This window comes from Tenacibaculum profundicola (assembly GCF_057220795.1).
In genome coordinates this window covers 242,844-300,514 of sequence record NZ_CM170137.1, presented here as the reverse complement: position 1 = coordinate 300,514, position 57,671 = coordinate 242,844, and the positions used below count along the sequence as shown (strand labels likewise).

The window sequence follows — 57,671 nt, the reverse complement described above, 5'->3', positions numbered from 1 at the left end:
ATGTTTGTGCATATATACCACATGTCCGGCAGTAATAACGGTACGTGGTCCTATAAAAAAACCTGTTCCTATCCAATTGGTACCATCTTTGGCCTTAATTTTTAAAGAACAAATAGCTCGCCAAGGATATTTTGTAGTACCGTGTATTTTTTTGCGATCATCTTTACCAATAACAACTTCTTGCACCATTTTCTGACCGCTTTCCGTACGCATTAATTCAGCTAGGTCTGTATCACCATAACTTCCATAATAGGCATTTAACGCCTTTTTTTCACTATTTTCATATCCACTTTCTTCTGTGTCAACCACCGAATAATCATATCCTGATATTTTTTCTAAAGTATCTTCTTCAGCGCTCACAGCAACCGTTTCATTCGTTGCTGAATAACCTCCTTCAAAAGGATCTTCACTGTCCCTATTTTCCTCTTGTTTTGTTTCACTTTCGTTGCTTACTTCTTGATAATCATCTAAGGTAGCTTCCTCGTTATTTTCATCTGTAAATTCAGTAAACTCATTTTCAGAATTTGTTTGAACTCCATCAAATGACTCTTCAAATGCTACTTCATTGCTTATGACTTCTTTTGTGTTTTCATCAATTTTCATTGTTTTGTTAATTTAAATGTTATTAATTTTTACTACAAATTGCAAATTGTAGCCACAAAAATACAGTCTAACAAGTTGTAAATTAACAGTTTATACACTAATTATCATATAGGAAAACCTCCAGTTTATTTGAGGTGAACCACTATTTATGGTGTTACTAGATTGAGAATTGATTTCTTTTTTTGCTTATAAATAAAAAGTAATAAACCTCCTGTACAAAGAATTCCGAAAACAGAAAATAGGTATCCAAAATTGAATTGGTTTGTTCGTTGATTCCCTAGTAATTTATACCCTTGAGAAGTATTGTTAAAACTCATTAAATAACCATTTTTAGCGTTTAGTATTTTTCTAACTGATTTTTCACTATTTTCATTCTGAAACGTAACTACCGTATGTTGATTTGCATTCTCTTCAAGCATCGTAATATTTGCTCTCAATTGTTTAAATGCTGTCGGAAAATCGGGAATTAAAAATTTAACATCGGTTTGATGGTTTCCTAATTTAATTCCACCGGATGCCAATGTCACTTTGGTACCATCAATGCTCATGTTAACACTTCTTTTTAAATACTTTATAAATACTCTTTTATACTCTTGGGTACTTATCGTATTCCAATTCATATCTGGATATGCCTTAGTAAGGGCGTTGTGTACCCCTGCTTGTGCAAATGATACTTGCATTACCCATATTCCTCCAATAGGTTTTACTAATACGGAGGCGGTTTCTGGATTATGAGCGTTAGTAGTATACATACCAAACACCAATGCTGTTAATACCAATAGCTTTTTCATTTTATTATTGATAGGTTAAAGAATCTTCTGCTGATACTCCTTTTAAACAAGTAGGAAGATTAGGAGCCGACGAATTAGAAGCATGATAATGATAGACCCCATCAGGATACTCAGGGGTTGCTCCAGTATGCCCTTGGCATTCGTCTAAATCAGAAGGCAATGTTCCGTTTTCATCTTTAGACGCATAAATAGGGTATCCATCTTTAGAAAAACCAACAAAAGCGACCTCACTTTGTGTAAAATTTGTACAACTCACCTCGGTAATATCATAGGCTTCAAATACTTTATTTATTTCAGCAGGAGCAAAATGTAAATGATAATAGCCAAATGGATCCATATGCCCACCACAAGGGTCGATAGCAGGAATAGCAGCATTCGCAGACGTACCGCTACTCATGCCAGGAGGGCCGTTTACTACTGATGGTGGATTTCCTGTTAAAGGGATTCCATGATACGATATACCTACATGCTCTACCACATCAATTTGATTTACCGATGTACCTATTTTGGGAACTGCAGGAATCAGATACGTTAATTCTAAATCATTATTAGGTGTAGCCTCTAAACAGCTAGAACCCGATGGCATCGCTCCGCTACCTGGATCAGCAATTCTAATGTTTCCATCTGAATCTACAATATCATACCCGTCAGCTTCCATGGCATTCCAAAAAGCGGCATTTAAAACGTTTAGTCCAGCATTCGTAGCCCCATCATAAATTCCAATTCCAGCAATATCATCAATTGTTTCCGGACAATAGGGGCCATTTTCTACGGGATTGCTTTTAAATACTAATTTATAGCATTGGGCTGTTGTTCCATCTGTTAACGTAGCATTTACCAACTCAACGGAACTTAACATATTATCTCCATTTAATAACTCGGCATTAAAAACATGATTTGCACTGTCTACTTCTTCTACCGTGGTTTCTTCATCGTTAGAGCACGATATATAACTCAATGAGAAAATAAGTAAAGTGAATGTACCTAAGAGAGTTATGTTAAAAATTGATTTTTTCATAATTAAATATTAATTAAAGTTAAACAACTGTCTATTATCTTCTTGAGCGTTGACTCCTTTCTTTGGGCTTTGGAGCTTTTGCAAATTCTGTTTTTGAAATAAACCCATCTTCATTAGTGTCAATTTTTGAAAAATGATTTTGTAAAGGCCCTTTTACTTCCTCTTTTGAAAGTTTATTGTCGTTGTTAGTATCCATTCGTTTCAATAGCTCATCAAACGTTGGTGGTTTTTGCCGTTGTCGTTGGTTAGATTGTGCTTTTAAACTTACTATTCCGAAGAAAAAGAAGATCACTACAACCATTCTTGTTTTACATCTATTGGGTCTCATATCTTAAAATTTGTGTCTCACTATATGACATCAAAGATGGGATTTAGATTAATGTATATTTTGGGTTTTCAGTAAATGAAGGAAATTTTTAAGTGAATGCAGTATCACATTCAGTTAAAAGTGATTATAACCATTGTTTCGAGTCATTAATTATTGATATAATTTATTTATTTTAGTTTAATTTGTACTATGAGCAAACAAAATCGAATTTTACTACAACTACTTCTTTGGCTAATTCTTGCAATGATTATGGGGACTTCGCAATTTGGGAAGTGGGTATTTATACTGGAAGCATTTGGTATTTTTGTAGCCCAGAGCATTTTTACGATAGTAACGGTTATCTATCTTGTTCCTAAATTACTGTTTAAGAAAAAGCTTGTGCAGTTTATCATATTAGGGAGTATACTAACTATAGGGATTGCCTTTTTAATTATTATCATTTTTCCGTTACCAGAAATTCCGAATTTAATGTTAGAAAACATGAGGCCAGGTCCACGCAAACCTTCACGTTATTTAAACCACACCCTAATGTTAGGGTTTTCTTTTATTTTAGCAACAGTGGTAGAAAGCGTTAATTTTGCCATGGAAAAAGAAAAAGAAACAATCCAGAATAAGAATGAACAATTACAAACAGAGTTGAAATTATTGAAATCTCAGATAAACCCACATTTTTTATTTAACGCCCTTAATAATATTTATAGTTTATCAGTAACAAATTCACCTAAAACACAACAAAGTATTAGTCATTTATCCAATATGTTACGCTATGTTTTATATGATTGTGAACAACATTTAGTAAGCATACATAAAGAAGTATCTTATATTGAAAACTACATAAAATTATTTAGCTTAAAAAGTAGTAAACCACTTGCTATTACAACCAATATTTCATTAGAAAACAATTCTGTTCAATTATCTCCGATGCTGTTTATTCCTTTTATAGAAAATGCTTTTAAGCACAGTTCTATTGAAAAAGAAAAAGATAGTTTTATTGATATTTATTTAACAGCAACGACTGCAACGGTTCATTTTTCAATACAAAATAGTTTTCCGAACTCACCTAAAGAAAAAGATATGGTTGGAGGCATTGGCTTGGAAAATGTCAAAAAAAGATTGGCTATTTTGTATCCTAAAAAACATCAATTATACATTAATACAACCGATGGTGTTTTCGATGTAAATTTAACACTAAAACTACCTAACAATGTTTAAAAGTATCATTATAGATGATGAGGAATTGGCAAGAACATTGCTGAAAACATACATAGATAAAACGAAATTTTTAGAATTGATTGACTCTTTTGATAGTCCGGTCGATGCAATGGAAATACTTCATAAACAACAAATTGATATAGTTTTTTTAGATATACAAATGCCTGATTTGAAGGGTACTGAATTTGCAAAGCTAATACCGCCAAGCACCAAAATTATTTTTACAACAGCCTATTCTGAGTATGCATTAGATGGATTTAAATTAAATGCGTTAGATTATCTTTTAAAGCCAATTACTTTTGAGCGTTTTTTACAAGCTGTTAATAGAATAGAAATAAAAAGTAATACAGATACGTTTATTACCGTAAAATCTGGTTATGACTACTATAAGCTACAACTTACCGATATTTTATATATTCAAAGTGATAGTGAATATGTTGTTTTTTATACAAGTGATAAAAAAATAATGAGTCATCAAACTTTAAAATCGTTGGAAGCCCGTTTACCAGAATCATTATTTATGCGTGTACATCGTTCTTATATTATCAATAAAAATGCAGTTACTTCTTTAGTTGGTAATGATGTAACCATTCATGGTGTTAACATACCTGTAAGTACGCGGTATTTTGAGGCGGTTAAAAAGCAACTGTTTTCATAATGCATCTTTGTTATGCTCACTTTTTCATTACACTAATAAATACTAAAGAGTGGCTGAACAAGAACATGCCCCACAATTACATCTGATCAATAGTACCCAAAAGGTTTTTGTTCTAAAACAACATATAAACCTTATTGACAATAATACTTAAAAAAGCATATTGTAGCTTTTTGTTTGATGGTATTAAATACCTCTTCAATTCATTTTCAGTATAATTTTAAAAATGAGTATTTGGTTCTGAGTTTTCTTTTACTTATCTACTACTCACGAAAAATTACTCTCTATTTTAATTAAAAAATGGCTTAAAAAACTATATTCGCGGCATGTGGATGTATTTAGGCCTATTGGCGGCACTTTTTTTGGGATTACATAATTTATGTAAAAAACATGCAGTACAAGGAAATGAAGTGTTTCCGGTACTTTTTGGTACTATTTTGAGTGGATTTTTAGGTATTACTACGTTTTATCTATTCTCTATTTTCTATCCAGATTATGCATTAAGTAAAGGGTATAATTTTCAGAACATCGATCTACAAACCCATGGTTTTATTTTTATAAAATCTGCTATCATGGCTAGTTCTTGGGTTTTAGCGTATCAAGCTTTAAAACATTTGCCCATTACCATTGTGACACCAATACGCTCGGCGGGTCCTTTTTTCACCTTTATCGGTGCCATTGTAATTTATAAAGAAAGTCCTAATATGTATCAATGGATTGGTTTTTTCTTAATTATCTTTTCAGTGATGTTGTATGCTAGAATTGGAAAAAAGGAAGGTATTTATTTTAAACGAAATAAATGGGTCTTTGCTATTATTGGAGCTACTTTTTTAGGAGCTAGTAGTGGTTTATATGATAAATTTTTAATTCAAAATTTACATTTAAACCCACAAACTTTGCAATTTTGGTTTTGTTTATATACCCTACTAATTTTGCTAGTTATCTTAGCGTTTACATGGTTTCCGTATGCTGAAAAACGTCAAGCATTTACATTTCGTTGGACTATTATTGCTGTGGGGGTTTTATTACAAGCCGCCGATTATTTTTATTTTAAGGCTTTGCAAGACCCTGATGCACTAATCATGTTGTTATCTGCTATAAAACGTAGTCAAATACTTATTGCTGTTGTTGTCGGTGGACTGATTTTTAAAGAAAAAAATAAACGAAAGAAGTTACTACCATTACTAGGAATACTATTGGGTGTTTTTTTGATTTTGTATTCATAAATTAGAGTCAAAATATCTTGTATGCTCTCCATTCAACTCACCTTAACCTATACTGAATTTACTTAGTCTATTGTTTATAAATTAGTTGTTTATTTTTTCTAAATCAATTCTGACAATTAAGTTTTTCCAATAGCATTTATAACATTTAGTTTACACTATCAGATGATGCTCAATATGCTACAATTTGATATAGTAATGGTAAAAACCATAGTGTCAATACTATAAAAATTCGAAAATGTTAAAGTTATTTAGAATTACTCTAAATAGTTTTGACATTATCAAAAATAAAAATAATTTTGCACGAAATTATTTTAAATTAATCTAAATAAAATGAAAAACAAATACACTATATTATTTCTTTTATTGACAACTTTTACTATGTATTCACAAGAATACAGTGTAAAAGGAACTGTAATCAATACACTTAACGAACCGTTAATTGGAGTAAACATCTTTAATAAGCATACTAATTCTGGCACCCAAACGGATATTGAAGGTAATTTTACACTTACATTTGGTAAAACAGGAGAATATGATCTGATATTCTCTTATCTAGGTTATAAAACCAAAAAACAGAAAATAACAATTTCTGAAGGTAATAATGACCTAACTATTACCATGGATATAAGCAATTTTGTGCTAGACGAAATAGCAGTAGTAACGAATAGAGATAAAGAATTTATAGATGAGATTCCTTCGTCTGTATCCGTGTTAACGGCAAAGGATATAGAGGAAATTTCGCAATATTCTAATACTCTTGCCGATATTGTGGCTAATGTACCAGGAGTATCATTGTCTACCAATACCACCACTACTAGAGGACAAAATATAAGAGGAAGAAATATGCTCGTATTAATTGATGGAATTCCTCAGACTACTCCACTATTCGTAACTAACAGAGATTTAAATACTATTGATCCTTCTGTAATTGAAAGGGTAGAAATAATTAAAGGATCAACGTCTATCTACGGAAACGGTGCTGAAGGAGGTATTATCAATTACATCACCAAAAAAGCAAACGCTTCACAAAAACTAGAGAGTTCTACCACCATTGGATCTTCTGGATCATTGGTGAATACAGCTCACACCATTGGAACTAATATTTCTCAACTGTTCAAAGGTCAATTGGGTAAATTTAGTTACGTGGTAAGTGGTTCTTTTAATGAAACTGGAATTATGAGAAGTGCTAAAAATGAAATTTCATCTCCATATTATGGTTTAGGTGAAACTGAAAGATATAATGTTTTTAGTAAACTCGGCTATCACCTTTCTGATGATAGCTACATCGAGTTGATGTACAATTACTTTAGTAGTAATCAAAACTCTAACCTTGGAAGAGTTTCTGGTGTGTACGGTGAAACACCAACTACGGGTGCTTTTGGCATACCAAACGAAGCAGAAGCCGATCAAGGAACTAAATACAATCATAATGTAAAAATAAAGTATACACATGATGCTATTTTTAGAAATACAGCATTAGACTTTAGTTTATACGCTCAAGAGTTTGCTACAGTATATGGTTATAGTACTTGGTATGCTGATATAACTAATGGTTATGAAGGTGGTCAATCACAAATAACCTCTTCTAAAAAAGGGGCACGATTAAACTTAAACACAGCGTATACAATTTCTGATGATTTAAAGGGTAATTTAATATACGGATTGGATGTTTTAGGAGATAATACAGAACAAACACTTGTAGATGGCCGAGTGTATACTCCTGAGATGAAAATGAATAATATTGCGCCATATTTACAAATAAAAGCCAAATACAAAGATTTTATTTTTAAGGGAGGGGTGCGTTATGAAAACATAAATGTGACTATTGACGATTACACTACTTTATTCAGAAATCCGTCTGGTGCACCAAGTGGTGGTATTGCTGTAAAAGGTGATGAACTTAAATATGATGCATTTACTTTTAACTTAGGTGCACGCTATAACAAATTAAGGTATTTTAAACCGTTTGTAAGCTTCTCTCAAAGTTTTTCTGTAGGTCAGTTGGGTAGAATATTACGAAATGCAACAGATCCAAATGCTGTTCGTGGTAAAATTAACACTGAAGCAGTTATAGCAAACAACTATGAGTTTGGTTTTAGAAGTAACCTAACGGATAGAATACGATTTCAAGGGGTATACTTTGTAAGTACATCCGATTTAGGTACTACTTATGCTGAAAATGCAGATACTGGATTTTTGGAATTATCGAGATTACCTGAAAAAGTATATGGAATAGAATTGCAGTTAGACACGAAACTTACAGACAAATTAGATATCGGTATATCATTAGCTCAAGTAGAAGGGAAAACTGATGACAATGATAATGGAAAATTTAATGATGACGAAGATAATTTTATAAATGGTACTAGAATTAATCCTACTATTTTTAGAAGTTATATCGCCTATCAATTCACTCCAAAATGGAATGCTAGATTATCGAGTACTTTTAGTGGAAATAGAAAAAAGTTTGATCCGATAGATGATGGAACTTATGCTTATGGTGATGGTCCTGTTAATAGTTTTTCAACGACTAATTTATTTAGCTCGTATCAATTAACATACAATACCAAAGTATCATTGGGTATAGAGAACTTATTCAACGAAGATTATTATACTGTCCGTTCTCAATGGGCTGGCAGAAACACACAGTACGAAAAAGGGAATGGTATCAATTTTAAAGTAGCATTGAATATAAATATCTAATTGCCTATATTTAGCCAATTCTTCTTTGTTTTCAACATAGCTTCAATGTCAAAATTGAAGCTATGCTTTTTAAAAATATCAGGAGCAAATGAAACGGAATACCTTTAGAAATATCATCTTGAAAATTCATTTATGGATAGGGCTCTTTACGGGACTTATTGTTTTTATTGTGTGTTTAACAGGGGCAATTTACGCTTTTCAACAGGAAATTAAATTGGCTGTATATCCGTATTATTGTGTAGAAAATACTGCTCTGGAGAAACTTTCCCTAAAAAGTTTGCTAGAACGTTATAAAAATCAATCTGACCATAAAGTGTTACAGATTTATGATTTTACGGAAAAGCATAGATCTACCATTTTAAAAACGTCAAAAAATAAGGTGTTATACGATAGTTTTATAGATCCTTACACTGGCCAATTATTAAGAGAAAAGCAACAATCAAAAGACTTTTTTACCATTGTTCTTCGTATTCACAGACACTTACTCTTAAAAAAAGAGATTGGTAGACAAATTATTGGATACTCGGTAATCATTTTTATTATTTCATTGCTTACAGGTATTATTTTATGGTTCCCTAAAAATAAGAAAGTATTTAGCTCTAAAAAAGGGAGAAAATCAAAATTTACCATTAAAAAGACTTCAAATTTAAAAAGGATGCTATACGATGTACATAGTGTTTTAGGCTTTTATGGTTCTTTTCTTCTTCTTATAATTGCCATTACGGGTTTAGGATGGACTTTTTCTTGGGTTGATGCGTCTCTTTATAGATTGGTAACTTTTGAAAAAAAACAACCAAAGAAACCTCTTGTTATAGATAGTGCTGTCTTATCGTACAAGGTCTTAGATATTGCGAAAGAAAAAATGGATTACCACCAGGCAAACAGGCATTTGTTTCTTTATATACTCCCTAAAAAAACAACACTACCTTTAAGGATTTCAGCATATCCAAATGATGATTCGTATGGTAGCTCAGATCATTTTTATATACATCCTACAACGGGAAAAACCTTGCATACAGCATTGGATGTCAACAAAAAAACAGGCACTAAATTTCGTTCTTTATATTACGATATTCATACAGGAAGTCTATTGGGCTTCTGGGGTAAAGTATTGGTCTTTTTCGCTGGTTTAATTGGGGCTTCCCTACCAATTACTGGTTTTTTACTATGGATGAATAAGAAAAAAAAGAATCACAAAAGAAGTACCCCTTTACCCAATAAGAAACTATAAGTCCATTTATAAAGATATCTGTAGCATAGGTACGTATATGGATTTCCTAATAAACGAAGAGAGTCAGTCATAAACTAACAGCTCGTTTTCAATTCGTTAGTTTCGGTTTGGCAATGTAAAAATAATAAAATCTTATAGACCTTGTAAATGGCTATAACATTATTTTTTACGTGTAAATAATTGATTAATAACATTTTAACTTACCGTGATAAAATGGCACTTTTCCCTTTCTATTTCAATATAAAAACAAACCATAGCTCCTGCTATTATTGATTTTTCTATCTTATATAAAGAAAAAAGTACTGGTTTTTGTGTGTCAAAACACAGGCAAACAGATAAAGCGGTAGTATACTGTTTTTATTTTGTTGTTTCTCCTCCTATTTTCGTAAAGAAACTATCAATAGGTTCCCACAATTCAATCTTATTTCCCTCTAAGTCTATTATATGAACGAATTTACCATAGTCATATGCTGTAATTTCATCAACAATTGTTACGCCATTATTTTTCAAGTTTCTTACTAAGCCTTCAATATTCTGGACTCTGTAATTAATCATAAACTCTTTTTCAGAAGGATCAAAATAATCGGTTGTGTCTTGAAACGGACTCCAGTTTAAATAGTTAATTTCATCTGGCCGATTCGCATTTCTGAATTCAAATGGAGAGCCAAATTCATTTATAGCCAATCCTAAGTTTTTGCCGTACCATTGTCGTATTGCTTTTGGGTCTTTAGATTTAAAGAATATTCCTCCAACTCCTGTTACTTTTGGTGTTGTATCTTTCATTATATGTACTATTGATTCTTGTGGTGATTTAGTATTGCTGGATTTATTCGTGGTACAATGAGTAATAAAAATCGATATTATTACTATTGTAAGAATTTTAGTTTTCATGATTTTATGAGTTACTATTTATACTAGAGGTCTTAAATAAATGTATCCTTTAGCTTTAGAAAAGTTGACATATCTTAATTTGAAAACGCAATTATTGATATAAAGTAAGGCTCATACTCTTTTATAACTTTTGAAAACATATATAAAATTCACGAAACAACGTCTCACACCAAATATAATAAAAACAAGGATTATTACTTTGATATTTAGTTATTTTACTCCAAATAGGGTGATAACCCTCCAAAACAAAAAATAATACCTCTAATTAATATTCTTTACTGAAAATAACTTTTTGATACTATTGGCTATTTTTAAAACAGTCCGAATCTGTTATCTGCACCTGTTTTAGAGCGTAGTTTATTTTCACGCCCAGAATTATAAGAAGTGTTTGCATAGTAATTAAACTTAATGTTACCAATGGCTTTTAATTTCCCTTCATTTCCAAAAGAATTGTAATGTCCTATATAACGAAAGGATATAGCGTTAATAGCTTTCAATTTCCCAGCATATCCATAGTTTGGCGTATTTCTATAGTAACTAAAATTTGTGCCTTCAATTGATTTTAGCTTGCCTGAATACCCTGATGTTACGTAAGAACCATGGTAATCGATCTTAAGAAATCCAATCGATTTTAACTTCCCTCCTTTTTCTTTATTTGCGTAATAATCACTGAAGTAAGTTAATTTGATTTTGCCAATGGATTTTAGTTTTCCTTTATACGCTTTACTACTCCCATATCCGCTATAGTAATCCAATAAAGAAAGATCGTTTGTGTAAATCTTGATATCATCAGATTTTAAAACTTCTGTAGGTCGTAATTTGTAGTTCCCAAGCATATATTCTGAAGCATCTGATTCGTTATTAAAAATAAAAATATCAGAAATTGCTCCGTTACGATCTATTTTAAAAACGATTTCACGCTTTCTCAAGATTATTTTTTTCAACAGACCTTTTTGAATCGTGCAATCTATATTCAAATCTTTTGAACGATTATAATTATTGTTAGTAAAATAGCTTCCATCTAAACTCGTACCAATAGTATTGTTGGTGGTTGTTTTCTGTTCTACAAAGCAATAACTACCCGTCCAGGAACCATAAGAATTTGATGCAATGTCATTTTTTTTAACACCAACGTACCTATCCTGACCAGGAAGTACTTTTACCTTAAGTGTTTTTGTTTCTCCAACATACAATAACCCTGCATGAACAGCGGCAGTAGCTAATCTGGAATCATTTGTATAAATCCCGTCACCACCACCATATACGTTACCATATTTACTTCCAGTAATAATAACATCATATACAGTTCCAATATGTTTACTGTACTTAGTCATAGTATATGCATTGCGAATTACTTTATTGTTTTGGCCATTAACACCTAAGCAAAAAAGAAATATAAAAGCGGTAATCCGAGTAATTTTCCTCATAAGTTTGAAATTTCACAAAACATTTCAAGAATTATACCAAAACTTAGTGTTTGTTCATTTTATTGAAAATACGTAAAATAGTATTGACTAAATGTATGTAATACAAGTATATTTATACTAGCCATATTTACTCAAGTATTTTGAGTTCAAGTGTGTTTTTATTATTCGAAAGATCTTAAATATTCGTATTTTATCAAATCCTTTTTTTGTTTTATTTCAAATTTCCGAGCATCTTTTAAAACAATATTTCTATCAGTTATTTCAAAAACATCTTTGTAATAATGGTCGGTAAGAATTATCCCTTTTGATTCTTTAAGTTTGAGTAATAGTTTTTTAATAACATCCTTGTAAATCGGTTCAACCATGGAAAATGGTTCATCTAGCATTATAAAAGAGTGCTTTAAGTTTCCTATAATCAGTAGTTCAAGATATCGTAGTTGTCCTAACGATAATTTATCGATCTTCATTTTTTCAAAACTCGATACTTGTGGTGAATAGAAAATTTTGTCTTGATCATCTCCATTCGGGAAAAATAGCGGAATAATTTCTCGTACTTTCAGTTCTTTTGGTAAAAAACTTTCTTGTGGTAAGTAGGCTATCTTTTTTGAAGGAATAATAGCTTTTTGAGCAATAATTTCTGAGTTAATTTTTATACGAATTGAATCAGCTTTAACGGTTCCGAAAATTAGTTTTAATAATGTTGATTTTCCTGATCCATTTCGACCAAAAACTCCAACTATTTCACCAACCTTACATTCGAGATTAATGTTTTTTAGAATAGTTTTTTTTTGATAAGACTTATGAACATTAGCTATTTCTAATAAACCCATTTATTTTACTAGTATAAAAATTAAAAATAGTAAACTAGAAATCATCAGATTGAGCAACCATACCTTTTTTAAGAGACTTGATTTTGTTAACCCTAAATTGTAATAGGTATAGTATTCATTTTTCTTGAAATACTGATAACCGAGGTAACCGATTAAAATTCCAGCTGACGAAAAAACAATGGTCCCCCATAAAATCCCTACTGTTACGCCAAACAGCAAAGAAAAAGGAAGATTGAACATATTAATATCCAAGAAATATTTCCAAATAGCTTTAGTGTACATTTTATACAATATGTTTGTTCTATTTTAATATGGGTAATGTGTTAAGAGATCACAATATTCATTAATAGTCCCAAACAAAAATCCCTTAAAACTAAGGTTATCAACACCTTGTTTTTCACTCTATATTAAACACCCAAATTTAAGACAAATTATTAAGCTTTATTAACTTATATGATTCTTTTACCCATCAAGTACTTGAAGTTTCGACCTTATATATGAAATAATTAATTTTTAATTAATTTCTCCGCAAACATTATTTTTCCATAACTACTCAATATATTAACAACATAAATTCCATCCGCTAAATTAGAAACATCAATCTTTACTAGCTCAGAATTAGACACCATTTCCTTGGTATAGATCACTGAACCCAACATATTTACAATACTAATATTGTTGTAATTCACCTTACTTTTTATATATAGATATTCAGAAGAAGGGTTAGGGAAAACAGCTATTCCTATGTCATTCCTATTAACGTCATTAAGGCTGGCAGTATGCTGCTCTAAAGCTTTATATGCATTTACTCTACCATACCCGTAATACATATCAAACCCGGAAACATCCTCCGAAGAATTACCGACCTGATCTTCTGCGGTACTTCTAATAATATCTCGGATATCATCAGGAGTTCTATTTGGATCTTGTGCCAATAACAAAGCACTTAGCCCTGTTACCAAGGGTGCTGCTTGTGAGGTTCCTCCCCAATAGGTATCGTAATTGTTATTTGATTGAAAATTTAATCCATAAATATAGTCTCCAGGTGCTACAACATCAATATGACTTCCATAATTACTTCCACTTGATGAACTCCAAAAAAATGGGGTGGCACGTTCATCTTTAGGATTAGTTGCCCCTACAGCAATAGTGTTTTGGTAACCAGCTGGATAAAAAGTTACATTATTAGCTTCATTCATCATACAAGCCACAACTACTACACCATTATTATGAGCATAATCAATAGCATCTTGCATCGATAACGAAAATCCAGATCCACCTACAGACATATTGATAACATCAGCGCCATTATCTACCGCATAATAAATGGCATTTGTCCACCAAGAATACAGACCTGAATTATTATCGTCTAGAATTTTACAGATCATAAGTTTAGAATTCCAGTCAACACCTGCATAGCCAATATTGTTATTTCCATTAGCACCTATAATTCCTGTGACATTGGTGCCGTGCCCTTGATCATCAGAAGGATCATTATCATTATTTGCAAAATCCCATCCATTGATATCATCTGTAAATCCATTGCTGTCAGTGTCATTACTATTTATTGATTCATCACTATTTTCCCAAATTCGCCCAGATACTTCTGGATGATTCATTCTCATTCCCGAGTCTAAAACAGCAATAATGATAGAAGAACTACCTTGTTCTATATCCCAAGCTAATTCCATATCAATATCTGAATCATTGATAGCAGTTGATAATGAAAATGAACCATCGTTATAGAGCCCCCATTGTCTTCCGAAAAAATTGTCATCAGGGATAGTTGATAATACGCCTCTTTTTCCTCCACCAGTGCCAATATAATTCGGTTCTACATATTTAAACAGCCCAGTCTCTTGATATAATTTGATTACCTTTTTTATATTTTGTTCGGTCTTAAACTTTAGAATATAAGTGTCTTTTTTTTGCTTGTTACCAGTTCTTTCAATTTTTTCAACTTTTAGCTTATCGTTTAACACATCTAACGTTGTATTCTCAAATTTTTGTGTTACTATGCAGTTTTTGGAATTAAAATTTACGTTCGGTTTAAATTTTAGGATTAACTCATATGGTGAGTACTTATTAAACTCCTGTGAAAAGGCTATAATTGGGAGTAAAACACATAATAATACACTGGCTATTCGTTTCATGTTACTTGTTTTTATTGTTTACAACACAGGATTAAATACCACAATGCTATATCTCCAGTGTGTTTTCTATTCTTTTTTTTACAAACGTAAATCAATGTAAAACAACAAAATAAAAGTATATTTCGTGTTTACCTATCATTACGAGATAAAATATTTACAAGTATAGTATTAGTAGTATGCTAAAAATACTAATAATTATTTTTAAAGAAAGGTTTTATTGAAACAAATTAATAAACAATAACATTTTATAGCAAAAAACGTCTGTAAAGAGGTTCTTGAATCTTTACACCTATTTTAATTGACACCTCCTAGGTGAATCTAACTTCATAAATATATTATACCATTTACATTTGTTTGTCGTAAAAGGTTTTGTTAGACATTGTTTTGATAAATCGGAGCTAAATGTTGATGTAAAATTACCATGCGCAAGTAGGTGTAGAAATGGATAAGGTCAATTCATATGTTTCTTTATGGCTCTTTTGGAGTTTAACAGATGACGAATATCCATTGCAAAGGGCATAAACCGAATTTTCAACTTCTTTATCGGCAGCTATAAGTTCCTTTAAAGTCATTTTATTGTCTGGATTATTAGTGAGTATTTGATCATCACTGAGAAAACCATTGAATACAGAACGAAATTCAAATGTCGTAAGCACATTATCTTCAATATTAAGTTCTAAAAACACTCTATCTGAATACGTTTCTTGCTCACCTTCAAAATCATATGATTTTAACGATGAAGAATGGCCTGTATAAAGAACATTTTTTGTTAACCCTGAGTTATCCTCTTCCGATAATTCAAGAAGCATAAGAGGCACCTCTTTTCCGTTTATATATATTATCTTCGCTGCAGACTTTGTATTAATTTCACCAGTATATAGTTCATTCATCTCAAAACCAAAGTCTATTTTTCTAGTTGAGGTTTGTGGAATATTATCAGGTACATAATCATCAATTTCAAGCATATCAAGCTTCTGTAAGGTATTGATTGCTTCATTGACATCATTGAATGTCAATGAATACATAAAAGTACGCTCATAAATACCAAAATCATTTTCCTTTATTTCATAACGAGAGTTTAATGCATAGCCTTGTTCTTCAACATTCTTCAAATAATCCGAAAATCGAAGTTCTTCCTTAGCTAAAGGTTTGTTGTTGTCACTTACTTGTCCAAGTGAATCGTTGAGGATAGTCTCATTGTTATCTGGTAAAAGGTTCTGTTTTTTCTCTAAATTTCCTTTACACCCTATAGCAAAGATAACAGCTAAATTTAATACTATAATTTTTCTCATTAGAATAACATTTAATTACACATCACGACTGTATATACTTGTGATAATTTTTTATTTGGTTTTTACTAGAACTTAAACTTTATAGCGGGTTGAAAGAGCATTCTTTTAATACTAATTCTCTTTTCTTAGAGTTTCTTCTTTGTATTTAAAAACATGGAGTTTTTCCATAGGGATTGGCATCATGATCAATGGTGAATTTGAAAACTTTTGAATCTCTCCCTCTTGTATACACCACATAGTCCCAATTACCTGAATGTGTTAGTTCGTATTTCCCATTTATTTTGCCTTTATAAATTTCATTGTATTCATCAACTAATACTGGATAAGAACCTTTAGGATTTGAGTTTACTCCCTTTACAAACTTTAGGTCTATAGGAACATCCATTCCTTTGTATTTTACTTGTATTGCTTTTCCTTTTGAATCAAAACCGATCCATATAACTAATTTTGAATCACCATCACCATTGTAGCAGATATAATGATCCATAATCTCACCCCTCATACTCTTAACAGGCCCTTTGTTATTCTGAATAGTTACAGCTGCTTCTTTCTGAGTTTTATTCGTTGGGGTGTTTCATGAGCTCATAATAACTAGAAAAGCTAAACTTAAAACTTGTACTCCTTTTTTAAATAAGAAAAATTGATTATTCATAGTTAGCATATTAGTAATTAAACACCCTAATGTATATATTCGAAACTTATACAACTGGGTCTTTTTTCTTTGGTGTATTTACAATTTAAAATTCCTAAAATAACCCTTTCAACTTATAAAAAATTCATCAAGGTCTTTCTTTTTGGGTATAAGTGTAAAAGATTAGTGCATGGGCGTAATACTCTATTGAATCCAAATTAACTATCTAACTCTTTTAAAATACTTTCTGCTGAACGAGTAATGCTCTTGTAACTAGTATACCCCCATCTCGAAAAGAACAGCAGAAAAACAAATAATATAGGTATGTAAATCCAAAGCTTCGTATTGTATTCGAGTGCAAATAAGTCTTTATTCTTAAATATTTTTGAACTCACTGGTAAAATAACTAGTGCTGCAATAAAACTTAGATATATACTTAATCGTTGTATAAATAACAATTCATTTTTAGACGTAGAAAATTTTCTAAAGGTTTCTTTATAGTTATCCGTAGCCACACTAATTTCTTTTATCTTCTTTATTGATCTTAACACCAATATAGGCAGAATCAATAGAATTACTAAGGCAATTATTCCAGAAGTTAATAAATACCAAGTATCTAATTTTCCAAAATTAAAAACTAAGAATACTGCACTTCCAAAACACACTAATGCCCCGATACTTTCGTATATTAAGACTTTATTAAACCTATTTGAATATCGTTCTTGCGTCATATCTATAATTAATTTATCTGTTAAAATTTTTTGTTGCTCAACCTTTTCACTCATATCCTCCCAAAGGGTTTTCATTTCTTCTAGTTCCATAATCTATTTATTTTTTAATTTGATGTTTTAACTTCTCTTTAATTCTGTTTATCCGTGTACCTATGTTAGATTTAGTAAATCCAGTTATGGTTGCAATTTCATCGTATTTGTTCCCTTCCAAATACAGAAGTATAATACCTTTTTCAACAATACTTAGCTTTTTTATATACGTATATAAAAGTGCCGTTCGTTCTTCCATCAACGTATCTATTTGTTCCATTTTATTGAAAAGTATTGGATCAATAGCTACCTGATTACTTTTTCTTTTCGCTTTTTTCAAATATGTAATAGAGGTATTCAAAGCAATACGGTACATCCAAGTGCTTATTTTAGCGTTCCCTTTAAAAGATGGATAGGACTTCCAGAGTTGATATACAATTTCTTGGTATAAATCTTTCTGGTCTTCAGTGTTATTTGAATAGATCCTTGTGATTTTATAAATAATCCCTTCGTTCTCCTTTATGTTTTGGATAAACTCTTTTTTTGTATGCATTGAAAACTTAATTACACTTTATTAGTGCAAAATGTATGGAAAAAATCACATAGAAATGTAGATAATTTGCACTCTACATTATAAAAACCTACAAAACAACAGATTACATATAATAGATATCAGTAACAACTGTGTTATTTTGGTTTTTATGAAAGTACCTTTTACTTTATATAGAAAAACATATATAGCATGATTCTAGCCTTCTAGTAATTGAGGCGGTCTATGAATCTAATTTTTTCTATCTTGGCAAACTCATATTCAATCAGTTAATTTACTTTGATTAAAGCAATTTTATAAATTGAATTTTCATTAAAGAACCCTAACAGTTACACTACCATTTATATTTGTACTCCAGTAATTTTCTCATCGGTAAATCTTAATTGATATAGTTTTCCTTTGTTCTCTAATTTTATTTCAAATTCTGAAGGATAGGCTGTATCTCCCGTTGGGAACCAGTTTTTCCATTTTTTATTGATACAAATAAAAAGGCCCCTTTCATCTCCTATTGCACAAAATTTTTCAAAACTACCATCATAGATCTGCAAATCAGTAATTTCAATTAACTGATTATATGTTAAAAGTATATCATTTACAGGGATCCCTATTTCTGAAATTTCTAACAAAGAATTACCAGAAAACTCTTGAGTATTTTCATTCCTTAGGCTTTTTCGCGCTATAAATTCTACGATATTTTTATCACCATCATAAAAATACATTGCTTTAGCATTCCAAGAATCAAAATTTTGAATTTCATAATTTCCGTTTTTTAAAATTTCAACTCTTTTCTTCAACCAGCGCAGCGCCTGATGTTCCATATTTGAAGGAATATTTATAGCAAAATGATAAGGTCTAAACCTGTCATCTTTTGAAAAAATCAAATCCGATTCACCTATTCTAAATATTACTTCAGAACTTGTTTTTTTAATCAAACTTAATCCCAATAGATTGGAATAAAAATCAATTTGATTATCAAAATTTGAACAATATATTTTTAACTCTTTGATTTTCATTATTTACATTAATCTGGTTATAAGGTACAACGTAATTAAATATACTATATTTATATCAATTAATAGAAGAGAACACAATCTTAAAACGGAATATGATTGTGTTTTTTATTTAAAGTTGACCTTATAGCTATCTAAAGACCCCTCAAGGCTCTTTTATGTGCAATTGACTATCGTTTCATAGTCAAAAGAAGCTTTTACAAGTACATTTTTATAATGTATTTATAATTGTATCTAATTTACGTCGATTTTAATTTTGCAAGTGCTATTGTTGATGCTAAGAAAAAGATCACAAGTATTAAGTTCAAATAGCCACCCATAATAATAATCCATGTTTTGCCAGAAAGCATTTTACCTATTACATCTTTTAGTAGAAATGGAATTAAAGGGAAGAAAAACACAATCCATCTCGGGTATAAAGTCTTTTTCCTCCAAACTTCACGAATAAACATAAATGACAACAATGCAAAAACTGGATATACACATATCCTTAATACATTGTTCGTTTCTATAGCAAGGGCAGTACTTTGAGCAAGATCAAGCTGGTTGTCAATAGCAACTTTGGCTGTAGTCGCTATAGCTACATAAGCAGCATGTACTACTCCATAAGCCACAAAAATAAAAGCAAAACACACTATAATAATATTTCTTATAATAGGTTTACTAGGTTTAAACGCGTAATACAACTGTCCTAATCCTAATACGTAAAACCAAGTAGCTAATAAAGCCGAAACTCCACTCAGTATGATCCTATAATTAGACGCATACGCCATATTTTGCACTAAATCGGTGTTGCCTGGGTGATAATAGAATAACATATCTCCTACAAACAAAATTAGACCACCCATCATTCCAAAAATACCCGAAATTCTTAACCACTTTGTATTCATAACACTATAATACTTTGATTTATAACTAATTTAATAAAAAATCAGTCTGACATGTACATCTAAAAATAATATAATGGGCGTACCCTATAACCTTTTGATTTAAAATACTGTTTTGATATAACTTAGTATTCTAAAAATATCTTTTTTTCAAATCGATTGACTCCATTGTTATAGAGTCTGTTTAGTCATTGGTAGTAGAAATTGCGACAGGGCAATTAAAATCACCAACTAACCTCTTCTCTGATTTTTTTCAAACTCTGGTAAGACAAGCCTACAGATTATCAGATACTTTCCCTCCCTTTTCTAACTTTTAATTTCTTTATTCTTAAGTTTTATCAACTCTTCTTTAATTTCTTTTACATCATTTAGAATTTCTCTCATCACTGGATTAGAAGCAGATGAATTTCTTAACTCCTCTTCTCTAAGTCCTAATACCGTATCAATTCTTCCAATAATTAATGATAATAATATAAAAATCAAAAAAATGACTGGGGCAGAAATTAAGAGGTTATTAAAAATCAACCTACCAAAGATAGTATCTCTAAATACCTCTAGAAAAACAAACCCGATCATAACAAACTGAATATATCCTATATACATTCTTGCTCGATCAATATATATTTTCCACCTAATTAGTCTTTTTTTATTCTTTAATATTTTTTCTTTCATATGAAATATTCCTTTAGATTTATTAATCTTCTTTTAATATTAAAAAAATGCGATGAGATGTGCAGGTAGCCTATTATTTATGTACAAGTATATTTCTCGACAATACTATAGCGTACCCCCAAAATCTTAATATAGATGAAAATATTTTTTCGATATTCTATTTACAATTTATACTGTAATTAGTCTCGAGCCCCTTGCACCAACCTTTATATTTTGATTTATTACACGTTAAAGGAACCATGTTTTCATCTACCTGAATACAAGTAAGACTAGGATTGTTGTATAAGAGAGCTGTTTCTAATTTGTTATTACTTCCATTTTTAATATTTAAACTTGTAAGTTTATTATTTTCACAATGTAAATAGGTTAATAATGTATTCTTAGAAAGATCAAGCTCGGAAAGCTTATTGTCATAACAATTTAAGACTTCTAATGCGGTATTTTTTGATACATCCAAGCTCGTAATTTGATTGGAATAGCAATATAATCTTTTTAATTTTTTAAACATTTCTATTCCGGTCAGGTCCTTTATATTTTTATTTGGGCACGAAATACCACCATTAAAAGATTCAGCTTCGGTTATTTGTATTTCATTATCTCCATTCGTATTAATTTTGGAGTTTTTTACTAAATAGGCTTTGAAATTAACATCAGGTATCACTACATTTTGTGCGCCTACGTAAAAATTGCTACAGAATAGCAACAATAAAAAGTAATTTTTCACAGGTTTTTGATTTAATTGTTTGTAGGGTACAATATAACGAAATTTATTACAATGTAAGAACCATATACGGCCATCTTAACTTTTCATTTCCGTAATTTTATAAAGCATTATGTTCTTTATAATTTTATTTTTTGTGCAAATTACTTTTATTTAACCTGAAAATTAATTCTTCAATTATACCACTTATCTAAACTTTAATGAATATCGACTTTAATAAGTTATTGTTTATCTATTTTTTATTAAAAAGAAATATTCAGCTAATATATTTGGGTGTCAATAGCATATATTTTTCCCATAAAATTTGCTATATAACCTCTCTCTAGATATAAGCTTCCTTCTTTGGAAGCTTATATCTATCATAAAAACACATTTTTCAGGCAGCTATTCATCACTAGTTTTAATCAAAACTTAAACTCATACTAGTAGTATCTACCTTGACTCAGGGTAAACCCTTAGTTAACAGTTAGTAATTATAGGTATTTTTAGTTCAGGTAATTCCGAATATATTTGTTCATCACGTTGTAAAAAATTAATAATTTTAAATTATAAAAATGACGTTTAGCGGTGTTTTAAACATAAAAGAGTTTGATAACAGAATTACAACACTTGAATTCGATATTAAAAACTATTTGGTTAAAAAGAATTATCAATTCGATTTTATCAATTTAAAGGAATTGGTACAGTGGAATCATACGGTCAAAAATCAAAAGGTTGTTCGTGAAGTTTATCCAAATGAACATTGTCCTGATGTTATAAAAAAAATCATTGAAGATTTTATTTATAAAGAATTTAGCACTAACTAAAGTAGACCTTTACATACATTCAACAATACTAATCGTGCCTTTCAAAAATTTAATATTAGTATTTATTGTTCAAAACAGATTTATCAGGTATAATAATAAATACGTAAGCGTATTTGTTGTTTAAACGTAATATTTGCAGATTATTAACATAATAAGTTGGTTTTATTCTTATTTTCGCAACATGCAAAAAATATATTTCATACTTACTACACTATTATTTTCATCCCTTGTGATGAATGCACAAAGCCCTGTTAATACTATACTAAAAGGACAAATTGTAGATGTTACATCTAAAAAACCCCTGAGTGCAGCTCACATTTTAAACCTCAATGAAGTAGTTGGAACTATTACCAATGAAAAAGGATTGTTTAAGTTGGTAGCGAAAACCAATGATACCGTTTTGGTTTCTTTTTTAGGATATTCATCGATAAAATTAAAGGTAACTAATGATCTTTTAAAAGGGAATGAAGTGGTAATATCCTTAACTGAAAAACCAGAAGAAATTAAAGAAATAGTTATCAAGTCAACTCAGTTAATTGGTGTTTTAGAAGTTGATGTAAAACAAGTTCCAAAAGATAAATTTACCAGGATTCATATTAATGGATTACCTCAAACCTACGAGGTTGGTCGTCCAAGAAAAATTAAATCACCCATTGGAAACCTTTTAAACCCTGTAGATTTAGTTTATAATCTATTTGGAAAAAAGCCTAGACAATTACGTAAACTTCAAAAGCTAAAAAAAGAAGACGACTTAAGAAAAATGTTAGCAGGAAAATTTGATCGAGAAGTAATGATGGAGTATTTAGAAATGGATAAAGCAGATTTGGATAAACTGTTATCTGATTGTGATTATTCTGAATATTTTATAAAAAAAGCAAGTGACTTACAATTGATCGAAGCCGTTTTAAACTGTTATGAAAACCACAAAGCGTTAAAAAAAGGTAAAATTGAAAGAAATAGAATAAACGTTAATAATTAAGTAGGGTTTACATAGTTTTAGTTGTTTTATATCATAGTATGTGTCAAAAATTTACAGTTATGATAAAAAACAGAATAATTAAACTAATGGTTTTAATTATCGTTACTACATTATTTGTGAGATGTAGTGAAAAAGAGGATGTTTCTGAAAATCCTAATCCAAATGAAGATATCACACTTCAGAACCCTATAAATAATTTTACGTGGAAAGCCATGAACTCATGGTATAATTGGCAAGAAAATGTACCCGATTTAGCAGACACCAAAGATGATAATCAAGATGGTTATCATACATATCTAAATATGTTTTCCTCACCTGAAAACTTATTCGAATCTCTTTTGCACGAAAAAGGAAGTATAGATCGTTTTTCTTGGTTTATTGAAGATTATATAGAGCAGGAAAAACAATTTCAAGGTACTAGTACCTCTTTTGGACTTCGTCTGCAAGTTGTTAATGTCGACGGTACTAATGTTATTTTAGTAGTGATTCATGTTTCAGAAAATTCACCTGCTTCCGATGAAGGTTTGAAACGTGGTGATATTGTCATCGGTATAAATAACAAAAAGTTCACAACTAGTAACTTTGAAACAGTTATTAATGATTACTATAATGATAACGCAGAATTCATTTTTGGAGAAAATGATGGATTAACTGAAAAAAAAAGAGTTAGTTTAACCAAACGAGAGGTAAATGATAATCCTGTTCATCTAACCAAAGTTTTTAATGATATAGATGGTAAAAAAGTAGGATATTTGGTATACAGTGGTTTTAGGTCTTCTTATAACAAGGATTTAAATGATGCTTTTTTACAATTCAAATCAGAAGGTATTCAGGAATTAATACTTGATTTTAGATATAATGGTGGTGGATCGGTGCTTACTTGTGGGTATCTAGCAAGTATGATTTATGGTAATGGTAAACCAGAAGACATATTCGCTAAAGCTCATTTTAACAAAAAACACTCTGATGGAGATTTTACTCTAAGATTTTTTGATGGAATTCGTCAATATGATTCTCAAGGAAACTACCTTCATGGCCAAGATTTACCTATAAACAGACTAAGTGGTATTTCTAAAATTTATGTAATTACTTCCTCAAGAACTGCCTCTGCTAGCGAAATGATTATTAACGGATTAAAACCATACATGGACGTAGTGACAGTGGGAACATCTACCTATGGGAAAAATGTAGGTTCAATAACACTATACGACTCTCCTGCTACCGATTATAGGGATAAAAACACGGCTAATTCTACACATAAAATGGCCATGCAACCGATCACATTTCAAATTTTCAACAAACTAGACCAAAGTGACTATACTCAAGGATTCACTCCTGATATTGAAGTAAATGAATTCCAAAACTGGGATAATTTATTGAGTTTTGGAAATGAAAATGAAATTGTATTGAAAACTGTTTTAGACGATATTAAAGGGCTTTCATCGAGAATAACATATTCTTCTACTAAAAACATAACTCTTTTAAAATTAAAAAAAGAAAATAAGTTTGAAAATGAAATGTACTTTGAAAGTAATTTTATGAAAAATAAAATCAATTAAAGTTTAGTTGAACTATTATTTAAATTAAGAGCAGTAAAATTTTACTGCTTTTTTTATGCATTTAATTGAAGTAAAAAAACTAAATTTACACCCTTTAAACACACACTCTAACACAACTATAATAATGATTCATTTCTTTGGAAACGCGAACAGTAAAGTATTTGCTGTTCAAACAACAGAAGAATTAACCACAGAAACCATTTCAAAACTTACTTGGTTATTTGGTAACCAATCTAAAATAAATGTGGCGTCACTTGACGCCTTTTTTGTTGGACCAAGAGCCGCAATGGTTACTCCTTGGAGTACTAACGCTGTAGAGATTACCCAAAACATGGGCATTACTGGTGTTATTAGAATTGAAGAATTCGAAACGGTTACAAAAGATTTTTCAGATTTTGATCCTATGATTTCTCAAAAGTTTAATGGTTTACATCAAGAAACTTTTACCATTAACGTTGAACCTGAAGCTATATTAGAAATTGAAGATATAGCAGCGTATAATGAACAGGAAGGTTTGGCTTTAAATGAGGAAGAAATCAAGTATCTAGAGGACGTTTCTGAAAAAATTGGAAGAAAACTAACAGACTCGGAGGTTTTTGGTTTTTCTCAAGTAAATTCTGAACATTGTCGTCATAAGATTTTTAATGGTACTTTTATTGTTGATGGTATAGAACAACCCATGTCATTATTTAAAATGATCAAGGAAACTTCTAAACAAAACCCTAATGATATCGTATCTGCTTATAAAGATAATGTTGCTTTTGTAGCAGGACCTAAGGTTGAGCAATTTGCACCCAAAAGTGCTGATAAACCCGATTTTTATGAAACAAAAGATTTCGAATCGGTTATTTCTTTAAAAGCGGAAACTCATAATTTTCCTACTACTGTAGAACCTTTTAATGGTGCGGCAACTGGATCAGGAGGAGAGATTAGAGATAGACTTGCAGGGGGTAAAGGATCAATTCCGTTGGCTGGTACTGCGGTTTATATGACTTCTTATTCTCGTTTAGAAGAAAACCGTCCTTGGGAAGAAGCAATGAATGAACGCAATTGGTTATATCAAACCCCCATGGATATATTAATCAAAGCTTCTAATGGAGCTTCTGATTTTGGTAATAAATTTGGGCAACCATTAATTTGTGGTTCTGTATTGACCTTTGAACACGAAGAAGATGCACGTAAACTTGGTTTTGATAAAGTAATCATGCAAGCAGGCGGAATTGGTTACGGTAAAAAAGATCAAGCAATAAAAGATACTCCGAAAGAAGGTGATAAAATTGTCATTTTAGGAGGCGAAAATTATCGAATTGGTATGGGAGGTGCAGCTGTATCTTCAGCTGATACAGGTGAGTTTTCAACAGGTATAGAATTAAATGCCGTTCAACGATCAAACCCTGAGATGCAGAAACGTACTGCTAATGCTGTTCGTGGAATGGTAGAAAGTAAAGAGAATTTTATCGTTTCTATTCATGATCATGGAGCTGGAGGTCACTTAAACTGTTTATCGGAGCTTGTTGAAGAAACTGGAGGGAATATAGATTTAGATCAATTACCTGTCGGTGATCCTACCCTATCTGATAAAGAAATTATAGGTAACGAATCACAAGAACGAATGGGATTAGTTATTGCTGAAAAGCATATTGACACCCTTCAAAAAATAGCAGAACGTGAGCGTTCTCCTATGTACACGGTTGGGAATGTCACTGGTGATCATAGATTTACTTTCGAATCTAAAACGCATGGTAATAAACCTATGGATTTAGCTTTGGAAGACATGTTTGGTAGTTCTCCTAAAACGATCATGACCGATAATACGGTATCTAGAAACTACAACGATATCATATATTCTTCAGACAACTTTGCAACGTATCTCGAACAAGTATTGCAATTAGAAGCAGTGGCTTGTAAAGATTGGTTAACCAATAAAGTAGATCGTTGTGTAGGCGGTAAAGTAGCCAAACAACAATGTGTAGGCCCCTTACAAATACCTTTAAATAATGTAGGTGTGATGGCTTTAGATTATAAAGGTAAAGAAGGTATTGCTACTTCTATAGGGCACTCCCCTATTTCAGGTTTAATCGATCCAGAAGCTGGAAGTAAAAATGCAATTGCCGAAGCCTTAACAAATATTATTTGGGCACCTTTAAAGAATAATTTACAGTCTGTTTCATTATCAGCAAATTGGATGTGGCCATGTAAAAATGAAGGAGAAGATGCTCGTTTATATAAAGCTGTAAAAGCTGTATCTGAATTTTCTATAGATCTCGGTATCAATGTTCCAACAGGAAAAGATTCTTTGTCTATGAAGCAAAAATACCCAAATGAAGAGGTTATTTCTCCAGGTACGGTTGTTATCTCTGCCGCAGGAAATTGTAACGATATCACAAAGGTAGTAGAACCTTTATTCCAAATAGATAAAGGAGCTATTTATTATATTAATTTATCACAAGATCATTTTAAATTAGGAGGAAGTTCTTTTGCTCAGGTAGTCAATAAAATTGGAAATGAAGCACCAACTATTAAAGACGCCAAACAGTTTAAGCATACCTTTAATGTTATACAGCAATTAATTAAAGAAAATAAAATAGTAGCAGGTCATGATGTTGCTTCTGGTGGTTTAATCACTACCTTATTGGAATTATGCTTTGCTGATGTGAATATTGGAGCTAATATAGACGTATCTGGTTTAGGTGAATCTGATAGTATCAAATTGCTGTTTGCTGAAAACACAGGAATTGTATTCCAGTCAGTCGATAATTCCATAGAAGATATTCTAAAAAAGAACGATATTGAATTTTTCAATCTTGGTAAGGTTGTTGAATCTGATAGACTTAATATTAAAAACAACAAGCATATTTTTGCGTTATCAATTACAGAATTAAGAGACACATGGTACAAAACATCTTATTTACTTGATAACAAACAAACTGCCAATGGCTTAGCTAAAAATCGTTTTGAGAACTATAAAAAACAGCCTTTAAAATATACTTTTCCATCGCACTTCACTGGAAAAATTAAGGATGCAGTAGGAGATATCGATAGTAAAAGGAAACCTAAAGCCGCTATTATTCGTGAAAAAGGCTCAAACTCAGAACGTGAAATGGCGAATGCTATGTATCTCGCAGGTTTTGATGTAAAAGATGTTCATATGACTGATTTGATATCAGGGCGTGAAACATTGGAGGATATTCAGTTTATTGGTGCTGTAGGTGGTTTTTCCAATTCAGATGTTTTAGGTTCGGCAAAAGGTTGGGCTGGAGCGTTTTTATATAATGAAAAAGCTAACACAGCATTAAAAAAATTCTTTAACCGGGAAGATACTTTATCAGTAGGTATTTGTAATGGAGCTCAGTTATGGATGGAATTAGACCTAATCAATCCAGCGCATAAAATACATGGGAAATTGATACACAATGATTCTAAGAAGCATGAAAGTTCTTTTACCTCAGTAAAAATTCAAGAAAATAATTCTGTTATGTTATCTTCATTAGCGGGTACAGAATTAGGGGTTTGGGTGTCTAACGGTGAAGGTAAATTTCAGCTTCCAGAAGTTGAGGAAAACTACGAAATTGTTGCAAAATATGCCTATGAAGGTTATCCTAATAGTCCTAATGGTTCTGATTATAACACAGCAATGATGTGTGATAAATCAGGTCGTCACTTGGTAACTATGCCCCATATTGAACGTTCTACATTCCAGTGGAACTGGGCCTATTACCCAAAAGATAGGAAAGATGAGGTTTCTCCATGGTTGGAAGCTTTTGTTAATGCACGAAAATGGATTGAAAAGTTAAATAAATCATAATTTTGATGGTTTGTAACTTTTGTTACAACAAAAAACAAGAATTATCTATAACTTTGCTGACTGATACTATTAGTCTTTATAGAAGGGTTAGATTAATAATATTTTTAAATAAGAAGGCACATGAAAATGTGCCTTTTTTTTATTACTTCATTTACTTAAGAAATCACTGTTGAATTCATCACTTCTATTTAATCTATTCAAATTTTAAATATTTAATCAAATCTACTTGAGTAGCTTTGTAAGCTTTCACTCCAACGACTATAAAAACTAATATGGTTAAAATTATTGGGGTAATTATATATGGTAGCCATGGCATGCTGATTCTGTACGCAAAATTTTCTAACCAATTTTGTGTGAAATAAAAGGTTAGTGGTATTAAGAAAATAGACGCTAACGACGTAATATATAAGTAACTCTTTATCAATTGGTAAATAATTTGCTTTTTAGAAGCCCCCAATGTTTTACGTATAGCAACTTCTTTCAATCGTTGTTCAATCGTTAAGGAAGCCAAAGCAAATAGACCTAAAAAAGACAATAGTATAACTATGTTGGTAAGTACAAAAAAAAGTGTTTTTTGATTTTGGTACTTATTGTATGTTCTTTTAAACCTTTCATTTAAAAAATCTGGTTCAAAAGGGTAACCTTGTTCAATATTCTCTTTCCAAAAATCTTCTATATATGATAAGGTTTGCTCCACGTTGTTGGGCGATATTTTAATTTGAATATATCTAAAGGAATTTTTAATGTTTCTATCAGTATTCCAATGCAATAGAATCATTGGAGGTATCTTTACATGAAGACCTTCAACATGATAATCTTTAACGACTCCTACAATAGTAAGTGATACTCCTCCCACTTTAATTTCCTTGTCTAATGGATTGTTATAAATTAGTAATTTTCTAGCCAGAGATTCATTTATTAAAATATTTGAGATAGAATCAGAAGTCAGCTCTTCTTTCAATGATCTTCCTTTGATAATTTTTATATTCATCATATCTAAATAATTATAATCAATACCATTTAAAGATGCTTGTAAATCAATATCATTATAACTAATATTCCTAAAAAACGATGATCCTCCGCCTATCATAGATAAATTACTCGTTACATCATGTATATTTGGATGCTGAACTAATTCTTGTTTTGCTAAGGCTATTTTTTCTGTAAAATTCGAATATTCAAAAAATGGAATCATTAGAACTTGATCTACTTCAAATCCTAAATCTTTATCCAACATAAATGATATTTGGTTATTAATGATCAGTGATGATGTTAAAAAGAATCCTGAAATCAAAAATTGAACCCCAAGCATTATATTCCTTATTAGAATTGACTTTTTATTTCTAAATGAGCTACCCTTTAAAACCAAATTCACCCTAAAACTTGACAAGTAAATACTTGGTATTATGGAAATTACTATGATAATTACAATTGTTACTATCAACATTTGAATCCAAACGTTAGTTTCGAACATTGATATGTCTTTGCCTATTAATCGATTAAAATCATATAATATTAGCTCTACAAATACGAGTGCTAAAATCAATGATATTACCATCTGAACAATCACTTCATAAGTAAATTGTTTGATCAAAAGTGTTTTTGAAAAGCCTAGTGTTTTCTTAATGCCAACTTCCTTTCCTCTTTGCGAGACTGATGACAATGTTAGATTTACAAAATTTACACATGAAATAACAACTAATAAAAGAGAAAATAATATAAACGCCAAAACTTGTTTATAGTCCCCTTTTCCTTCCGGACCTGCATGATCGGCCTTGGTGTGCAGCCTGATACTTTCGATAGATTCAACACCAACACGAAACCCATACTTCTCTTTATATTCTTCCAAACCCATGCCTCTATTTTGGCTATTGGGTTCACTTACCTTTTTGTCCCAAATACTATTGATTTTTTTCGTCAGTGTACTTTGTGCTACCTCTGGTATCGATTTTATGAATAACGTTTTAGAAAATACAGTCCAATGCGGACTGTTAGGTTCTTCTAAAAATTGTAATACAATTTCAGGCATGAAATAATGTTTTCCTTCAATTTTATATACACAAGCTATTACTCTTGGCTCATCTCGAAAAGCTATCTCTTTACCAATCACATCAACGGTTCCAAAAAGCTCCATCGCTTTATCAACAGATATGGCTGCCTGGTTAGTAGTTTTCTCAAATGTTGAACTATTGCCTCTTATAATTTCAAAAGGGAAAAAATCAAAAAAGCTTGAGGTTCCTAATAAAACTCTATTGGCATATGTTTTTTGATTGTTTATGGTAAGAATACCTTTGCTATAACTGCCAAACGTTAAGTAATAGTTTTCTACTTCTGGAATTTCTTCCAGATATGTTTTTCCTTCAATATCAGGAGAATTACTATAAATTTCATTATTAGGTCTAATATGTATTACCCTAAAAATAGTATTCTTATTAAGATTGGTATGATTATAGCTATTTTCATCTTGAAAATGCAATAATACAAGAAAAGTAATTGCCAAACTTAGACTCATTCCTAATATATTTACCAAGAAATTTACCCAATTTTTTTTACTACTTCTATAAAATATTTTAAACCATATTTGTAACATGATACTGCTGTTATTTAGTAAAATATAATGCTATTTAAAACTGTTCCTTCACAAAAAAACGTGCCTTACGGATCGATAAGTACATCAACTTTATGATTGTTATTTTTTTCGGATATAATAACACCATCTTTTAAAGTGATAATTCTTGAAGAAAACTGCGCATCGTATGATGAATGTGTTACCATAACTATGGTTGATCCCGAAGCATGCAATTTGGCTAATAGTTCTAAGACCTCGTTTCCATTTTTACTGTCTAAATTACCCGTAGGTTCATCTGCCAAAATCAATTTCGGTTTTGTTACAATGGCTCTAGCAACAGCTGTTCTTTGTTGTTGCCCTCCTGACAGTTGTTGAGGATAATGGTTAGCTCTATGTGAGATTCCTGTTTTTTCTAATAGCTCTGAAACCCACTTTTTCCTTTGAGAAGCTTTTATATTATTGTAAATTAGTGGTAATTCAACATTTTCAAACACTGTTAATTCATCAATTAAATTGAAATTTTGAAAAATAAACCCGATATTCTCTTTTCTAAGTTTTGAACGTTCTTTTTCTCGGAAATTTATCACCTCTTGTCCATCAAGTAAGTAACTTCCCGCATTAGCCGTATCAAGTAATCCAATAATATTTAATAATGTAGATTTCCCAGATCCGGACGTCCCCATAATAGAAACGAATTCTCCTGAGTCTATTTTTAAGTCTAATGCGTGCAATGCGGTAGTTTCTACCTCTTCGGTACTATATTTCTTTGTTAATTTTTCTAATAGTATCATGGTATTACAGATTTTTTAAAACATGAATTATTTTATTTTTTGTATCCCAGATCGTTATATATTGAGATAAAAAAGAATGATCAAGAGTGAGAGTATTTTTTTCGGTTATTCCCAATGGTTTATGAGCATGATTAAAATTTTTCCTATGTAGCCCATATAAATTCACTGTTAAATCGTTGTTTAATTTTATATTGTACCAATTGTAATATGGAAATGGTTCTTCATAAAAATCTTCTATATCCCCTTCATTTTTAAATGTAGTGAAATTAGATTCTTCCATTTTCATACTACCTTTACCTCCACCTGTATCAATTGAAATAATGAAATCAACTCCTTTATGTTTAATCATCATCATAGGATGGTTATTTAATTTTCTAGTGAAATATGGTAGAGACGTTATATAATTTTTATGCTCTTTTAGATCTTTCCAGTTATCTACCTTTTCTTTTTGTTTGAAAAATGTAAGCTTACTTCTTAAGTAATCAATTTTCATATCATAACCTTTAAAAAAATCAAATCCAATTTGTCCAATAACTGTTGTAATAATGGGCTCAAGGAAATCCATATTCAAACCACTAACATTCTCTATATCATTAAAAGCTATATCCCCTACCCTAACTTCAGTTACCAATGGATATTTAAGTGCTGCAAATGTTTGACCGCTACCTACAAAACCAGAACCTATGGTATCGGCTTTAACGTTCATCACTTTATTAGAGTGTAGTGAAATAGCACTAGAAGCCCCAGTATCAAACATCCATCATCCTTTAAGTCCATTAATTTCTCCATCAATAAATATCCAATCTCCTATAATTATAAAAGGAACCTTTACAATATCCTCCGTTAAATGCACACTTCTTTCTATTGTTAACCCAACTTCTTCTATGCTAAATATTTAAAATCCTTACTAATTTTTAATACCATTTTATATTCTGTATTCTCTGTACTACTGAAAAAAATATGATTCATCTTGTTTTCATCTACTGAGATATTATAGATACATACAGTGTCAAAATTTAGTTGATTCAAAATAGGTGTCAACAACGATTTAGGATTATTAAAAGCCATGAAGCTATTAGTTGTTCTTCTTAAAAAATTTTCTGTTTTACCAGTTAACAGCTCTTCGAAAATTGTAAAACTTTCACGAAGTTTAGTTGCATGATCTTGACCTACTCCTTCTATTAAATCGCTATTAGCAAATAATTTATAGTTATTGCATCTATGTATTTGAGTATAGCCAGCAAACATAATGAACACTATAAGTAAAGTTAATAATTTGGTTTTATCCATGACACCATGATATTTAATTGTTTACAAATTGTTTTTGATAGTCAATTGAGTATGTTTAATTTTTCAAAATCGTTAAAATCCTGATAACTTGACGTTATTACTTTTTCTCCAGGACGTAAACCCGATAAAATTTCATAGTAATAGGGATTCTCTCTACCAATTCTTATTTCTCTTTTTACTGCAATATTTTCAGAAGTTAATACAAAAATCCATTTCCCATTGGTGATCTGGAAAAATTGACCTTTAGGTATTAAAAGCGCCTTACTATTTCCAGATAAAAACAACCTACCCTTAAGTGACATTCCTCGTTTAATACCTTTGGGTATATTATCATTTTTAAAAATTAACTCTACTTTAAAACGTGCTTCAACTACTTCTGGGTAAATTTTATACAATTCAACCTCGTGATTTTCTTTATTCACAACAACAGTTCCCCTTATCCCCTCTTGTAACTTTGAAATATAATACTCATCAACAAGCACCACTAATTTATAGCCATCAAGAACATCAATTTTCCCTAAAGGTTCTCCTTGGCTATAGCTTTGACCTAAAACCGGATTAAACGACGATAATAAACCACTTACAGGTGCTTTTATTGTAAAGTTTCCTTTATTTCTAAGCAGTAAATCCAAGCTTTTATGCATGTTATTAAGAGATGTATTTATACGCATTAGTTGAATATCTCTATTTTTATTCTCTTCCGTGACACTTTTTTTTATGACGTTAGCTCGATCCTTTTGGTATTTATAATTTTGCTCCGATGTTCCGAATTCATATTTAGCAATGACCCCTTTTTTATATAAACTAGTATCTATACTATATTTCCGTTTGGCATTTATAAAATCATTATCAATACTTAATAATTGCTGATCTAGCAACAATTTTTGATTGATGATATTAACCTTAATATTTCTCATATTATTAATTTGCTCAACAATGGCAGTTTCTTGCGTTAGATAATTTAATTCAGCATTAGGATTATAAATTCTTAAAAGAGGAGTTCCTTTTTTTACATATTGCCCACTTTCTGCAAAGATTTCAGCAACCGATCCATTTTGCACTACATTCACTAATACCGATGTTTTGGGTTCAACTGTACTATTAAAAATTATGATATCTTGAAAATCACCTTCACTAACCTCTTGAATGCCTAAATACTCTCTTTCAACTTTCAACTGATTACTTCTAGTCACATTCATTAAGGTAATACTTATTAAGAATACAATTGGTATCAAAATAAATAGTGCTCTCTTTAATTTTTTATTCTTTGGTTTAATTTGTCTGTCCATAAATGATTATCTTAGTTAACAGTTCTTTTAATTAACTACTACTCATTGAACTAACTACCACAAACATGCCATTAAAAAAATAATTATAAACAACTACAAAACAGGTTGTTACGAATTATTAGTTAAAAAACATTGTTCGATTCCGAACAATTTCTTGTTCGTATCCATACAATATTATAATTATGTGAAATGAGAAAAAAAGAAGCAACGATATTAATAGTAGATGATGATGACGATATTTTATTTTCGGCCAGAATTAGTTTAAGAAAATATTTTACTGAAATACTAACCACTAGTACTCCGAAAGAAATAAGTAAACATTTAACATCATCAATCGTAGATGTAGTTGTACTTGACATGAATTATAATACTGGTTTTGAAGATGGTAAAGAAGGATTATACTGGCTAAAACATATTAAAAACTTAAGCTGTGAAACCACTGTTATTCTTATGACTGCTTTTGGGAGTGTCGATTTAGCTGTAGAAGCTATCAAACAAGGAGCTACGGATTTTATTTTAAAACCATGGAACACCGAAAAACTTTATGGAGTGGTAAATGCAGGTATTGAATTAGCCAGATCAAAAAGAAAGATGTCGCAATTACAAATAGTTCAGCATCAAAAAAATCGTGATTTTCATAAGCAAACAAAACATATCATAGGAAATTCCTCGGCAATGAAATCTGCCATTGAACTGGCACACAAGGTCGCTCCAACGGATGCCAATCTTCTTATCTTAGGAGAAAATGGTACAGGGAAATATGTATTTGCAAAAGAAATCCACTTACAATCGCAGCGTCGAAAACATCCTTTTATTCATGTTGATTTAGGAGCCTTAAATGACAATTTATTTGAAAGCGAACTATTTGGATATGCAAAAGGTGCTTTTACGGGTGCTTATAAAGATACTATTGGACGCTTTGAACTAGCCAAAGGAGGCACTATTTTTTTGGATGAAATTGGAAATATACCGCTTCATTTACAATCCAAATTATTATCAGTAATCCAAGATAAAAAAATAACACGATTAGGTGAAAGTAAAGAACGAAAAATTGATGTCCGTATAATTTGTGCTACAAATGCTCCTATTCATGATATGGTTGAAAAACAATTATTTAGACAAGATTTATTGTTTAGAATCAATACTATTGAGTTGAACCTCCCTCCTCTTCGTAAACGAAAAGAAGATATCACGTTACTAGCTACTCATTTTTTGCTTAAATTAAACAAACAATACCGTAAACAGGTCGAAGGCTTTACAGAAGATTCATTGAAGGCTTTAAGAAATTATCATTGGCCTGGAAATATTAGGGAGATAGAACACGTCATTGAACGTGCAGTCATTATTACAGATAATCCTAAAATTCAACTTAACGATTTACATTTTACCATTAAAAAATTAGATTTCAATACTAATACAAACCTAAATTTAGAAGCTGTTGAAAAATTACTAATTCAAAAAGCTTTGCAAAAGCATCATGGTAATATTACAAAAGCGTCTAAAGATTTAGGCTTAACAAGAGCCGCCTTGTATAGACGCTTAGAAAAATATAAATTATAGATGTGGAAAACTATATATATTACACTAATCAGCAGAATTTTATTGCTAATTATTACCGTATTTTTTATTATTATTTGCTATGATTTGAAATATCCAATCACTTGTTCAGTTCTTTTCCTTCTCCTTATATTTCAGTTTTTACTACTTCTAAATTATTTCAAGAAAACACTTTTGGATATAGAAAAATCCCTAGATACTTTACTGTTTGAAGACTATTCAAGTATAATTACTTCAAAAAGAGTACAAAACGTTCTTCAACATAAAATAGGATTGTTATTAGAAAAACACAGGCATAAGGAGCTATCAAAAGTTTCTGAACAACTAATTTTTACAAATATCATTGAAAACTTAAGTATTGGCATTCTTATTTTACGCAAAGATATAAACGGTAAGATCAGTGTTTTTCAATTAAACAAAGCCTTTGTTGAATTCTTAAAAATTCCTAAAATTTATGATTGGAACCTATTAAACAGTAAATTAGGTTTAATTTCAGTATTTATTGATGATTGGATTGAGTTTAAACATACCGTTTCATTAAATATTGATCAAGTACAAGAAACTTTTTTCATTAAATCATCAATTACGAAAACTAATCAACACCAATACTTAGTGATATCATTAGAAACAATTCAGCAATTAATAGATAAAAAAGAAAAGGAATCTTGGTATAGGTTAATGAAAGTTATGTCCCATGAAATAATAAATACAATCACTCCTATAAGTAGTTTAGCAGAGAATTTAGATTCGTTACTTACTGAAGAAAATAACAATCGAACTATACATGAACTCTCTAAAGGCTTACAGATAATTAAAAAGAGATCAAACCACTTAACAACCTTTGTTAATTCTTACAGAAAGTTAACAGAATTACCTAATCCGATAAAGGAAAGAGTAAATTTATCAGAATTACTTCAAAATACATTGGTATTATTTGATTCAGAATTTAAAAAACGAAGAATCACGATCGATTTTATAATGAATACCAATTATTATATACATGCAGACAGTAATCAAATCGAACAAGTTATTATCAACTTATTATCCAATTGTCTTTTTGCACTAGCCAATATTGACAAACCAACAATCAAGATTAGTGTTTTTGAACAAAATAACCAAATTCATCTGTTGATTATGGATAATGGAATCGGAATATCTAATGACATTAAGGAAAATATTTTTGTTCCGTATTTCACTACAAGAAAAAATGGTTCTGGTATAGGTTTAACATTAAGCAAAAGTATCATGGAAGCTCATAATGCTACCATTCAATTTAGCTCAACTACAATGAAAACAATTTTCACTCTAATATTACCGAAAGAATCAAGTAATTCACAATTGTAAACCGTTGTTTTTAGTATTTATTTCTGCTTAAAACAGATATTGTGGTTTTTTATAGTCTCATATAGCATATATAAAGAGATATAATCAAATCTCTCTTTAAATAATGTAATTTATAGCGTTTTTGACATTATTTTATAAGAGAATTGCGAATATTACTGTAGATGTTTAAAGTTAATTATGATTATAGCAACTATTTCAAGTTTAAAGTATACAATAAACAGTTTATTTACAATTGTAAACCGTATTTAAATACATAATCATTACATAGATTCTAATAAGACGAAATGTTTAGTTAATAGCTTCGAATTTTTCGTCTTATAAGTAGTTTATGTACTGAATAAGCCTATTTTTAATAGCTATTATTGAATTATCACCTATATATGACGATTTGTACGTATAATTTGGTGAAACTTAACCATACCCCTTATTTTAATTTAATGTATAGTACAGTAGATTATTTGAGTTTTATATTAATCCTATCATAAAACTACCAGTATACAATTGTTATCACATGATTTACAAAAGTAACTCATTGCTTTCCACTCATCTTAGTTTAGTTTTGTTAATCCTAAATATATGTAGATTTGAACCCTCTATAATAGATAAATCTTATCATTGAACACTAAAAAGCTGTTTGTCAAGGGTTAATATCACTTTAACTGCACTATTACTTCATGTTTTTTTACTTATAATCTTAATTATTCTTAGTTTGTTGGAGTTAATTAAATTGTTTACATTTGTATATATTTAATTAAATTAACAATTGTGAACTCTATAGAATTTGTTTCTCGTTTAAAAATTATACTTAACCATTATAATTTATCTTCTTCAATTTTTGCGGATACTATCGATGTTCAACGCTCCAGTATGTCACATTTAATTTCTGGAAGAAACAAACCTAGCCTTGACTTTGTTCTTAAGATTATAGATAAATTTCCTGAAGTAGATCTATATTGGTTATTAAATGGTGAAGGTTCTTTTCCGAAACAAAAAGAGATTGCCAAGGCTCCCATTAAACAAGAAACTATTTCGAAACCAAAAGCCACTACTCCATCTCCATCACTATTTAATCAAAATGAACAAAAGGACGAAACTTTTTCAAATAAGGAATTCTCAGAAACGGTGAAAAAATTGGTGAAAATTGTACTATTATACGACGATGGTACTTTTCAAGAATTCAATAAATAGGATTTTAGTAATTTTCAAAAATCTATGTTTGTACAAGATTTTTAATAAATCCACCTTAATACTATAATTTGCAATAATCAGTGCCCTATAATCGTTAATTTAACGATTCCTGAAAATTCGATATTCCGTAGAAATGTACAGATGACTTTCAAATACGCAATTCTCAGGAAGTAAAAAAATGTTACAAACCGATCAAATAAAAAAGAGAACTCTACTGAGCTCTCTTCTTCATCAAATTGTTTGTTTACTATTTATACCGATGATTCTTAGGTAAAGTTATTCAATCATTTCTTTACAGTCATGCTTGTGTTATATATCGATTGGAATTTAAAGTTACCTCTTAATTTCGTTTTACTCATTAAAGGGTTTCAAATAACCAAAGCATTATACTATGAAACTAAGAAAAGGTTTTATTAATATGCTATCACCTATAGATCGGAATTTACCATAACCATTTTTGCCAGTAAATTACCAGTAAAAATCGTCGTACTTTTTATTTACCAAAAGTATAGGTAATTCCAAAATTTAGACCAAAAGAAGAATACGGTACTTTTTCAGATAATTGTTTGGCACCTGATACATCAGCTCCTAAAGGTAATTCATCTACATATTCAATAGTAGCATTGAATACAGAAGCCAAAGGGTTTGCTCCTGCTAGCATAATTGATCTTACTTGATCAATACTTAAAGCTCCTCCATTCTCCCTAATCACTGCAGAAAATTCTGTCATTTCAGAAGAATCTCTAGTAACACTAATTCCCATATATTCAAGTTCTGCAAACAATGAAATATTCTTCGCAATATTATATTTGTAACCAATGGCAGCAATTGCTCCTAAAGGTAAACGACCTTTATAATCATGCACAAAATCTACATCTAGAGTTGTTTCAATAGGAACATCTGGAAGAGTATTTGCTGGGATTTTTATATCTCTTAAAGTTCCAATAGCCTCAGTTCTTCCGCCAATTTTTACAAGAGCGCCAAAACGACCATAAAAATTGTTTGTAAACTGATAAACGATAGAAGCTGAAGCTCCATAAGCTCTACCTCTTGCTTTTATATCTACAAACGGGTGATTCGGAATTTCTAAGTATGTGGAAGACTGATCAGCTCCGTGCAAATAGCCCAAACCTACTTCAACGGCAAAAGATTTATTAAAAAAATACCCACCTCTTAATTGTGAATGTAGCCCTTCTCCATAACTACCATAGGTATTTTCAACCCCGTCGACAGTAGTTTTTGTTCCAAATTTCACACCTGCACTTGGTATTGAATAACCGGTACTCGCTGACACATAAAACTGAGCTTTTGCACTTAAAGCTACTAAAAACATAGCTATCAATAACATACTTCTTTTCATCATAAATATTTAAATTTTCAAATTAAAAAAGTGCGCAAAACTAGAAAAATTTGATCAAATTAATACATATTTAGCTATTAAAATATCTGTATTTTTGTAACTATTATACTAGTACAATTAGTTACTTTTCCTAATGAAATGAATAGAAAAATTCTACAATCTGACGCTCAATTATTTATCAATAGTAATGTAAAGACCGATGTAAATAAATTAATTTTAAAAGGATCTCCTTTTCATGATATATCTATTCAAGAATTGGCTAACCAAATTATTGCAAAAACAAAGGCAGAAAAAAAATTACCTACTTGGTATTGTAGTACCGGGGTGTACTACCCTCCTAAATTAAGTATTGAACAAACGTCATCTGAAATCACAGCTCACTACAAATCTAACTTGGTATCAGGAAAATCAATTATTGATATAACTGGCGGATTTGGTGTTGATAGTTTATATTTTTCTAAAGTTTTCGAAGAGGTTATCCATTGTGAAATCAATAGTGAATTATCTGAAATAGTTGCTTATAACAACAAATTACTTGGAGTGAAAAATATTAAAACGATAGCTAAAGATGGCATAAGCTTCCTCGAAAACACTGCTCAAAAATTCGATTGTATTTATATTGATCCGTCAAGAAGAAATGATGCTAAAGGAAAGGTTTTTCTGTTGAAAGATTGCTTGCCTAATATTCCCGAAAATTTAAATTTTCTATTTTCAAAATCAGATCATATTCTTATCAAGAACTCTCCTATTCTAGATATATCTTCAGCCATTAACGAACTAAATTTTGTAAAAGAAATTCATGTCATCGCGGTGAAAAATGAAGTAAAAGAATTGCTGTTTTTATTGCAAAAAAATTATACTGATACCATTGATATTACAACACACAATATTCTAACAAACACCGTAGAGCTCTTTGGTTTCAAAAGAGATATCGTTTCAAATCCCACTTATGATAAACCTAAACGCTATTTATATGAACCCAATGCAGCTATTTTAAAATCAGGCGGTTTTAGCGAGGTTTCTCAACAATTGAAAATTGACAAACTCCACATAAACTCTCATTTATATACTTCAGAATCTTTTGTCAACAATTTCCCTGGGAGAGTGTTTACTATAGAAAACTTGTTCAAGTATTCTAAAAAAACAATCAAAAAACAGATTCAAGAGAAACAAGTCAATATTACCATTAGAAATTTCCCTAAAAGCGTAGCGCAGCTTCGCAAGGAAACAAAACTAAAAGACGGCGGTAACACCTATCTCTTTTTTACGACCAATTTGAACAACGAATTAATCGTTATTAAATGTAAAAGACTGTAGTTCAAACAAAATAATATATATAATTTTACGTTAGCCCTATTGATAAGTGTCTATATCTAGGCATGTTTTTAAGGGGAAAATGTTAAAACATGTCTAAAAGCCTTGAGCAATCAAGGCTTTTTATATATTAACAATATTATTTGTCTCTAATTCTATAGGAATCTCACCTTTTTGAAAAAGTCTTGCCGTTAAACGCCCTCTTAAAATAATTGTAGTTCCATTAACCTCTAGCCAACTACCTTCTCTCAAGCCTAAAACAGACGTTTTATTAAATACATGAAATTCCTTGATCCGCGTTTCTCTAGTTTCTCCCATATGCTTAGAATTCGGATCCGGATCCAAATAATGCGCATTTATGTTAAATGGTATCAAACCTAGCGTGTCAAAACTTGGAGGGTATACTATAGGCATATCATTGGTATTCATCATAGTAATACCACAGATGTTACTACCTGCACTTGTTCCCAAATATGGAACACCATTCTCTACAACCTTTTTTAAAACATCTATCAAATCATTTTTATACAATTGATTCACCAGCTCAAAAGTATTACCTCCCCCAGTGAAAATCCCTTTTGCATTTAAAATAGCTTCTCTTGGATTCGCATACTCCTCTATTCCTTGTACACTTAAGTTTATTTTTTTAAATGCGTTTTTGACTAGAAGCGTGTAGTCTTCATAACTTATTCCACCAGGCCTTGCGTAAGGAATAAATAAAATAGGAGATGCTTTTTTAAAGTGTTCTGATAATACTGGTAACATATATTCTAGATACCCACTACCGTACACTGTTGATGTACTTGCTATTATAAGTTTTTTCATATAAAGAGTTTGTTCAAAATTACTTATTTTATACTTTCGACAATGTATATATTCAAAAAATAGTAAAGGTAGGGTACCGTTTTATCTTTTAAAATCTAATAGTTACTATCTTAACTACTCCAATCCTACATCATTGTATATAACACAAAAGTGCAAACGTAAGACATTAGATATACAATTTCAACTCAAATTTCGTGTTGCCGTCATAATAGATAATTACGTTGTTTTTTGTTTCTCAATTTGTTTTTTCTATTTACTAAAACAGCAAACATAGCTATACAATTAGGGCTATTAAAAGCACATTATTATTCTGGTAATTAATGTTTAACAAAACATTACAAGGTTCTTAGAACATTTTTAAGAACAGTAGTTTGTTATTTTGTTTACAATAAGATTTAATCATATGATAAAAAAACTACTCTTGTTATTTGTACTAAGCTCTACCTTTTGTAATTCACAGGAAAAACAAGTTACGTTAACAGGCTTCTTAATGGATACTTTGGGGATTATTAAAAATGGTCATATCGTAAACATAACGACAAATAAGGGAGTATTTAGTAACGATAAAGGTAACTTTTCTATCGATGTTTCCTTAGGAGATAAACTACGGATTTCATCGATACAGCATCATCCTAAAACTATCATGATTAATTCTAAAATAGTAGCAAAGAAAACAATAAACATTACGCTTTATACAAAAACATATATTTTGGATGAAGTAGCGTTAAAAAAACATAATTTAACGGGTAATTTAATGATTGATATTGAACAGATCCCAAAAGATACCATTAATGAAATGGTTAACACTATGATATCTTCTATTAGAAACATGAATGCTAAAAATATCTTGATGATGCCTACTGAAGCTGATGAAACACATTTATCTAAAGTAAAACCCAACAAAATACCTAATACCTTTAATGGTTTTGGATTTAGCGTACCTTTAGGTGGTAATAAAGATAAAAAAAGAAGAGCCCAGAGAAATAGATTAAAGCTTAAAAAGGAGTTTCCTGAAAAGTTGCTACATGCACTTGGTAAACATTTCTTTTTTAATCAATTGAAAATCCCTGAAGACAATTACTATCACTTTATCGAATATTGTAGTTTCGTTGGAATAGAGGAATTCTACTCTCAAAATAAATTCTTTAAACTTATAGAAATTTTAAAAAAAGAAAGCATTCAATACCTTAAATTAGTTAAACGATACTAAAACAATAATTATTTTTATTGTCTTTTATAACTGCTTATAAAACATTATACTTGTAAGTTTTCTAACTGTTCACATACGTCATTCATCTTACAACAAAGTTTTCTTTTAAACTTATTTTACAGTTATATTCTTATCTTTTTTATTACAAGATTCAGTCGTTTCTTTAAAACATTTCTTAGAAACTCTTTTCTTTCTAAATCGCAAACTATTAATTGTTTCAGCAGTAATGTCTAACTCAATCAATTCCGTTCTCTTGATATATTTTTTTGTTTTTCTAACAATAGTTTTCTTTTTGTCAAGTGCTACCGTTTTTATTAAATCAAGTGATAATGAATTTTCATCTTTTACTTCATCAGAAGTAACTAAATACTCTACTTGATTTTCAACAACGACTTGTTGAGAAAATACTGATGGTACATTTAATAAAATACAATTAAGAAAAAAACTACTAAATATTATTTTTAATGTTTTCATTTTTAAGGGGGTTTAAATGATCACTAACATGCTGATTACTACAAATTTCATGCCATTATATAGCTAAACTGAAAAGGAACATCAATAGTATTCTGAGGTAAGATACGAAATTCTTTCCTTTTTTAAAAAGGTTTAAATATATTACTATGAATTTTCATTCAACATTTAGTTTAACTTATGAAAAAGAAAGGCTAATCATTTTTAATTATTAGGAATTTAAAAGATGAGAAATAATAAAAGTTAACATATCATTATAGCTAAACTACTCAGTACATACACTTTTTTAAAATCGTAGTAATGCCTCTATTTATTTCTTTAACAAAGTAAACAAGAATTGTTAAAAATTATTTAACAACATAGATATTTAAAAAAAGGAAAGAATTTCGTATATTAATCCAGCAAAACTGAGATATGAAAAATTTAATTATTTATACCGCATTATGTATTTCTACAAGTATATTTTCGCAAAAGGAACGCGAGGTTTTTTATGGCATTATTTCTGACAAAGTTGGAGTACTTCCTAATGTTCATATACTTAATCTAAGCACAAAGCAAGCTACATATGCCAATGATGAGGGAACTTTCAAAATACCCGCTTTATCTGGTGACAGTTTACGTTTTTCATATGTTGGCTATGAAACTAAAATCATAAAACTATCAAAAGAAGTACTTAGCATGCTAAATGAAAATAGTTTTACTGTGAATGAAATCAATTATACCTTAGATGAAGTTATCGTAAAACAACATGACTTTCAAGGAGATTTAACTTACGATATTAAACAGACACCCAAAGATAGAAGAGGTCAGGTGCTTGAAAAAACAATGGACTTTACTAATGTAAATATGTCAGCTAAACTTGATGATGATCATATTGATACACGAGTAAGACCGCCAGTTGTAAATTCCGATCCTAACTTGAATTTTGTAGGAGCTAGAGTAAATGCGGTCATTCCATTCGGGTATTCTAAACGTTTATGGGCGCTTAGACAAGAACTAGCTATTAAAAAAGGGATACCTGCAAAATTATTAGCTGAATTAGGAGAGAAATTCTTTTTTGAAGAATTACAAATCCCGCCCGAACGTTACTATCATTTTTTAGAATATTGTAATCCTTTGGGTCTTGAGAGTTTATATACCGCTAAAAAAACGTTAGAAGTTATTAAAATGCTCCGACGAGAAAGTGTTTCTTATTTAGAATTAACATCAAAACAACATAATTAGTCATTTTATTTAGACTCTCTTTCATAGCACAAAAAACACCTAAACCACAGCAATACAATCATATAATATTTTAATAATTGTACGATACATCTACTAAGATAACCAGATGCAATAAGAAGTGTTCTTGATTACATGTTACTCACATAGAGCGCATTTAACTCTTGTAATAAATTATTGTCTAATAGATTAAATCTAACATTATAGTTTAAAACTATAAACTTAGTAACACATCAACCAACTTTAGTATAAATACACTAATTTGGCGCACCAACGCACAGTTCTATTCAAATGAAAAAATCTTTACCAATTTTAATATTATTATTATTTACTTCATTGATCTCTGTTCATAAATATTATATTGCTTTAACAGAAATTGAGTATAGCGAAAAAAGCAATAGTGTTCAAATGATTATGAATGTATTTATAGATGATATTGAACTTGCAATTCATAAAGATTATAATACAAATCTTCAACTAACTACTAAAGATGAACCCGATAACGCTGACCAATATCTCTACAAATATTTAAAAGAACATTTCAAAATTTTTATTAATAATAAACAAGAATTGTATACGTTTATTGGGAAAGAATATAATGGGAACATTGTTTATTTTTATTTAGAAATAGACAATATTTCTGAGGTTAGTACCATTGAAGTTCACAATACTATTTTAATAAAACAATTCCCTGATCAACAAAATATAATAAAGGCTACCTACAAAAAAATACGTAAAAGTCTTTTTCTAACCACCAAAAATGATAAAGGTTTGTTAAAATTTTAATAAGCACTCTTTTTTAGTAATATTAATTCAGTAATTTTCCGATTTGGTAAAAAAATATTTATAAGCAGAATAATGAGAAAATATACAACATTACTCTTTACAGCTCTTTTGGTATCTGCCTCTGTTTTATCACAGCAAACAGACGGTAACAAAAAGCCTCAACAAGGTCATACTGATCAAAATAAGTTTAGACAACTAAAAGATGTACTAGCAACACCTAACGATCAACGTACTGCATCTGGTGCTCCTGGTCATGAATATAGCCAACAAAAAGTTGATTATATAATGGATATCCGTTTGGATGAAGCTACAAACACACTATATGGAGATGAGACGATCACCTATCATAATAATTCTAAAGATCACTTGGAGTACCTATGGGTCCAATTAGACCAAAACATGCGTGCCCCTGACTCAAAAACTCCGCTAACAGAATCCAAAGGAATTCGTGCTTTTATTCCTGCTGATAAATTTGTTGAACAAAATATGTTTAAAGCAAAAGATTTTGGTTACAAAATTGAAGCAGTCAAATATGATGATGGTCGAGATTTACCTCATACCATTAACCATACGATGATGCGAATTAACTTACCGCAACCTTTAGCTCCAGGAGCAATTTTTAAATTCAAAATAAAATGGAACTACCTAATTAACAACTCTGTAGAAGATGGAGGTCGTTCAGGTTTTGAGTTATTTCCTGATGGAAATAAAAACTATACCATTGCTCAATTTTTCCCTCGTTTGGCTGTATACAATAATGTAGAAGGATGGCAAAATATGGAATTTTGGGGACGTAGTGAATGGGCTCTCGAATTTGGTGATTATGATGTAAAACTGACAGTTCCAGCCGACCATATTGTTGATGCTACTGGTGAATTACAAAATGAAAAACAAGTATTAAGCAAAGAGCATCGTAAGCGTTGGGAAAAAGCTAGAAAATCTTATAATAACCCTGTTTTTATTGTTACTCAAGAAGAAGCTGAGGCCAATGAAAAGGAAGGAACTACAAAAACTAAAACTTGGCACTTTAAAGCAAATAACGTTCGTGATTACGCATTTGCTTCCTCTAGAAAATTTATATGGGACGCAATGGCGGTTGATATTAATGGAAAAACAGTAATGGCTGTTTCTTTATATCCTAAAGAAGGAAATCCTTTATGGGAAGAGCATTCAACTAGAGTTGTAGCGAATACTTTAGAAGAATATTCTAAATTGACCTTTGACTACCCTTACTCGAAAGCGATTTCAGTTCATATTAAAGAACAAGGTATGGAGTACCCGATGATCTGTTTTAATTATGGTAGACCAAATCCTGATGGTACTTATTCTGACAGAGTAAAAAATGGAATGATCGGCGTGATTACTCATGAAATTGGGCATAACTTCTTCCCTATGATTGTCAACTCTGATGAACGTCAATGGACATGGATGGATGAAGGTTTAAACTCTTTTGTTGAAATATTAGCAGAACTAGATTACGATCCTAATTTTAATACTGGAAATTTACCCAAAGACATTGTTGGTTATATGAGTTTAGATCAAGATCGTCTTTCTCCTATTATGTCTCAAGGGGATTATGTTCATAACTTTGGTCCTAATGCATATACAAAACCGGCAGCTGGTTTATATATGTTACGCCATACAATTATGGGGCCTGAATTATTTGATTATGCCTTTAGAACATATTCTAAACGATGGATGTTTAAGCACCCTACGCCGGCTGATTTCTTTAGAACAATGGAGGATGCTTCAGGTATGGATCTAGACTGGTTCTGGAGAGGGTGGTTCTATACCACTGATTATACTGATATTGGTATTAAAGAAGTGAAATCATTATATTTAACTGACAAGCCTAGTCAGCAAACTAAAAAATTACAGGAGCGATATCCTATTCAATTTTCACGTTTAGGTAAATTATTTCACTTAACGACAAAAAAAGAAGATGCTAATACGAAAGAGCTGGAGGCACATATTAACAATCTAACTTCTGAAGAAAAGGCTACCTTAAAAAAATTACCTAAACATATTTATCAAGTTGAGTTTGAAAAACCTGGTGGTTTAGTAATGCCGATTATTGTAGAGCTAACCTTTACTGATGGCACAAAAAAACGTGAAACTTTTCCTGCTCAAATCTGGAAAAAAAACGAGAACAATGTATTCCGTGTATTTACGTTGAACAAAGAACTTAAAAGTATTGTAGTTGATCCAGACTTAGAAACTGCTGATATTGATACTTCTAATAATAGTTGGCCTAAAAAAACAACTAGTAAATTTGACAAGTTCAAAAATACCGTAAAACAATAACAACTATTTCAATTGTTGAAAAAACGTGGCATTTGCCGCGTTTTTTGTTTGTATACATAACCGAAAAAATAGTAATTTCGATTTTAAAACAGAAGGATGAAAGTTTGTATTGCAGAAAAACCCAGTGTTGCTCGCGAAATAGCCACTATTTTAGGAGCCAATACAAAACATGACGGATATTTTGAAGGAAATGGCTATGCCGTTACGTATACTTTTGGCCATTTATGTACTCTTTTGGAACCAAAAGATTACAAACCCCATTGGAAAAGCTGGAATTTAAACAATTTACCCATGCTTCCTATAAGGTTTGGAACCAAAGTAACAAATGATATAGGCATCCAAAAACAATTCAACATTGTTAAATCACTATTTGAAAAAGCTGATGTAGTTATAAACTGTGGTGATGCAGGACAGGAAGGAGAATTAATTCAGCGATGGGTCATTAATCAGGCAAAATATACGGGAAAAATACAGCGTTTATGGATTTCTTCTTTAACAGAAGAAGCAATAAAAGAAGGTTTTGAAAACCTAAAAACAAATGAAGAATATAATAATTTATACTATGCTGGATATTCCAGAGCAATTGGTGATTGGCTTTTAGGGTTAAACGCTACTCGTTTGTATACTGTAAAATTTGGGAGAGACAAACAGGTTTTATCAATTGGTAGAGTGCAAACACCCACCCTAGCGATGTTAGTAAACCGGTATACAGAAATAAAAAAATTTAAACCTCAAACCTACTGGGAACTGCAAACCTTATATAGACAAACCTTATTTGCCTGTGAACAGGGACGTTTTTTAAAGAAAGAAGAAGGAGAAACTTTTGCCAATAAAGTAAAGGAGGCTGAATTTGAAGTGATGTCTGTTACCAAAAAAAAAGGAAAAGAATACGCTCCTAAACTTTTTGATTTAACTGGATTACAAGTATACTGCAATAATAAATTTGGCTTCTCTGCAGATGATACTCTAAAAATTGTACAAAAGCTGTATGAAATGAAAGTAGTCACCTACCCTAGGGTAGATACCACTTTCTTACCAAATGATATTTATCCAAAAGTGCCCAATATTTTAAAAAAGTTAACTGCTTATGCTAGTTTAACGGAGCCTGTATTGGGTAAAAAAATACGTAAATCCACTAAAGTATTTAATGATAAAAAAGTAACCGATCACCATGCCATTATACCTACAGGCATACAAGTTAACTTGCAATACAATCAACAACAGGTTTATGATATTATCACTCGTCGATTTATAGCTGTTTTTTACCCTGATAGTACTATTTCTAACACCGTGGTTATTGGAAATGTAGATGACGTATCATTTAAAACTACCGGAAAAGAAATCTTAACCAAAGGATGGCGTGAAGTTTTTGAATTCGGAAATGAAAGCAAAAAAACGTCAGAAACTGGTGTCTTACCAACATTTGAAAAAGGGGAAAAAGGTCCTCATGAACCTTCTTTCTTGGAAAAAGAAACTAAACCTCCTCGGAATTATACAGAGGCTAGTTTACTTCGTGCAATGGAAACAGCAGGCAAACAAGTAGATAATGATGAAATGCGCGAATTAATGAAAGAAAATGGTATTGGACGTCCTTCTACTAGAGCAAATATTATTGAAACCTTGTTCAGAAGAAAATATATAGAGCGTCAAAAAAAATTAGTTGTTCCTACACAAACAGGCATTGACTTAATTGAGCTTATTGACAACGAGCTATTAAAATCAGCTGAACTAACTGGTTTATGGGAAAAAAGATTAAAAGAAATAGAACGAGGTGAATACCACGCTTCTACCTTCATAAAGGAAATGAAACAGATGGTTGATCAACTCGTTTATGAGGTTCGTTCAAGTACGAAGACTAAGAGAATTTCTTATGAAGCATCTCAGCAAACGGACATGAAACCTAAAAAGAAAGCTACCATAAAGAAAAGCCTTTTAGGGAAAGAGTGTCCTAAATGTAAAAAGGGGCAATTATTAAAAGGAAAATCAGCCTATGGTTGTTCGGCCTATAAAAATGGCTGTAAATTTATGCTTCCATTTCAATTCATGGGTAAAAAAATATCAGAAAATCAACTTATTAGATTATTAGAAAAAGGATGTACCACCAATTTAAAAGGGTGGAAAATTGGCAAAGAAAAAGTAGAAGGTTTAGTTCGTTTTGATGAAAATTTCTCTTTAAAGATAGAACCTAAAGAAGAAAAAAAACATACTGATCACAATAATATGGATACGCCCATATGCCCTAAATGTAACAAAGGAACTGTTTTAAAGGGAAAATCAGCTTACGGTTGTTCTAACTATAAAACTGGATGTGATTTTGTTTTTACTTTTGATAGAATAAAGGAAATCGCAAACGGTAAAACATTAACTAAAGAACTGGTTTACAAAATACTATCTTCTTCATAACACCTTTTATTTTGCCTTTAGATTATCTGTCAAAAAAGAGTATCATTTTTTTGAGTTTAAACATTCACACATAACACCTGTAAATCAAATAGCTACACTAGAAACTAGGATACTTGTAACAATAAATTATGTAGTCTTTTTTTGTACTCATGCTTGTGTTTTATCTATACACTGGTATTTACCATAAAATCACGATAATCTATACATCATCATTCTTATACCAGTTATTGTTTGAATTTACCGCAAACGAAAATGAGTGTTTTTTTCTTTTACAGTAAATTCAAATGGTAAAAGGTATTAAGCCCTTTAAAAAACCTGAGACATATAAAATAATCTATATCAATACTTTACAAATTGAAAAAAAATTATAAATTGTGACAAAATAGTGAATTACAATACTGGAATACAACCTTCAACTTTTGTAAACCTTTAAAACCTACACCATGAAAAAAAATTACATTTTTACTCTGGTATTCCTTTGTTTTCATCTTAGTTGTATGAAAACAGTAGAAAAAAAAACCGTATTACCTAAATCCTATGAACAAAGAGATCAAAAGGAAAAAAGAGATGATAATCCAGATAAATACGCTATTTGGACGCCTGAACAAGCTGCGAGACATCAAAAGATACTCCTAAAACTATCTGCACAAGCAAAAAACTTCAACACGCAAAACAAAACAACAGCAACCTATGCTAATGGAAATTTAAATGGTTCCTGGAATATTAAAGGCCCTAAAAATATGCCTGGAGCTTTCAAGTTTGCAGAAATGTTAGATGGTACAGATACTATATACGGTGTAACACATAATCATTATGCAAGTGAGTACAATTCCAAGTCGTATATATTTAAAGGAACTGTATACAATCCTAAAACGGGTCAAGGAGGTGATGATTTTGAATTACTTACCGCACATTGGCCTAATCGTTATAAAAATTTATTCGCCTTTAAAATTAATAATAAGGTACGATTGGTCGCACATATTGAAAACGGTCCATTATATTTTTCTGATGATGATGGTCAAACTTGGTCGCGATCTAATGGTTTACCAAATACAAATAAAAGTTCTATTGTAAACAGACAAGACAATCATACTTTATACGTCACAAATAACAAAAAAGTGTATGTTTCTAATGACTATGGTGTTAATTTTTCAGAATTTAAAAATTTTGGAAATAGTCAAAGTAGCTACTTGTATACACCAAGATATGATGTTCAAGGAAATGCAAGTGCTGTATACCTAGGAAGATCTGGCAAATTTTACAAATTAAATAACCAAAAAACAAACTTTAGACTGCTAGGGAATTATACCAGATCACATGGAGAAAATAATTTAAGCATTGGTGGAGATAGTAGAGTTTTATATATTACCGTAAATAGTCGATATTGGGTATCTACAGATAATGGTAGGAGTTGGATAGAAAAATTTCCAAAAGGAAATTGGTACGGAGACCGTACAAGAAAGCTATCTGCTGGAATGTTTATCGGAATTCATCCAGAAAATCCAGATATATGCATAGGTGGATATGCCATTCCTGTAAATTCGATGGATAAGCTAGATAATACAGTTTCTACAACAAGTGGCTGGGGTAACTATCAAAATGGAACAAACCTAAGCGCTAGTGAATATTACAATCGTATTCGATTTAATTATCACCCAGATTTTCAAGCTTCTCATTTTTTCTATAACAGTTCAGGAGATTTATTTTCTACGAGATGTTCGGATGGTGGAATCTTTATTTCATACAAAGAATGGAATGATTTTCCTCCGGAAGGAACACCATTTGATAACGATGGATACGAAAATGCACACTATATCAATTTAAATGTGTTAAATACAGTAACTCCTTTGGTATATCGTAAAAGCCTTTTTACGGGAGCTAACAACCCTAACCACATCTATTATAGCACTCAAGATCAAGGTAGCTGTAGTGTAATTGACGATAATGGTGATGATATACTTGATTTTTATCAGAACATTGGAGGTGACGGTCCCCCCATAGATAGCCATGATGGGCAATATGCTTGGAAATGGCAAAGAGAAGGTAAAAAAATATATGCCCCAGTTCCAATATATGAAAACGACGGAAGTTTTAAGTCTATTAGTAGCATTAATAGTCAATTTAGCGAGGCGAATTCTTTAAGTTTCAATAAAAATTCAGTTATGGGGTGGGTACAAACATTTATAGATAGAGACCAACCTGACAAACGTATATGGATACTTTCTAGGGATCTTATTAGAGTTACTTGGGATGATGATACTCTTTCGGAACATATTCTTTCTAAGGGAACCAATCACATTATGGCTATGGCACAAGCAACTGTTAATCCGGATATTTTGTACATGGTACAAGACGCAAAATTGTATAAGTCGGTAAATAGAGGAATCTCATTTGACTTGGTTTCACAAACCCTATTTAAAAAAACCAACGAAGTTGAAGGCAGAGGAGATATTGGAAGTGCTGTCGTTTTACCAGAAAACGATAATTGGATTTTATTTTGTGGTCCTAGTAAAAACAATATTGGATCTATACTATCTAAAGATGGTGGGGAAACGTGGACAGATGTTACTGGAGATTTCCCAAGCGGAATAGACGCTCAAACCGGTGGTATGATTGCAACTAGTGATGGAAAATTTATTTTTGCTGGAACTGATATCGGGCCTTATGTATTTGATGTTGAAGAAGAGAAATGGTATTCCATTGCAGAAGGTATTGGTTTTTTTAATGCAATGGATGTTGACTATATAGCCTCTACAAATACGGTGCGTTTTGCTTCGTGGGGTTCTGGAATTGTAGATTTTAACATTGAAAATGATGCTTTAAGTGTGCAGGATATACCTTTTGAAAGTGATTTTATTGTATACCCGAATCCTGTAAGCGATATTTTACACATTCAATTCAACAAAACCCAAAAAACACCTTTAGATATTTCCCTATATACTATGCAAGGAAAAAAGCTATTTACAAAATCTAGTAATTTTATCCATAAAACAACGGAGCAACTAGACCTTTCTTCTTTAAATACAGGTATCTATTTATTGAATATTTCAGATAACAATAGACATACGATAACTAAAAAAATTATTATCGAATAACCTTACAATAAAACAATTACATACATATCAGTGGTCTACTATGGTAGAAATAAAAAAATTAAACATCCTATCATAGTAGTTTTTATGATTGTAGTTCATATGATCTCAAACAATTATACCAGTTATTATTTGAATTTACTGTAAAAGAAAATGGTATTAAAACCTTTTAATAAGTGAAACAAAATTATGAGATATTAATATCCAATTCTTGGATTTTATATAGCAATTGTATTAGCAATAAACTTAAAAGAACACCCGAACTTATTGGGAGTTAAACTAATACTATTATTCAGGGCACAACTATTTGTTTTTTGCCTCTATAGTATCGTAATATTGCGTAACCAATTTATCTACATTTTTAATAGACTTCTGAATCCACTCTTCATATAACTCTTGTTTTTCTTTTGGAGATAAACACCAATTCAAACTTTTGGTATTTCGTAACCTACTAGTAAGGTCTTGCAAAATAATGGCTGCTGCTACAGATATATTTAAGCTTTCGGTAAAGCCTACCATTGGTATTTTTAAGAACCCATCGGCGTGCTCCTTTACATACTCTGAAATACCTTCTTTTTCTACTCCAAACACAAATGCTGATTTTTTAGTCACATCAAAATCAACTAAATGACAAGAATCATTATGGGGTGTTGTTCCTATAATTTGATACCCTTTATTTTTTAAATCATTCAAACATCTTTCTGTATTATCTCCATCAGATTTATAGCGATGGAAATTCAGCCATTTCTGACTTCCTTTAGCAACATGTCTTGACACCTTATTCGTATACTTGTTTTCTATAGCATAGATATCTTGAATTCCAAAAACATCACAGCTTCTAACCACAGCACTTGAATTATGTGGTTGAAAAACATCTTCTAAAACTACAGTGAAATGACGCGTTCTGTTTGATAATACTTTATGAAATAAACTTTTACGCTTTTCGGTTACATAACCTTCCAGATATTTAAATAATTCGCTATCAATCATGATACAAACATACTAAAATTTCATATTTTCGTTTTATATTTTTTAGCATGAAAAAACGACTAGTAATTTTGACAGGTGCTGGGATAAGTGCCGAAAGTGGTATCAAAACTTTTAGAGACGCTGACGGATTATGGGAAGGTCATGATATTTATGAAGTAGCTTCTCCTGAAGGTTTTTATAAGAACCCTAATTTGGTTTTAGATTTTTATAACCAACGAAGAAAACAATTACTCAACGTTGCTCCTAATAGCGCTCATTATAATTTAACTCATCTCGAAAATAAATATCAAGTTGATATCATAACTCAAAATGTAGATGACCTGCATGAGCGTGCTGGAAGTACTAATGTTTTACATTTACACGGTGAACTTCTAAAAGCATGCAGTACTAAAGATAAAAACTTGGTGTACGATTGGAATAAGGACATTGTTCTTGGTGACTTATGTGAGAAAAAATCACAATTAAGACCCTATATAGTTTGGTTTGGAGAAGATGTTCCAATGCTTGAAAATGCCATAGAAATACTGCTCAAATGTGATATTTTAGTAATAATAGGAACCTCTATGCAGGTTTATCCTGCAGCGAGTTTAATAAACTATGTCCCCTCAAATACTCCCATTTATTTTATTGACCCTAAACCAGCAGTAACAAAAAATGACTTTAATCAGTTAACTGTTATAAAAGACGTTGCTAGTGCAGGTACACAAAAACTGTTAGCATTATTAGATTAGGTTTTTGAAATTAGTTTATCGAAATATTCATAAAGCTCTCCTTGTGAAATATAACTTCCCTTTTCGATTAAATTAAAAACTTCACTATTCCTATCTTGTTGATATTTTTTTGCCCCTTCTAAAATCTCCACATTATTACTATTCATATTCTTTAATAACCATTCGTAACCTTCTTTTTCTAACAGATTAATTTCTAACTCTGTAACTTGAACAACAATTCTAAGAATACGCTCTTCCTCACATTTAAATAGGTTTATAATATTAGATGAAAAATGTTCCAAATATTTTGCCTTTGTTAGCACATCATCCCAAACAACATCACTGAAAACATTCATTTCTTCCTCAGCAACGTGAGGCTTTTCCTTTTTAATTTGATTCCACTCGTTCACATCAATGCTCTGAGTTGCTAAAAAGCGAGCAAACTCCTCATGTAAACTTTCAAATTGTTCTTTTGTCAATTGTCTATACTTCATATATTAAAAATAAGAGCAACCAAAGATAATTGATTGCTCTAAAACTTAATGACTATAATAAACAAAAAACTATTAACGGGTTACAGTTCCTGAAATAGTGTGTATGGGGCCTGTACCCATTATTAACGTGTTATGATCATCTGCATCCATAGGTACTTCATGAGCCAAAGGCTTCAAAGTAAAAGGATTTGTGCTATTATCAGGGTCTGGTTCAACAGAAAGAACAATTGTTTTTCCTCTTAAATCAGTGGGAAATGTTAAACCTTCTGGTGCATTTTGTATAAAATCCTCACCTGGGTATGCTGGTCCAGTTCCCATAGTTCCAATATATGGAGATGTAGTGGCATTATCGTCTGCCATAGCAGTATCAGTAAATGTTCCCGTACTTATTGGTATTCCATCAATAACAACCCATCCTTCATACTTCCAACCCTCTGATAATGTTGGTAATGTAAGCCCACTCATTAGACTTCCACTAGATATATCTAAAAACCACACACCACTTCTTTCATTAGTATTATCACCATCGGTTGGTGTTGCTAAAATATACTTTCCTGTGGCATTTGAAAAATCTCCTACAATTCCTGTAGAAGTAATAGTTGCTGAATTATTTGAAAAATCTCCTGCCAAAATTTTAGTATTTGATGGGTTTGGATCAGAATCTATAGCTGGTTCAATAGATAAAACAAATTTTGTAGCCGCGTCTAATTGATCCGTATCAACTGTAAAGGATGATTTTGAAAAATTTCCGGAATCATCAACGGTAAAAACTCCAGTTGAAATAGGTGTGTCATTTACAATAATCCACCCCTCATAGGCATAATCATCACCTAAATTTTCAAGACCATCAATGTTTAGAGATAAACTTGAGCTAGTGGGTGCGGTTACTATGTTATCATCATCGTCATTACAAGACGTAAAACTTATTGCTATTAAAGCAATCAAAAATATATTTAATTTCATTGTTTTTTGTTTTTATGAATTATAAGACAAAGATATTTCGAGCATTCGTTATAAACTGTCAGCTAGCTGACAGTTATACTTTTTTTTAATATCCTGAATTCTTTTCTACTAAAATCAATTATTTCTTGCTGCTTGAGTTCATTCATTAAAGTACTTAATGTAGGTCTAGAAGTACCAATAAGAGTTGCTATATCTTTTTGTGTATAAGGATGCTTTATGATATGATCACCCGTTTCTTCACAGACATTTCCATAATCATCACAAAGTTCATTAAGAAACTCTAACAAACGTGTTCTGGTGTCTTTGTATAGTAATGATTGAAGTCTTCGTTCCAATTTTTTTATTCTCAATCCAATGAATTTATAAATTTTAAAACTAACTGACACATTATCTCTCATTAGTGAATACATAGTACTCTTTGACACAGGACATATGGAAGTATGGTTATCAATAGATTGTGCAAATTCGTTTCTTTTATCTTCTCCCAAAATAGCTTTTTCTCCAAAAATTTCACCGCGTGTTAAAATCGCCGTGATGATTTCATCTCCTTCTTCTGTATAATATCCTATTTTTACTTTTCCTTTGTTAATTAAATAAACCTTATTAGCTGCATCTTTTTCAAAATATATATAATCTTTCTTCTTATAAAGATTAACAGTATGATTTTTTTTATAGGTTGAATATCTATGAGGGCATAATATCTTAAACAAGTTAATTTCTTCGAAACACCAAATTCCACTCATAATTGATTCTTTAATC

48 protein-coding genes (1 of these 48 only partly in view) are annotated in these 57,671 nt (G+C 30.9%); 20 read left to right on the top strand and 28 right to left on the bottom strand.

The window, feature by feature from the left end; translation table 11 throughout:
* The 4 genes from AC2TDS_RS01225 to AC2TDS_RS01210 form a co-directional block, all read right to left on the bottom strand.
* Window positions 1-603, bottom strand: partial view of a trypsin-like serine peptidase gene (locus AC2TDS_RS01225; protein ID WP_484737309.1) — the 5' portion only. The gene continues 495 nt to the left of window position 1, outside the view; 603 of the gene's 1,098 nt are visible here — the first part of the coding sequence; it begins with the start codon at window positions 601-603; its stop codon lies beyond the left edge, outside the window.
* Window positions 604-749: 146 nt separating this feature from the next.
* Window positions 750-1,394: a hypothetical protein gene (locus AC2TDS_RS01220; RefSeq protein ID WP_484737308.1), complete on the bottom strand. Its 645-nt coding sequence runs from the start codon at window positions 1,392-1,394 to the stop codon at window positions 750-752.
* A 4-nt stretch (window positions 1,395-1,398) separates the two neighbouring features.
* Complete coding sequence (locus AC2TDS_RS01215; RefSeq protein WP_484737307.1) at window positions 1,399-2,412, bottom strand: YHYH protein; 1,014 nt, start codon at window positions 2,410-2,412, stop codon at window positions 1,399-1,401.
* A gap of 34 nt (window positions 2,413-2,446) precedes the next feature.
* Entirely contained in the window at window positions 2,447-2,740 is a 294-nt protein-coding gene (locus tag AC2TDS_RS01210) for an EF-hand domain-containing protein (RefSeq protein WP_484737306.1), read from the bottom strand.
* A 189-nt stretch (window positions 2,741-2,929) separates the two neighbouring features.
* On the opposite strand from AC2TDS_RS01210, the gene AC2TDS_RS01205 reads away from it, so the two are divergent.
* From AC2TDS_RS01205 to AC2TDS_RS01185, 5 genes are all read left to right on the top strand, one after another.
* A complete protein-coding gene (locus AC2TDS_RS01205; RefSeq protein WP_484737305.1) occupies window positions 2,930-3,952 on the top strand; it encodes a sensor histidine kinase in 1,023 nt (340 codons plus the stop codon).
* On the top strand, window positions 3,945-4,610 hold the full coding sequence (locus tag AC2TDS_RS01200) for a LytR/AlgR family response regulator transcription factor (protein ID WP_484737304.1): 666 nt from the start codon (window positions 3,945-3,947) through the stop codon (window positions 4,608-4,610). The genes AC2TDS_RS01205 and AC2TDS_RS01200 overlap by 8 nt, the downstream gene beginning before the upstream one ends.
* A gap of 323 nt (window positions 4,611-4,933) precedes the next feature.
* Window positions 4,934-5,833 carry an EamA family transporter gene (locus AC2TDS_RS01195; protein WP_484737303.1) on the top strand — a complete coding sequence of 300 codons (900 nt, stop codon included), beginning with the start codon at window positions 4,934-4,936 and terminating at the stop codon, window positions 5,831-5,833.
* A 330-nt stretch (window positions 5,834-6,163) separates the two neighbouring features.
* Window positions 6,164-8,536 (top strand): TonB-dependent receptor, encoded by a 2,373-nt coding sequence (locus AC2TDS_RS01190; RefSeq protein ID WP_484737302.1) that lies wholly within the window; start codon window positions 6,164-6,166, stop codon window positions 8,534-8,536.
* Between the two features lie 88 nt (window positions 8,537-8,624).
* Complete coding sequence (locus AC2TDS_RS01185) at window positions 8,625-9,767, top strand: PepSY-associated TM helix domain-containing protein (protein ID WP_484737301.1); 1,143 nt, start codon at window positions 8,625-8,627, stop codon at window positions 9,765-9,767.
* A gap of 357 nt (window positions 9,768-10,124) precedes the next feature.
* Here AC2TDS_RS01185 and AC2TDS_RS01180 read toward each other — a convergent pair whose 3' ends face one another.
* The 12 genes from AC2TDS_RS01180 to AC2TDS_RS01125 all read right to left on the bottom strand — a co-directional run bounded on the left by AC2TDS_RS01180 (window position 10,125) and on the right by AC2TDS_RS01125 (window position 21,595).
* Window positions 10,125-10,550, bottom strand: a complete 426-nt coding sequence (locus AC2TDS_RS01180; protein WP_484737300.1) for a VOC family protein — start codon at window positions 10,548-10,550, stop codon at window positions 10,125-10,127.
* Window positions 10,551-10,969: 419 nt separating this feature from the next.
* Window positions 10,970-12,085: an LCCL domain-containing protein gene (locus tag AC2TDS_RS01175; RefSeq protein ID WP_484737299.1), complete on the bottom strand. Its 1,116-nt coding sequence runs from the start codon at window positions 12,083-12,085 to the stop codon at window positions 10,970-10,972.
* A 161-nt stretch (window positions 12,086-12,246) separates the two neighbouring features.
* Window positions 12,247-12,915: an ATP-binding cassette domain-containing protein gene (locus AC2TDS_RS01170; protein ID WP_484737298.1), complete on the bottom strand. Its 669-nt coding sequence runs from the start codon at window positions 12,913-12,915 to the stop codon at window positions 12,247-12,249.
* A gap of 506 nt (window positions 12,916-13,421) precedes the next feature.
* Window positions 13,422-15,068, bottom strand: coding sequence for a S8 family serine peptidase (locus AC2TDS_RS01165; RefSeq protein ID WP_484737297.1), 1,647 nt, complete (start codon window positions 15,066-15,068; stop codon window positions 13,422-13,424).
* Window positions 15,069-15,484: 416 nt separating this feature from the next.
* The gene (locus AC2TDS_RS01160) at window positions 15,485-16,360 is read right to left on the bottom strand and encodes a hypothetical protein (RefSeq protein ID WP_484737296.1); all 876 of its coding nucleotides are present in this window, start codon (window positions 16,358-16,360) and stop codon (window positions 15,485-15,487) included.
* 145 nt (window positions 16,361-16,505) lie between these two features.
* On the bottom strand, window positions 16,506-16,847 hold the full coding sequence (locus AC2TDS_RS01155) for a hypothetical protein (RefSeq protein WP_484737295.1): 342 nt from the start codon (window positions 16,845-16,847) through the stop codon (window positions 16,506-16,508).
* A 362-nt stretch (window positions 16,848-17,209) separates the two neighbouring features.
* Window positions 17,210-17,812: a hypothetical protein gene (locus AC2TDS_RS01150; RefSeq protein WP_484737294.1), complete on the bottom strand. Its 603-nt coding sequence runs from the start codon at window positions 17,810-17,812 to the stop codon at window positions 17,210-17,212.
* Window positions 17,813-17,819: 7 nt separating this feature from the next.
* Window positions 17,820-18,305 (bottom strand): RNA polymerase sigma factor, encoded by a 486-nt coding sequence (locus tag AC2TDS_RS01145; RefSeq protein WP_484737293.1) that lies wholly within the window; start codon window positions 18,303-18,305, stop codon window positions 17,820-17,822.
* Window positions 18,306-18,643: 338 nt separating this feature from the next.
* The gene (locus AC2TDS_RS01140; RefSeq protein WP_484737292.1) at window positions 18,644-19,315 is read right to left on the bottom strand and encodes a VOC family protein; all 672 of its coding nucleotides are present in this window, start codon (window positions 19,313-19,315) and stop codon (window positions 18,644-18,646) included.
* 236 nt (window positions 19,316-19,551) lie between these two features.
* Window positions 19,552-20,202 (bottom strand): DUF6796 family protein, encoded by a 651-nt coding sequence (locus AC2TDS_RS01135; protein ID WP_484737291.1) that lies wholly within the window; start codon window positions 20,200-20,202, stop codon window positions 19,552-19,554.
* Window positions 20,203-20,505: 303 nt separating this feature from the next.
* Window positions 20,506-20,871 (bottom strand): hypothetical protein, encoded by a 366-nt coding sequence (locus AC2TDS_RS01130; protein WP_484737290.1) that lies wholly within the window; start codon window positions 20,869-20,871, stop codon window positions 20,506-20,508.
* A gap of 157 nt (window positions 20,872-21,028) precedes the next feature.
* On the bottom strand, window positions 21,029-21,595 hold the full coding sequence (locus AC2TDS_RS01125; RefSeq protein ID WP_484737289.1) for a leucine-rich repeat domain-containing protein: 567 nt from the start codon (window positions 21,593-21,595) through the stop codon (window positions 21,029-21,031).
* Between the two features lie 551 nt (window positions 21,596-22,146).
* Here AC2TDS_RS01125 and AC2TDS_RS01120 point away from each other — a divergent pair.
* The 4 genes from AC2TDS_RS01120 to purL all read left to right on the top strand — a co-directional run bounded on the left by AC2TDS_RS01120 (window position 22,147) and on the right by purL (window position 28,741).
* On the top strand, window positions 22,147-22,398 hold the full coding sequence (locus AC2TDS_RS01120; RefSeq protein WP_484737288.1) for a hypothetical protein: 252 nt from the start codon (window positions 22,147-22,149) through the stop codon (window positions 22,396-22,398).
* Window positions 22,399-22,579: 181 nt separating this feature from the next.
* Complete coding sequence (locus tag AC2TDS_RS01115; protein WP_484737287.1) at window positions 22,580-23,377, top strand: carboxypeptidase-like regulatory domain-containing protein; 798 nt, start codon at window positions 22,580-22,582, stop codon at window positions 23,375-23,377.
* Window positions 23,378-23,436: 59 nt separating this feature from the next.
* Entirely contained in the window at window positions 23,437-24,936 is a 1,500-nt protein-coding gene (locus AC2TDS_RS01110) for a GFO_1087 family putative carboxy terminal peptidase (RefSeq protein WP_484737286.1), read from the top strand.
* 124 nt (window positions 24,937-25,060) lie between these two features.
* On the top strand, window positions 25,061-28,741 hold the full coding sequence (gene purL, locus AC2TDS_RS01105; protein ID WP_484738907.1) for a phosphoribosylformylglycinamidine synthase: 3,681 nt from the start codon (window positions 25,061-25,063) through the stop codon (window positions 28,739-28,741).
* 193 nt (window positions 28,742-28,934) lie between these two features.
* Here purL and AC2TDS_RS01100 read toward each other — a convergent pair whose 3' ends face one another.
* The 5 genes from AC2TDS_RS01100 to AC2TDS_RS01080 all read right to left on the bottom strand — a co-directional run bounded on the left by AC2TDS_RS01100 (window position 28,935) and on the right by AC2TDS_RS01080 (window position 34,680).
* Window positions 28,935-31,331 (bottom strand): ABC transporter permease, encoded by a 2,397-nt coding sequence (locus tag AC2TDS_RS01100; RefSeq protein ID WP_484737285.1) that lies wholly within the window; start codon window positions 31,329-31,331, stop codon window positions 28,935-28,937.
* A 65-nt stretch (window positions 31,332-31,396) separates the two neighbouring features.
* Window positions 31,397-32,101, bottom strand: coding sequence for an ABC transporter ATP-binding protein (locus tag AC2TDS_RS01095; protein ID WP_484737284.1), 705 nt, complete (start codon window positions 32,099-32,101; stop codon window positions 31,397-31,399).
* A 4-nt stretch (window positions 32,102-32,105) separates the two neighbouring features.
* The gene (locus AC2TDS_RS01090) at window positions 32,106-32,858 is read right to left on the bottom strand and encodes a pepsin/retropepsin-like aspartic protease family protein (protein ID WP_484737283.1); all 753 of its coding nucleotides are present in this window, start codon (window positions 32,856-32,858) and stop codon (window positions 32,106-32,108) included.
* A 125-nt stretch (window positions 32,859-32,983) separates the two neighbouring features.
* Complete coding sequence (locus tag AC2TDS_RS01085) at window positions 32,984-33,391, bottom strand: hypothetical protein (protein WP_484737282.1); 408 nt, start codon at window positions 33,389-33,391, stop codon at window positions 32,984-32,986.
* Between the two features lie 41 nt (window positions 33,392-33,432).
* On the bottom strand, window positions 33,433-34,680 hold the full coding sequence (locus AC2TDS_RS01080) for an efflux RND transporter periplasmic adaptor subunit (protein WP_484737281.1): 1,248 nt from the start codon (window positions 34,678-34,680) through the stop codon (window positions 33,433-33,435).
* 189 nt (window positions 34,681-34,869) lie between these two features.
* Between AC2TDS_RS01080 and AC2TDS_RS01075 the strand changes: the two genes are divergently transcribed.
* The 3 genes from AC2TDS_RS01075 to AC2TDS_RS01065 all read left to right on the top strand — a co-directional run bounded on the left by AC2TDS_RS01075 (window position 34,870) and on the right by AC2TDS_RS01065 (window position 38,769).
* A complete protein-coding gene (locus AC2TDS_RS01075; RefSeq protein WP_484737280.1) occupies window positions 34,870-36,240 on the top strand; it encodes a sigma-54-dependent transcriptional regulator in 1,371 nt (456 codons plus the stop codon).
* Window positions 36,241-36,411: 171 nt separating this feature from the next.
* Entirely contained in the window at window positions 36,412-37,581 is a 1,170-nt protein-coding gene (locus AC2TDS_RS01070; protein ID WP_484737279.1) for a sensor histidine kinase, read from the top strand.
* Between the two features lie 765 nt (window positions 37,582-38,346).
* Entirely contained in the window at window positions 38,347-38,769 is a 423-nt protein-coding gene (locus tag AC2TDS_RS01065; protein ID WP_484737278.1) for a helix-turn-helix transcriptional regulator, read from the top strand.
* A gap of 493 nt (window positions 38,770-39,262) precedes the next feature.
* Here the strand turns inward: AC2TDS_RS01065 and AC2TDS_RS01060 are convergent, their stop codons facing one another.
* Window positions 39,263-40,132 (bottom strand): outer membrane beta-barrel protein, encoded by an 870-nt coding sequence (locus AC2TDS_RS01060; RefSeq protein WP_484737277.1) that lies wholly within the window; start codon window positions 40,130-40,132, stop codon window positions 39,263-39,265.
* 135 nt (window positions 40,133-40,267) lie between these two features.
* Between AC2TDS_RS01060 and AC2TDS_RS01055 the strand changes: the two genes are divergently transcribed.
* Window positions 40,268-41,446: a class I SAM-dependent methyltransferase gene (locus tag AC2TDS_RS01055; RefSeq protein WP_484737276.1), complete on the top strand. Its 1,179-nt coding sequence runs from the start codon at window positions 40,268-40,270 to the stop codon at window positions 41,444-41,446.
* Window positions 41,447-41,566: 120 nt separating this feature from the next.
* On the opposite strand, the gene pepE is transcribed toward AC2TDS_RS01055, so the two are convergent.
* The gene (gene pepE, locus AC2TDS_RS01050; protein WP_484737275.1) at window positions 41,567-42,268 is read right to left on the bottom strand and encodes a dipeptidase PepE; all 702 of its coding nucleotides are present in this window, start codon (window positions 42,266-42,268) and stop codon (window positions 41,567-41,569) included.
* Window positions 42,269-42,671: 403 nt separating this feature from the next.
* On the opposite strand from pepE, the gene AC2TDS_RS01045 reads away from it, so the two are divergent.
* On the top strand, window positions 42,672-43,478 hold the full coding sequence (locus AC2TDS_RS01045) for a peptidase associated/transthyretin-like domain-containing protein (RefSeq protein WP_484737274.1): 807 nt from the start codon (window positions 42,672-42,674) through the stop codon (window positions 43,476-43,478).
* Between the two features lie 111 nt (window positions 43,479-43,589).
* Here the strand turns inward: AC2TDS_RS01045 and AC2TDS_RS01040 are convergent, their stop codons facing one another.
* Window positions 43,590-43,952: a hypothetical protein gene (locus tag AC2TDS_RS01040; protein WP_484737273.1), complete on the bottom strand. Its 363-nt coding sequence runs from the start codon at window positions 43,950-43,952 to the stop codon at window positions 43,590-43,592.
* Window positions 43,953-44,363: 411 nt separating this feature from the next.
* Between AC2TDS_RS01040 and AC2TDS_RS01035 the strand changes: the two genes are divergently transcribed.
* From AC2TDS_RS01035 to AC2TDS_RS01015, 5 genes are all read left to right on the top strand, one after another.
* The gene (locus AC2TDS_RS01035) at window positions 44,364-45,173 is read left to right on the top strand and encodes a carboxypeptidase-like regulatory domain-containing protein (RefSeq protein WP_484737272.1); all 810 of its coding nucleotides are present in this window, start codon (window positions 44,364-44,366) and stop codon (window positions 45,171-45,173) included.
* 288 nt (window positions 45,174-45,461) lie between these two features.
* Window positions 45,462-45,956, top strand: a complete 495-nt coding sequence (locus tag AC2TDS_RS01030; RefSeq protein ID WP_484737271.1) for a DUF6702 family protein — start codon at window positions 45,462-45,464, stop codon at window positions 45,954-45,956.
* Between the two features lie 72 nt (window positions 45,957-46,028).
* The gene (locus AC2TDS_RS01025) at window positions 46,029-48,260 is read left to right on the top strand and encodes a M1 family metallopeptidase (protein ID WP_484737270.1); all 2,232 of its coding nucleotides are present in this window, start codon (window positions 46,029-46,031) and stop codon (window positions 48,258-48,260) included.
* A gap of 96 nt (window positions 48,261-48,356) precedes the next feature.
* Window positions 48,357-50,663 carry a type IA DNA topoisomerase gene (locus tag AC2TDS_RS01020; protein WP_484737269.1) on the top strand — a complete coding sequence of 769 codons (2,307 nt, stop codon included), beginning with the start codon at window positions 48,357-48,359 and terminating at the stop codon, window positions 50,661-50,663.
* A gap of 497 nt (window positions 50,664-51,160) precedes the next feature.
* Window positions 51,161-53,758 (top strand): T9SS type A sorting domain-containing protein, encoded by a 2,598-nt coding sequence (locus AC2TDS_RS01015; protein WP_484737268.1) that lies wholly within the window; start codon window positions 51,161-51,163, stop codon window positions 53,756-53,758.
* Window positions 53,759-54,058: 300 nt separating this feature from the next.
* Here AC2TDS_RS01015 and AC2TDS_RS01010 read toward each other — a convergent pair whose 3' ends face one another.
* Entirely contained in the window at window positions 54,059-54,745 is a 687-nt protein-coding gene (locus AC2TDS_RS01010) for a TrmH family RNA methyltransferase (protein WP_484737267.1), read from the bottom strand.
* 47 nt (window positions 54,746-54,792) lie between these two features.
* Between AC2TDS_RS01010 and AC2TDS_RS01005 the strand changes: the two genes are divergently transcribed.
* Window positions 54,793-55,476, top strand: a complete 684-nt coding sequence (locus AC2TDS_RS01005; protein ID WP_484737266.1) for an SIR2 family NAD-dependent protein deacylase — start codon at window positions 54,793-54,795, stop codon at window positions 55,474-55,476.
* On the opposite strand, the gene AC2TDS_RS01000 is transcribed toward AC2TDS_RS01005, so the two are convergent.
* From AC2TDS_RS01000 to AC2TDS_RS00990, 3 genes are all read right to left on the bottom strand, one after another.
* A complete protein-coding gene (locus tag AC2TDS_RS01000) occupies window positions 55,473-55,949 on the bottom strand; it encodes a DUF6495 family protein (protein WP_484737265.1) in 477 nt (158 codons plus the stop codon). The genes AC2TDS_RS01005 and AC2TDS_RS01000 overlap by 4 nt on opposite strands.
* Window positions 55,950-56,021: 72 nt before the next feature.
* Entirely contained in the window at window positions 56,022-56,912 is an 891-nt protein-coding gene (locus AC2TDS_RS00995) for an anti-sigma factor (protein ID WP_484737264.1), read from the bottom strand.
* 62 nt (window positions 56,913-56,974) lie between these two features.
* Entirely contained in the window at window positions 56,975-57,655 is a 681-nt protein-coding gene (locus AC2TDS_RS00990) for a Crp/Fnr family transcriptional regulator (protein ID WP_484737263.1), read from the bottom strand.
* Between the last annotated feature and the right edge of the window lie 16 nt (window positions 57,656-57,671).

Coding starts and splice junctions, on each gene's coding strand:
- AC2TDS_RS01220 (WP_484737308.1), bottom strand. CDS start 1,394: ATGAAAAAGCTATTGGTATTAACAGCATTGGTGTTTGGTATGTATACT.
- AC2TDS_RS01215 (WP_484737307.1), bottom strand. CDS start 2,412: ATGAAAAAATCAATTTTTAACATAACTCTCTTAGGTACATTCACTTTA.
- AC2TDS_RS01210 (WP_484737306.1), bottom strand. CDS start 2,740: ATGAGACCCAATAGATGTAAAACAAGAATGGTTGTAGTGATCTTCTTT.
- AC2TDS_RS01205 (WP_484737305.1), top strand. CDS start 2,930: ATGAGCAAACAAAATCGAATTTTACTACAACTACTTCTTTGGCTAATT.
- AC2TDS_RS01200 (WP_484737304.1), top strand. CDS start 3,945: ATGTTTAAAAGTATCATTATAGATGATGAGGAATTGGCAAGAACATTG.
- AC2TDS_RS01195 (WP_484737303.1), top strand. CDS start 4,934: ATGTGGATGTATTTAGGCCTATTGGCGGCACTTTTTTTGGGATTACAT.
- AC2TDS_RS01190 (WP_484737302.1), top strand. CDS start 6,164: ATGAAAAACAAATACACTATATTATTTCTTTTATTGACAACTTTTACT.
- AC2TDS_RS01185 (WP_484737301.1), top strand. CDS start 8,625: ATGAAACGGAATACCTTTAGAAATATCATCTTGAAAATTCATTTATGG.
- AC2TDS_RS01180 (WP_484737300.1), bottom strand. CDS start 10,550: ATGAAAGATACAACACCAAAAGTAACAGGAGTTGGAGGAATATTCTTT.
- AC2TDS_RS01175 (WP_484737299.1), bottom strand. CDS start 12,085: ATGAGGAAAATTACTCGGATTACCGCTTTTATATTTCTTTTTTGCTTA.
- AC2TDS_RS01170 (WP_484737298.1), bottom strand. CDS start 12,915: ATGGGTTTATTAGAAATAGCTAATGTTCATAAGTCTTATCAAAAAAAA.
- AC2TDS_RS01165 (WP_484737297.1), bottom strand. CDS start 15,068: ATGAAACGAATAGCCAGTGTATTATTATGTGTTTTACTCCCAATTATA.
- AC2TDS_RS01160 (WP_484737296.1), bottom strand. CDS start 16,360: ATGAGAAAAATTATAGTATTAAATTTAGCTGTTATCTTTGCTATAGGG.
- AC2TDS_RS01155 (WP_484737295.1), bottom strand. CDS start 16,847: ATGGATCATTATATCTGCTACAATGGTGATGGTGATTCAAAATTAGTT.
- AC2TDS_RS01150 (WP_484737294.1), bottom strand. CDS start 17,812: ATGGAACTAGAAGAAATGAAAACCCTTTGGGAGGATATGAGTGAAAAG.
- AC2TDS_RS01145 (WP_484737293.1), bottom strand. CDS start 18,305: ATGCATACAAAAAAAGAGTTTATCCAAAACATAAAGGAGAACGAAGGG.
- AC2TDS_RS01140 (WP_484737292.1), bottom strand. CDS start 19,315: ATGAAAATCAAAGAGTTAAAAATATATTGTTCAAATTTTGATAATCAA.
- AC2TDS_RS01135 (WP_484737291.1), bottom strand. CDS start 20,202: ATGAATACAAAGTGGTTAAGAATTTCGGGTATTTTTGGAATGATGGGT.
- AC2TDS_RS01130 (WP_484737290.1), bottom strand. CDS start 20,871: ATGAAAGAAAAAATATTAAAGAATAAAAAAAGACTAATTAGGTGGAAA.
- AC2TDS_RS01120 (WP_484737288.1), top strand. CDS start 22,147: ATGACGTTTAGCGGTGTTTTAAACATAAAAGAGTTTGATAACAGAATT.
- AC2TDS_RS01115 (WP_484737287.1), top strand. CDS start 22,580: ATGCAAAAAATATATTTCATACTTACTACACTATTATTTTCATCCCTT.
- AC2TDS_RS01110 (WP_484737286.1), top strand. CDS start 23,437: ATGATAAAAAACAGAATAATTAAACTAATGGTTTTAATTATCGTTACT.
- purL (WP_484738907.1), top strand. CDS start 25,061: ATGATTCATTTCTTTGGAAACGCGAACAGTAAAGTATTTGCTGTTCAA.
- AC2TDS_RS01100 (WP_484737285.1), bottom strand. CDS start 31,331: ATGTTACAAATATGGTTTAAAATATTTTATAGAAGTAGTAAAAAAAAT.
- AC2TDS_RS01095 (WP_484737284.1), bottom strand. CDS start 32,101: ATGATACTATTAGAAAAATTAACAAAGAAATATAGTACCGAAGAGGTA.
- AC2TDS_RS01090 (WP_484737283.1), bottom strand. CDS start 32,858: ATGTTTGATACTGGGGCTTCTAGTGCTATTTCACTACACTCTAATAAA.
- AC2TDS_RS01085 (WP_484737282.1), bottom strand. CDS start 33,391: ATGGATAAAACCAAATTATTAACTTTACTTATAGTGTTCATTATGTTT.
- AC2TDS_RS01080 (WP_484737281.1), bottom strand. CDS start 34,680: ATGGACAGACAAATTAAACCAAAGAATAAAAAATTAAAGAGAGCACTA.
- AC2TDS_RS01075 (WP_484737280.1), top strand. CDS start 34,870: ATGAGAAAAAAAGAAGCAACGATATTAATAGTAGATGATGATGACGAT.
- AC2TDS_RS01060 (WP_484737277.1), bottom strand. CDS start 40,132: ATGATGAAAAGAAGTATGTTATTGATAGCTATGTTTTTAGTAGCTTTA.
- AC2TDS_RS01055 (WP_484737276.1), top strand. CDS start 40,268: ATGAATAGAAAAATTCTACAATCTGACGCTCAATTATTTATCAATAGT.
- pepE (WP_484737275.1), bottom strand. CDS start 42,268: ATGAAAAAACTTATAATAGCAAGTACATCAACAGTGTACGGTAGTGGG.
- AC2TDS_RS01045 (WP_484737274.1), top strand. CDS start 42,672: ATGATAAAAAAACTACTCTTGTTATTTGTACTAAGCTCTACCTTTTGT.
- AC2TDS_RS01040 (WP_484737273.1), bottom strand. CDS start 43,952: ATGAAAACATTAAAAATAATATTTAGTAGTTTTTTTCTTAATTGTATT.
- AC2TDS_RS01035 (WP_484737272.1), top strand. CDS start 44,364: ATGAAAAATTTAATTATTTATACCGCATTATGTATTTCTACAAGTATA.
- AC2TDS_RS01030 (WP_484737271.1), top strand. CDS start 45,462: ATGAAAAAATCTTTACCAATTTTAATATTATTATTATTTACTTCATTG.
- AC2TDS_RS01025 (WP_484737270.1), top strand. CDS start 46,029: ATGAGAAAATATACAACATTACTCTTTACAGCTCTTTTGGTATCTGCC.
- AC2TDS_RS01020 (WP_484737269.1), top strand. CDS start 48,357: ATGAAAGTTTGTATTGCAGAAAAACCCAGTGTTGCTCGCGAAATAGCC.
- AC2TDS_RS01015 (WP_484737268.1), top strand. CDS start 51,161: ATGAAAACAGTAGAAAAAAAAACCGTATTACCTAAATCCTATGAACAA.
- AC2TDS_RS01010 (WP_484737267.1), bottom strand. CDS start 54,745: ATGATTGATAGCGAATTATTTAAATATCTGGAAGGTTATGTAACCGAA.
- AC2TDS_RS01005 (WP_484737266.1), top strand. CDS start 54,793: ATGAAAAAACGACTAGTAATTTTGACAGGTGCTGGGATAAGTGCCGAA.
- AC2TDS_RS01000 (WP_484737265.1), bottom strand. CDS start 55,949: ATGAAGTATAGACAATTGACAAAAGAACAATTTGAAAGTTTACATGAG.
- AC2TDS_RS00995 (WP_484737264.1), bottom strand. CDS start 56,912: ATGAAATTAAATATATTTTTGATTGCTTTAATAGCAATAAGTTTTACG.
- AC2TDS_RS00990 (WP_484737263.1), bottom strand. CDS start 57,655: ATGAGTGGAATTTGGTGTTTCGAAGAAATTAACTTGTTTAAGATATTA.